The following is a 44,881-nucleotide window of genomic DNA, read 5'->3' as shown; positions in this document are numbered from 1 at the left end:
CGGCCGCGACCGCCACGGAGATCGCCAGAGTCGAGTCACCGCCGGTGTACGCGCTCGTCGAGCACATGCTGACCTTGAGCGACAACGACGTCGCCCCGAGGCGTCGTGCTCGGCCGTACGAGCGTCCGCCAGGGAGTCCGTGAGGTACGCCATCCACCGGTCGGCCACCTCCCCTTCGCCCGTGAACGCGGCGAGACGCGAGACCGTCCCCTCGGTGCCGGCGAGGATCTGGTCCCGCAACACGGCGACGTGGTTGTCCACCATGAGGCCGCGGGCACGGCCGGTCATGGCGTCCTCGTTGCCCACCCGTACGGCCCGGATGTACTCGGGCAGCTGCTCAAGCACGTTGTCGACAGCGCGGTTGGTGTGCGAGGTGACCAGCACGCGCTCGCCGCGCGAGGTGCAGGCGGCCGCGATCTCGCTGATCGTCCTCGTCTTGCCCGTGCCCGGCGGCCCCAGGATGAGCAGCAGGTCGGGTACGGCGAGCGCCCGCTGGAAGGCCACCAGCTGGCTGTCCGGGTCAAGCGTCCCGCGTGGCCTGTCGTGCGGGTTGACCTGGTACGGGGCGAGACGCCGCTCGACGAGCTGGCCGAGTAGCCGCCGGTTCGCCGCCTCCCCCTGACGCAGGGTCTCCACGGCGTCCGCCTGCGCCCGGAAGACGCGGTCGCTGGGCATCACCATCAGGGCGCCCTGGGCGGGGATCCGGCCGTAGTCGATCGTCGACTCGAACCGGACGACCACGTCCAGATCCTTGGCCCTTGTCACCCTGCCTCGCAGGTCGGGCTGGTCGGCGAGGTAGACCACCGCGCCGGTCGCCAGCGGGGCGGGGCGGGCGAGGCGGAAGGTGTAGACGCCCCGGGCGGAGTAGCGCTCCTCGCGGGCGCTCTCCCTGCGCCGGTAGTGAATGGGAGGCGCGGCATGCTGCCGGGCGACCTCGATGTCCCGCCCCGCCTCGATGACCCGCGCCATCAGGTCCAGGTACGCGGTGTGGTGCGGTGGCAGCCGCTCAACAGGACGCTCGGGACGGCCCACCTGTGCCCATGCCTGCCGCAGCAAGCCCCAGTGGGCCGACATGGTCCCGCGCGGTACGTCACGCACCTGGTGGAACGCGCGCCAGCCGGCGGCGCAGTTCAGCAGCATGGCGCCACGCAGCAGACGCTCCTCGTCCTTGAAGCCGCGAGGGGCCGCGCTGCCGAGGCGGTAGGCGTCGCCGAACTGGGTCACGTAGAGCCGGGCGACGTGCGTGTCGGTGTAGACGGCGAGACGGTTCGGGTTCTCCTCCATCCGGGCGGGCAGCGCGCCCGCCCTGGCCAGGCGGGTCATCTCCTCGACCAGTTGGAGCGGATGCGCGGCCGGGGCCAGTTGCGCGTACACCTTCTCCGAAGGGATCACCGCCACCGGACCGGGCAGGAACACCGGCAGTGCCGTCACGCGAGCCCTCCCTGGGAAAGCTCCTGCCGCGCTCGCGACAGAGCCGTGCCGAGGCCGCGTATCCGCTCGGGGCGACGCCGGGGATCCGGGTCGAGGGCGCGTGCGAGCAGGTCGTCGAGCGAGGACGGGAACCCGCGCATGGTCGCGCGTACCGGTGGGGAGCCGCCCGGCGCGGGCGGGTACCCGGTCACGGTGTGATAGACGATCGCGGCGAGCTGGTAGACGTCGGTGTGGCTGCCCGGGGCCGGAACGTGCGGGCCCACGCGCACCTGCTCGGGAGCGCGGTACCCGTCGGGCCCCTCGCCCGGCAGCGGCGGCCAGGCCGCCAGCCCGATGTCCCTGAGTGCCGGCTCGTAGGACCGGCCGGCCATGACGATCGCATCGGGACCGAGCACGCGGTGGCTGTGACCGCGCCGATGGAGCTCGGCCAGCGGCTCACACAGCCGCGCGGCCGCGGCCAGGACCGCGGCGACGGTGAGGCGATCGAGCGGTACGGCGCCCGGGCCGAACGCCTCGCGCCAGGTCGGACCGGCCGGTAGCTCGGAGGCCGTCGTGATGGCTTGCGGGCTCTCATGGACGGCGAGCAGCCGGGGCAGCCGGTGTGCGCCTGACATGGTGGTGAGCAGTTCGGCCTGAGCGCGTAAGGCCTCCCTGGCAGCCCGCGCACCGGACGTACCCCGAAATATCGCGATTTGGCGTAACCGTACCCGGGCGGAAACCGGCTCGATCCGATCGGCCACCGCCTCCCGCCCGACCCATGACCGGTCCGGGCTGAACTTCTGGGTAGGCTCGTCGTGCAGGAGAAAGCAGTCGCCGCCGAAGCGGAGCTCCTCACCGCCACGCCAGTCGGCGTCCCCTGCCGACGGGACCGGAGTCGCGAGGGGAACCGGCGGCGAGTCGTCCAATTCCACGGGCCGGTACAGGTCGTAGTAGGCACGCCGGACGACCGCGGCCTCGGGGCGGCCGAGGTGGCGGCGCAACACGTTCTCGTCCCAGAGTTCGATCGTGACGCGGTGGGCCGCCTGCTGACGCGACCGCCAGCCGTGCCACCACTTCAGGGTCGGAGCGTCCATGCCGCACGGAACGCACAGCACCCACCGCTCCACGGTGTGGCCCTCCTTTCCCGCCGACCGCATCGCCGAGTCGAAGGACTCTCTCACCTGCTTCTTCTGGGACTCCCCGAAGCCCTTGACGAAGTACTTGCACTGCCAGATCGAGATGCCGCCGTTCAGGTCTCCGACGAGCACATCGATGCCCCAGTCGCCGGGATTCGCCCGGACCAGGGTGGCCTCCTGCCCGGTCACCGCCGAGACGAGCAACCCGAGCATCTGCTCGAAGTCCTCCGGCGCCCCCGCCTCTCCCCTGCGCTGATGGTGCGCCAGGAAGTCGATCGGATGCTCGCCCACCCCGAAGCCACCGCCGGTCACACACCACACTCCCGCGCCGGAGACCCTGGCCTCCACTCGCCCGCGCCACCGCGGGTTCACCCTAAGAGGGTGATCCATAAACACTGATTCCGGACGCCCTTGAATGGGGAGGGGATAAAGCCATGGGCCGCACGCAGCACGCTTTTACCCGATATATCACTGCGAAGCGCACACGCCGCGTTCGCGAGCCACTCGACCTCTGAACCCGGAAACCCCTCGCCAGGCTGATCCGTTCTGCCAGACCGTTGTACATCAACGCGGCCGTCGAGGAGAAACGATTGATCGAACCGAGATTTCAGGTTCTCCGCCGAAAAGGCCACACGGGACCGGATCGCGTGCGGGCACTGACCGGTAACGGGACGGCGCGCGACATGACAGCCCAAGAGGGCACATCCTGTCGGCTCTGGGAGAGACCCCGCGCGCGGGACGGCGATGTCGCGTTGACTGGCGGCGGAACCACGTCGGGGAGAGGAACGCATGGGCGAGCACGATGCCTTCTGGATCGACCACGGCCACGATCGTGAGCTCGCGGCCGACGGGTCGAGCCACTACGCCGAGCACGTACGGCGCAACGTCGCGGCGTTCGAGGGCTCGTGGGGCGACATCGCGCCGGTCACCTTCGCCTGCGCCGCCTGGCGGCTCGCCATCACGCCCTCTCCGCCGTACGTGCGCCGGCACCGGCGCGTCCTGTCCGCCGCCTGCGACCGCAATCCCTGGGACGGCACGCTGACCGCCCACGTCCTGCTGGTGTCACCGCTGCCCGCCCAGCTCACCGCCTCCCGCGAATGGTGGCGCGACCGCGGCTGGCGCGAGTGGCCGCAGTCCTTCGGCCAGTACCTGGAGCCCACTGACCAGGACCTCACCCGCATCCCCTTCCTGCGGAGCACCCTGCTCATCGACGCGCCCATCCCCCTCGACGCGCTGCCACCCGCCCCCGACGGACCTTCAGAGGCCCTCCCGGACACCGCACGCCTGGCGGTCGCCGCCCTGGCCCGAGAGCTCAACGCCCTCCTCACCCCGATCATCCACAAACTGGAAACCGCCCAGACCCCCGGCTGACCCGGCACCGGCCTCGCACGATCGAACCACGCCTGTGCCCGCCGTCAGGGCCGGACCGCGGCGAGTGCCTGGCCGGCCTGGTCCTGCCAGTGTGGTGAGCCGAGCCGCCTCGCGACGTCGGCGGCCGTGGCGTAGTGGTCCGCGGCCCGGGCGGGGTCGCCCAGGAACTCGGCCAGCCGCCCGAGGGTGAGGCCGGCCGGGCCGAGCGTCATCGAGACGGTCTGCAGGCCGATCATCTCTCCCTCGGCCGGCAGGAGCAGGCGGTAGCACTCCTCGGCCACCTCGCGGCACGCCAGGGCCATCGCGTTGCCCGCGCGGAGCGCCAGGTTGATCCGCAGGAAGATGTCCCGTCTTGGTGCGCGGTGCGCCGGCCAGGCGGACCGGGCGTCGTCCAGGCGCCCGGCGGCGACCAGCGCGCTGACGTAGAACTCGTCGATCGCCCCTGGCACGCGATGGTGCGTGGCGGCGAACTCGGCCACCGACTCGTGGGCCCGGCCGCACGCGAGGCGTGCCGCGAATCTGCTCATGCCGCCGTAGATGGCGGCGTTCGATCCTCCGGCCTCGCCCATCCGGTCGGCAAGGGCCGTGTAGGCCGCCTCGGCCCGCTCGAACTCGCCGTCCAGCAGGAGGCGGAGGGCGTCGAGGTGCGCGATGGCCACCAGGGCGAGGCCGAGCTGGCCGCTCGTGGAGTATTCCACCGCCCGTCCGGCGTGCCGCTGGGCCGAGGCCCAGTCGTTGCGGCCGAGCGCGACATTGCACAGAGCGTAGTGCCCGAGCGTCTGGTAGCCGAGCAGGCCGCCGCGGGCGGAGACCGCCAGCAGCTCCTGCCCGAGTTCCTCCAGTTCGTCTGGGTGGCCGGGCACGAACGCCACCCAGTAGCGCGCGTTGAGCGCCAGGCACAGCAACCGGGGGTCGCCGACGGCACGGGCGATCTCGACGGCTTCGGCGCTCGCGCTCTCTGTGAGCTCGTCGTCATGGCCCACCGACTCCTGGGCCAGGGCGGCCAGCAGCCGGCACCGTAGCTCGCCCGTCGCGGCGGGCAGGCAGCTCCGGATCGCGTCCACCAGGTCGGCGTCCCCGGTGAGGTCGGTCTGCGAGATCCAGATGGCGGGCGCGTCGTTGGCCACCGCGGCGCGGGCGATCGCGGCGGGGTCGCCGAGCCTGCGGGCGACGGCCAGCGCCTGCCGGCGGTCGGTCGCCGCCCGCATCAGGTCGCCCGCGCTCGCCCGCGCGGAGACCAGACGGCACAGCAGATCCAGCCGGATGTCGTCCACGGGCTCGGTTCCGAGGTCGAGGGCGTCAAGGGCGCCCTCCAGCAGGGTCACCGCCTCCCGGTGGGCGTAGACGCCGGACGCCTGGGCCGCCGCTCTTCCCGCGTACTCGGCGGCCGCACCTGCCGTGGCCGCCGTGGCGGCGGCCAGCGCGTGGTAGCCGAGCGCGCCGACGTCGCCCGGCCGCACCCGCTCCAGCGCGGCGAGGACGCGCGCGTGCAGCCGGGTGCGACGCAGCCGGGAGATGTCCTCGTAGAGGGTCTCGCGGACCAGGACGTGCGTGAAGCGGACCCGGCCGGGGCTCGGCTCGGTGAGCAGCCCGGCGAGCACGCCTGCCTCCAGGCCCGCCAGCACGGTCTCCTCGTCGGCGTCCTGGACGGCCACCAGCACGTCGACGTCGGCGTCCCGGCCCATCACGGCGGAGTCACGCAGGGTGGTCTGCGCGGTCGCCGGGAGGCGGGCGATCCGCCTGCGGATGAGATCGCGGACGCCGGGCGGCAGCGAGTGAACCGCCGACGCTCCCTCGGTGGCGAGCAGCCGGGCGGTCTCGGCCACGAACAGGGGGTTGCCGCCGGTTCGTTCGGTGACCGTCCGGGTGGTGTCGGCGTCCACCTCCATGCCGGACCGTTCCAGCAGCAGGCGGTGGACGTCGTCCTCGCCGAGTCCCTGCAGCGTCACGTCCTCCGCGGCCTGGACGGCCAGGGCGGCCCTGGCCGCGACCAGGTCGTCGCTGGCTTCGGCGGGCCGATGCGTGAGGAGCACCAGCACCGGGATGTCCGCCAGCCTGGCAGCCAGGTGACGCAGCAGCTGGAGAGTCGCGTCATCGGCGCGGTGCACATCCTCGAGCACGAGCAGCAGCGGTCCCGGCGCGGTCTCCAGGTAGTCCCCCACGGCCTGGGCCAGCCAGAACTGGCCGACCTGGGGAGAGTCCGCCGTCAACAGGGGCTCGAGCCGTGCTTCGAGCTCACGGGACGGGGGTTGTACGACGAACAGGCTGCGGAGGACCTCGCGCCACGCCCACGCGGGTGGCACCCCGCCGAGGGTCTCCGGGCACCGGCCGACCGCGACCTGCCAGCCCTCGTCGCCGAGCCGCCGCAGCAGCGCGTCGGCCAGCGTGCTCTTGCCGGCTCCAGGATCTCCGCCGAGCCATGCCACCCGGAGCCCGCGCTCGGCCTCCCCGGCGGCGGACGCCAGGCGGCCGAGCTCCACCGTACGGCCGATCATCTGAGACGGCGGCGCGGCCGGTGGCGCGGCGAGGCGGGCAGGAGCAGAGCCGGCCTCCGGCACGCCCAGGGCGTCGCTGTGCGTGAGGATGTCGACTTCGAGACCCCGCAAGGCGGGCCCGAGGTCCACTCCCAGCTCGTCGGCGAGCATGGCCCGGGTCGTGCGCAGCGCCGCCAGGGCCTCGGCCTGCCGCCCCGAGCGGTAGTAGGCGAGCGCGAGAAGCCGCACCGCGTTCTCGCGCAGCGGGTGTGCCGCGACATGCCGTTCCAGCTCGGGCACGATCACCGCGTGGCAGCCGAGCGCGAGTCCCGCTTCCGCGCGGTACTCGACCGCCATGACCCTCAGCGCTGCCAGACGGGACGCCTCGGGAGCCGCCCAGTCCTCGTCGGCGAACTCGGCGAAGGCGGGGCCTCTCCAGAGCGACAGGGCGGTGTCGACCGTGTGCAGCGCCTTGGCCGGCTCTCCGTCGTTGAGGAAGGCCACCGCCGCGTTCATGAGCCGGGGGAACCGCCACGCGTCGACGGCGTCGGTGTCGAGCTGCAGCAGGTATCCGGGCGGGGCGCTCACCAGTACGGTGGCCGGGGTCCGCGGTGCCCGGTCCGGCTCCAGGACGCGGCGCAGGTTGGATACGTAGACCTGCAACGCGCCCAGAGCCTTCGGCGGGGGCCGGCCCTGCCACAGATCGTCGAGGAACCGGTCCGTCGAGACCACGTGCCCGCCGGCGCACACCAGTCTCGCGATCACCGCCCGCTGGAGCGGTGGGCCCAGATCTACCGGACGCCCTGCCACCTCGGCCGAGAACCGCCCCAGAACCCGCAAGCGCACCATGTCCAGAGCAGCATAGGGTTCACTCCTCCCGTCGGCATATAGGAGGGTGAAAGCCGGCCGGGCGGGCGGCCAAGCCCGGCTACCTCGAGCACACCCAGTCGAACCTGATCCACTCGATCACAGACGGGTGGGTCGTGATCGGATAACTGCTGCGGAACGTCAGTTCGATCTTCTGCGGGAATCCGATCGGGGTCACGTGAGGGACGCCGGCCACGGCTTCGAAGTCGGGCGTCACGTAGTTGAACACCTTGGTGTCGCCCTGAACGGCCGTACCCGTGTCGAAGTACGGGTAGCCCGACGGGCAGCCGATCGAGGTGTTGAGCGGGTTCGTATCGGTCGACCTCACCCAGGCGTTGTTCCACCTCGGGTACGTCGTCGCGGTCGTCGAACAGCTGTAGGCGGCCGTCACCGTCGCCTCCTCGGTGCCGGTGTTCGTCGCGGTCACCACCCAGCCGTCGGCGGCGGCGTCCCGCCGGATCTGCTTCGTCACCGCCACGCCGGTGCCGTACTCCGCGCGGAATCCGGTCCGCACGAGATAGGGGGCGCCCGCGGGGCACGTCTGGGTGGCCGTCACGGTCGCACCGGGGGAGACCTGGAAGGCGTGCCGCCACTGCGTGTCGGCGGCCGATGCGGACGGCGCGGTGCAGACCAGGCCGGCGACGGCGAGTGCCGCCGCTCCTGCGGCAGCCGATCTGGACAGCTTCATGGGATGTTCCTCCGTCGAAATCTTCCCGGACACGAGTCGTCCGGGGATGGCCGGGACCTGTGACCCGAGCAGCCGGGGATCCGCCCGATCCATCCGGGTAATCGGGCATTTCCGCTGATCTCTCGGTTCTCCAGAAGAGTGCCCAGTGGTACTTCGCAGCGACTTAGCGGCGACTTAACGGACCCACCAGTCGGTGGCGGCGCTCCGGTCCGGTTTCCGAATGGTGGACAGGCCCCGTAAGCCGCCGCCGGTAGGTCCGACTCGCGTAAACGCAGAGCCGGATCAATCACCACGTACTCTCCATGGCCGACGAACGACGGACTCGCGCTTGAGCCCGGACCCCTCTCTGCCCGAGTACGGTCGGACCGACGTGTGGAGCGGCATCGGCCTTTTCTCGCTTGAGTAGGGGCCTACTCATGTGCGCTCCGCTGTTCTCGGCGACCGTAGGCATTGCAGGCACGCTCGCTAAGCCGTATACCAATCCGCCTGTCCGGGACGAACCGGGAACAGCGCGACACGAGGAGCATCACATGGACCGTTCCATCCGCCCCCTGCTCAGCATCGCCGCCGCTTTCGCCGTCGCCGCGCTGGGCGTGTCCGCCGCCTCCCCCGCCAGCGCGGATACGGCAGCGCTCTCGAAAACCGCGGCACGCACGAATCTCGGGCCGACCAACACGTTCATGCTCACGAACGTGCAAACAGGCAAGTGCCTCACCATCGCGGGCGGAGTCAGCACCGCCAACAACGTCACGGCCCTCCAGTTCACCTGCGACACCGACCCCTCCCGCCGCTGGAGGCTCACCGACGTCACCGGGACGGGCCTCTACCAGATCAGAAACGTCCAGACCGGCAAGTGCCTCACCATCGCGGGCGGAGTCAGCACCGCCAACAACGTCACGGCCCTCCAGTTCACCTGCGACACCGACCCCTCCCGCCGCTGGACACTCAGGCTCGTAGGCTGATCATCGATCAGAAGACGAATTACCCGGCCGAAACGGGGGCGGTTCAGACAAGCTTGATCCTTCTGGGATGGAGGTGGTGTCCTTGCGTCGTCCCCGGGTGAAGCCGGAGCATCGTCCGCACCGGTATCCGGATGGCACCGTCCGGGTCGGCGGTGAGGTCTACGGGCTCGCCGCCGAGATCGACGATCCGAGCGGATGGGTGTGGACGGCACTCTCGCTCATGGACGGGACCCGCCCGGTGGAGGAGATCGTGTCGCGCCTGGGCGGAGCCTTCCCCGAACTGTCCACGGGGCAGGCCGAGTCGGTGGTCGCCCAGCTCATCGGTTCCGGCTATCTCGAAGACGCGGCGGCGGCGCCCCCAGGCGATCTCAGCCCCCGAGAGCTCGACCGCTACAGCAGGAATCACGCCTTCTTCCGGCGCATCGACCTGATCCCCCGCGAGCACGGCTGGGAGACGCAGCTCAGGCTGAGGAACGCCAGGGTGGTGGTGCTCGGGCTGGGTGGCACGGGCAGCCACGCGGCGTGGGCGCTCGCCGCCGCGGGCGTCGGCCGGTTGCACTGCGTGGACCCCGATGTGGTGGAGCTGTCGAACCTCAGCCGTCAGGTCCTCTACGGCGAGGCGGACGTCGGCCAGGCCAAGGCGGACCTGGCCGTGCGCCGGCTACGCGGGATCAACTCCGATGTGACGATCACCGGTGACCGCAGGCGGGTCACGAGCCAGGAGGAGCTCGCGGGACTCCTCGCCGGCGCCGACATGCTCGCGCTCTGCGCCGACGAACCTCGCGGCCACGGCCTGCGCGTCTGGGCCAACCGGGCGTGCGCCAGGGCGGGTATCCCCTGGGCGGGTGGCGGCTACAGCGGTCCGCTGGTGACGGTGGGGGTGTACGGACCGGGCGGACCGTGTTACGAGTGCGTCAGTGCGGGCGAGCAGGCCAGGCGTCGCCCGGGAACCCCCGTCGACCTGGGTGGGCCAGGGGTGATCGCCACCTCGGCGGGAATCTCCGGGCATTTGGTGGCCCACGCGGTGATCACACAGCTCACCGGTGTTCCCGCCATCCCGCCGGGACGCGTCTGCGGCATGAATCTGATCGCGCCCGACCAGCTCATCGACATCCGCCATCCCGCGCGCGAGGGATGCCCGGTGTGTCGCGCCCGGACAGGGCCATCCGACAAACCTTGACCACGCCCTCAAGGGCCTGGATGATCTGGGGGTCCGCAGGAGCTTCTCTAACGGAAGGCGCACCATGTCTCACGCAGAGAGCGAGATCCAGCCCTCCGAGGACGAGGGTGAGGCGAAGGTGACGATCACCATCCGCCGGCTCGACAAGATCGAAACCACCGCTGACAGCTCTGGCAACTCCAACTGATCACGCGCTGACCGGTAGGCGAGGCGCGTTTCCGCCTACCGGTCACTCGCATGTAGAGGAACGCCGCCGGCATGACCTTGGTAGAACTTCATGAGGTTGGATTCCGCCGCGACAGGGACGAGTGGATCGTCGGCCGTGTCGATTCCGGTGACTTCGTGGCCGTACCGTCCGCGGGGCTACGGGCGATCCAGTTGCTTCAGGAGTACGGATCAGTCGAGGAGACCGAGCGCCGCCTCTTCGAGGACACCGGCGCACGGCTCGACGTCGCGGGCTTCGTCGCCGGGCTGACCGAAGCGGGCCTGGTCGCCGCGGTCGACGGCCGCGCGACCGGCTCCCCGGTGCCGCTTCCCCCCACGCTGCCGCGCCTCACGGCCCGGCACGTGCGGTGGGCCCTCAGCCCACGCCTTCACCTGGCCGTGGCGTTGGTCATCCTGGCCGGCGCGGCCACACTCCTCCTCCGTCCGGGGCTCATGCCCGGCTGGCGAGATCTGCTGTGGAGCAGCAATGGAACGGCCGTACTGCTGACCCAGATCGCGGTGGGCTGGACCCTCATCCTCGTTCACGAGCTGGCCCACCTTTCGACCGCGCGGGCCGCGGGGGTTCCGGGGCGCATCCGGCTCGGGACCCGCCTGCAGTTCCTCGCGGCGCAGACGGACGTCTCGGGCATCTGGCTGGCCGAACGCCGGATCCGGATGACGGTGTACCTGGCCGGCATGGCCGTGGACTGCGCGGTGTGCGCGGTCTGCCTGGTCCTGACGGCCGCCACCGGCGGGCACCCCCTCCTGACGGTCGTCATACTGACGGCACTGACGATGGTGGCGACCCAGTTCCTGGTGTTCATGCGCACCGACCTGTACTTCGTTCTGCAGGACCTCACCGGCTGCCGGAACATGTACAGGGACGCGGGCGCCTACCTGCTCCATCTCGTCTCGGGCCGCCGGCGGCCGAACCCCCTCGCCGCTCTGCCCGTGGCGGAACGCCGCGCGCTGCGCTGGTACACGTCCCTGGTCGTGCTGGGGACGGCGGGATGCCTGTCGATCGCGCTCCTCATCACCCTTCCCGCCACCCTGGCCCTGCTGACCCGGGCGCTCGAAACGCTTTCCCATCAGCCTGGTCCCGCCCGGCTCGCCGACGCGCTGGTGACCCTGCTCGTCATCCTGTTCTTCCAGTCGCTCTGGGCGAGAGCCTGGTGGCGACGGCACGGCCGGCGAGTCCGGCGCGCCGTCACCATCTCGCGCCTGGCGACCGCGCAACGAAAGTGACACCGACCGCGACACCGACCAAAATCGGAGGAGTCTTGGACCCGTTCCACCACCTTCGGACCGCCGGAGGCGAGGTCCTTCCCGTCGCCGAATACCAGGAGGAGTTCGACAAGGTCTACGCCGCCGCGAGCGACACCGTCTGGAAGCTGGAGCGAGCCCAGGAGTTCCACGAACCCGACGTCGAAAGCTGGCAGGCCATGATGCACGGCGACTGGAAACGCTCCATGGAACTGCTCGAAGACTGGCGCCCACCGCTGGAGGAGCAGTACGCCACCCATGCCGAGTTCCGCCGGCTGCGCATCGTCGAGACCCCGATCACGCCCTACCTGCAGTGGGAGATCAACGGGTTGGCGATACGGGTGTCGACGGGTGAACAGGTCAGAGTCCTCCCCGCGGGCGCCGTACGCGACTTCGAGCGGAACTCCCCGGTGCCGGAACTTGTGATCTTCTCTCGCTCACTCTGCTACGAAGTGCTCTACGACGCGGCCGGCGGACACACCGGGGCGCGCAGGGTGAGCGATCCCCAGGTGATCGGGCCGTGCCTGGACGCGCTCATCCGCCTGTACGACCAGGCGGAAGACCTGATCGCCTACCACGAACGAGAAATCGCGCCACTGCCCCCACCGGCGACCACCTAGGAGACACGGCGCTCCTCCTCCCACTCGCCCTGAGGGCGTTTCCTGCCCCGCAGACGCCACAGCGCGGTGCCGCCGCGCGAACTGGAGTCGGCCCAGAGCCCCCTGGCCTTGAACGGCGGGGAGGGCTGGTCACGTCGTCGACAGACCGACACACCAGCTCTGTAGACCTCTGTGTCCGTGCCCGCGCCTATTCGGAGTCCATCACCCCTTGGCGCGGGTCACGAACCAGTCGAGTGAGGAGACCACCACGTCCCAGACGGCATCGTTCGCCATCAAGGCGATGTCGAACGAGGGGTACAGCTCCAGCTTCGCCGCGGGCAGGTCGACACCGGGGGCCTCGTTCACTCTCCGGCGCAGCTCGTCCCGCAGGACGGGATCGTTGAACGGGACGCGCTTCTTGTGCGTGGCGAACGGCACCTCGACCGTCTTGGAATAGAAGCGGACGATGGGAAGGATCTCGCTGCCGATTCTGATGAAGGGCGCCGCCGACGCTCCTGCCGACCGTCCGAACTGCACTTCGCCACCGCGGCCGCGCCACCACTCCAGGAGGCGGGAGACCGCACCTGCCGCTTGCGGCCCTTTGGCCTCGCCCAATTGCTGGAAGAAGCGCTGTTCATGCTCCCCGACTTGGGAGAAGTCCTCATCGGCCGCGAGCGCCGCCTCACTGAGATCCACCGCCCCTGGAAGCTCCAGCAGCTCTGCCAGCTCCCGGGCCGAGATCCGCTGGGCGGGATCCGCGCGGTCGGCCTCGTCCAGCCTGATCCCCTCGGCACGGAGCACCTCGTGCACGTCGCGGTCGTCGTTCTCGTCCGCCCAGTGGAATCCTGTGGAGACCTGCCCGTTCGCGGTAAGCACCCGGTGAGCGTTGAGCACACTCGAAGTGGAGAGGTGCACACCGACGGGCACGGCATGTGATCCGATCAGCTCCGCCAGATCTCCATACGTCGTCCAGGTGCCCGCCGGCAGTGCCGCGAGCGCGGAGTGCAACAGTGTCCAGTCACGCGAGGGACCAACCGGGCCAAGGTCCAGCGGACTCGGCCAGATCCCTATGGCCCGCGAGGCAAGCTCGTCGGCACGGGACTGGATCTCCGCCTTGCCCCACCGCTCATGCTTGGCGATCCGCTGGTTCATGACCAGACCACTTTGGCCGAGGAATTCACGCTTCTTCGCGAACGGCATGTTGCTCAGCTCGGAGTTGTAGCCGCTGAGAGTGAGGTTGCCGAGGGTGTGGACGAGCTCCTTGTGAATCCGGTCGGCATCCCCGTCGGCGGCGAGTTGGTCCCGCCACTCTGCGGTCGGGCTCTGTGGCAGCACATGTTCGATGGTGATCTTCTTATCGGAGAGCTCGACCGGTTCCTTCCCGCCGTAGGACTCCTCCAGCCTTCGAAGCACGAGTTTCTGCTGGGCGGTGCGCCCCTGCCAGTAGAACGCCCGGCTCCCGATGTCGGTACGGAACTGCTCGTCGGACGACCAGTACAGACGAGCCGGTGACAGGCCGGTACGCACGACGTCGGCCACCGGGTCTTCGCCGGTCAGCTCCGGGGTCAGACGCATGAAGATCTTGTTGAGATTGCCGGTGGTGACTCCCCCGATGAGACGGCGGACCAGGAAGCTCTCAATGTAACGCTGCGCCTCGATCACCTCGTCCTCAGTGGCCTCGCCACTCTCGTGGAGCTCCAGCAACCGCATGATGACGGGGTAGGCGGTATTGCCTTTCCACTCGTTCAGGAACCGCAGGCGCGCGTCGATCTCCGACTCGCCGGTCGGCGCCAGAATCCGCTGGAGGTAGCGGGACCGGCGTGCGAGATCTTTGACGTACGCCTCGACTCGGTCCTCCACGTGCTTCTTGTCCATGGTCACGGAGTGGAGCAACTCCTGATGACCGCGATAGGTGTCGTTGTACTGGGCCTCGTCGCCCCGGTCGAGGATCAGCGCCAGGTACATCAGCTGGTCCATCCCCTTGGAGCCCAGCTTCTCCTGCATGGGCAACCAGTAGGTGTCGTAGACGAACTGACCCTTGGTGGGCAAGTGCATGAAGACGTAGTTGCGGATGAGGTCGACCTGGCTGAGCTGCATGCCTGTGTTGTTGATGGACTCGAAGATCCGGAAGGCGTTGTCATCGCCCTCTACGACGATCTGCACGAGGTTCAGCCGGTTGAGCACGACGCTCTCGATACGCGCGATGTCGTGCGGGTCCGCCGGGTCGTCGACCTCGACGAGCTTGGTACGGAAGAACTGGTAGGCGGGCGCGACGAGGCTCCTTGTGGCACCGAAAGGCTGACCTTCGACGCAGTCTTTGTACGCCTGCCGATCCGCCTGGGTGGGCAGCAGCCGGTAGCGAGTGTCACCGGGACGAAATCTGTTGATCAGATGGGTCTCGTTGATCCGCTCCCGATGCACTGGATCTTCGGCGGCCTGATGATCACGTAGAGCGCAGAGGGCGACCATCAAGGTCGTCAGCCGCTGCTGGCCGTCCACCACCAGCCACTCCGGGTTCCCTGGCGAGTTGTTGGGGCCGGGAGCGAGGACCACCGAGCCGAGAAAGTGGCTGTTCTCCTTACCTTGCTCGATTCGGTCCGCCTGGAGTTCGATGTCCCGCCATAGGGTGGACAACTGCCCGCGTTCCCAGGAGTACGGCCGCTGGTAGAGGGGCACCAGCAGTTGCTGCTCGCCAGCGATGATCCCTCGCAGCGTCGTCTCGTTGGCTTTCACACCGACCCCTTCGCAATGCCACTACCCGAACAAGGCAAACGATCTTTGCACAAACGAGCCTGGCACGTAAACGGATTGCACAGAAAACCCATCCCTATCCACCGACTCCGGCGCGCTACAAGTCGCCAGGTACGACAAATCAATACCACTCACACATACCTCACATATCAGGAATATGTCTCATGGCGTACTTCATCGAGACTGCGGCGAGCCGGGGTACTCACGGAATAGGCAGGATCGCACTCCTGATCGGATCGGTGCGGACTTTCAGAACCCTTATAGGTCACCGTTGCTGCCGACAATCCCTCTATGGTCTTGTACTTACTGCCGAAGCGTCGCGGCGTACATGTGGGTCGGGTGGGTGGACAGGTCCTTGTCGATCAAGCCTGGGAGCGGTGGCGGGGATTGAACTAGAGGAAGGAGAGTGGAGAAGACGGACTCCGCGCTTTGCGGGCGTTCTCCGGGCGACTTGGCGAGCAGGTGGAATGTCAGATCATGGAGTTCCCTGGGGACGTCGGAGCGGCCCAGAGGTGGCGGTGTTTCGCTGCGGCTGCGGTAGATCTCGGCCATCAGGTCGGACGCGGCGAAGGGGCGTAAACCGGTCAGCAGCTCATACAGCAGGCACCCCACGGTGTACAGGTCGCTGAAGCGGCTCGCCGAGGCACCGTCCAGCAACTCCGGGGCCATGTAGCGGGCTGTGCCGGGTACCGCGCCTGACTGGGTGATCCTGGAGAACTCCTCTCCGGTCAGCGCCGTCGCCACCCCGAAGTCGATCACCTTCACTGTCGCATCCGGGAGCATGACCAGGTTGCCAGGCTTGACGTCCCGGTGGATCAGGTCTGCGCCATGCGCGGCGGCCAGCACAGCGCAGACCTGCGCCTTGATAAGCGCCACCCAGGGAATGGGCAAAGGCGAGTGCTCGTCGATCAGGTGCGCGACCGTGTGGCCGTCGAGGTACTCCATGGCCAGGAACAGCCGGCCCTCGTCGCTCCCGAAGTCGTACACGACGGGCACGCCGGGGTGCCGCAGGCGGGCGGTGATCCGCGCCTCGCGATAGAAGCGCCGTACCGCCTCCTTCCTGTCGGCCAGGTCGTCCTCGTGGATCAGTTTGACCGCGACGGGCCGGTTGAGTCGCAGGTCAGATCCCAGCCATACCTGACCCATGCCCCCTCGCGCGATGGGCTGGGACAGTTGGTAGCGCTCGGCGATCGTCTTCACGGCAGGAACCTGCTGCGCCGGCCGTTCCAGGAGATCACCAGCGAATCCCGCGCCCGCGTGCACGCGACGAACAGCAGGGAGCGGGCCCGCTGGAGCTCACGCCGATAGCGCAACGCATCACCTCGCTCGTACTGAGCGACCCGATGTGAGGGCACAAGCCCTTCGGCGACCCCCGCGATGATCATCCGCTGGTATTCCAGCCCCTTGAACCGGTGCATCGTCCCGATGTGGACCGCGTCGTACAGCTTCGGTCCCTCGGGTCCGATGGACGCGGCGATGATGCCCGCCTTACCAAGCCGATTCTCCACCTCGGAGACCATGGCACGCTCGGCCCCCAGCGGCCTCCCCTCCCCCTGGCCGGAAACCGTCGAATGGCCGGTGGCGGCGGCGAGGCGGCGCAGCAGCATGGCGACATCGGTGCCCTGCGCGCCGTCGTAGGTGTGGAACTCGTCGACCACGACGTACGCGATGCAGGCGTCGTCCCAGAGGGGGAGGTCGTCGGCGCGCTGGAGCAGCAGGTCCAGCATTTTGTAGTTGGTGATGAGGATGTCGGGCGGGTTCCTGCGGATCTCCGCGCGTTGGGTCATCACCCGCTGGTAGCCGACCTCGGGGGTGTCGCCGATGTAGAGCGCGGCGGTGACCCGCTGGAGGTCGGGCTGCCGCAGGTACTCGTTCATCCGATGGGCCTGGTCGGTGGCCAGGGCGTTCATCGGGTACAGCAGTACGGCCTTGACGCCGGGCCTCTGCTCGGCCCGCTCGCGCCGGCAGTGGTCCAGCACCGGGAGCAGGAAGGACTCGGTCTTGCCCGAGCCGGTACCTGTGGTGATCAGCGTCGGCTGGGGGGCCTTGTTCAGCGAACTGAGCCTCTGGAAGGCCCTGGCCTGGTGCCGGTACGGCATGAAGTCCTGCGGCGCCCACCCGAGGGCGTCCCGCCAGCCCTCCTCGGCGGCCCGGAACGGCGTACGGATCCGCAGGTACGGCCCGCGGAAGATGCCCTGCTCAGGATGGGTGAGAAACCGTTCGAGCGCCTCGCGTACGGGCTTTTCGGCAAGGGCGAACGTGGTCGTGAGGAACTGCGTCAGATTCCGCTGTAACTCCTCAGCCGCCAGCGTCGGCTTCACGCCGCCCTCCCATGAAGTTGTGCGGCTAGCGCCTTACTTTGTCCGCCTATAACCCGAATCCGTGTTCGGAATCTCCGTTGCATTCGAGCTTCTTTTACTTTAAGTGACGATAACCTTACCCGGTGCTTACCGCGTACATCGACGAGAGCCTCCGTCGCCGCCCCGACGACTGCGGCGTCTACGCCCTGGCAGCCGTCATCGTGGACTCCACCGATCACGACGACATCCGGGCAGTTCTGAGGTCGCTCCGCCTGGGCAAGAACACCCGCCTGCATTGGAGAGAGGAATCCTCCGCACGGCAACTCGCGATCAGCGAGAGGCTGGCGGACATGCCGATACGCGGCATCGTCGCGGTTCACCTCTACGGGAAGGACACCCGAACCGAACGAGCGCGCCGGAGGTGTCTGCAGAGATTGCTGGTCGAACTGGATGGGATGGCGGTCTCGACAGTCATCGTCGAGAGTCGCTCTCCCGGCCAGGACCACCTGGACCTCTTGCTCCTCATGGCTGCCCGCAAAACGCACGGACTGTCGAAGAACATGGCGGTCTCGTGGCAGTCCTCTTACGAAGAACCGCTTCTCTGGGCTGCCGACAGCGTCGTAGGGGCCACCACTTGGTGGCTGGATGAACGCACAGGCTGCTTCGATCTTCTGACCGAGCAGGTTCACGTGATCTGCCTCGACTGAGGGCAGACAGCGCGAAGGCCGGACGCCCGATTCCATCGGGAGGCCCGGCCTCACTTCCAACACCCACCGGGGGTGCGGCACTCCCTAGTGTGCCTTACGGAAGGTGACGAGGCAAGCGCAGAGGAGAACTCAAGACGGTACGGCCGTCGTTCCTCCAGCAGATCCATACCGGGGACCCCTTCGCACGCCGGCCCCCCGAAGGGCTCTGAGCGGACCCCGGCCCCGCCCACCGGTTCCCCGTTCGACCGCGACGCGGCCGGCCTATCGGCTTCACCGGCCTGCCGAGACTCCACCGCGGCCCGGCTCCCGCCCACTCGGGCCATCACTCCCCCGCCTGAGCTTTGCGCAGTCGCTCACTGAAAACCGCACGAGCCTGCCGATACTCAGCTTCCCGATCCGCCTTGTAGAACGGCGCGGCGTATCCCTCGGGCACCGGTCCCCGAACCTCCGGATCGAGGTGTGCCATCAGTTGCTCGAAATGCTCCTTAGTCTGCCCGTATCCGTACGTGTTGTGGTTTCCGGCGATCTTCCGGCCCTTCGCATCAAACCAAATCCGCGCCTCATAGTCAGACAGGACCGGATAACGAGAGCGGTAGACCGCGACTAACTCTCCAGCCGAGATTCCAAGCCAGAGCGCGACAAGGGCGTCCAATTCCACCAAGGCTGCCCGTCGCTCCCGCTCGGTCCTGAGCGGCGTTGCGAACGTCCACTCCGGCGCGACCTTCGTCACGTTTCCAAGCAACTCCAGATCCGGCCATACAACGGCCCATTTCTCCTTTGCCCACGCAGGATCATAGAGCTCTCCCCAAAGCGGAGCGTAGGCGTCGGTGAGGCAATTCAGCCGAAGCGTACGGAGCAGGAGCGCCGAAGCAAGTGGGTGATCGGGATCCGCAGCGGGCAGGTTAAGCGCATCACCTGTCTGAAGATCGGCTCGGCCGGTGATCCGAAGCAGATAGTCCACTGGTAGCGCTGCCCAGAAGCCAGCGGCCAGCACGGTTTCCAGGTTGTTTCGTGCCGCGAGCGTATACACAGCGTGGACGTGAGCCGGGCCGGGCGGAATCAGAGCAGCGAACAGCGACCGCTCGTTGGCAAGAGGAATCATGCGGCGCCACGCGAGACGATAGAAGTCTGTGCACCGCCGGAGCACCGACTCATGGTCCACCCAACGGTCTTGAGCAGCAAAATAAGTCTCCTCATTGCAAGCTCGCTCATAGTTGGTGACTGGAACAGCATCGCGAGGCAGCGTAGTTAGGTTCCAAGACGAATAGTCGTTCTTGTTTCGGCAGGGTACATTAGGCTGCTTGTTGAAGGGAGTGGCCTGAGCGAAGTGCGGCCCCTGCAAGATGGCGTCATGGAGCGAGCCAGGATTACCGGTCCGCCATCGAATCAGGCCATCTCTTTTGCCATTCGCCTCATCGTAGCCGCGAGTGATCCGAGGGCCGTACGCACCCAGTCTGATCTTGTATGTAGCAAGCGCATTAATAGCGCCCGCTTCTGCGGTGGTCACCGGATACAGAAGAGGAGTCTGTTCCACTGGCGCGGCACCCGGATCCGTGAGCTGCTGCCAATTTGCCAATACATCGCTATTCACACGTAACAAACGCGACTGATGTGGCCGAACATCCCAAGTGCGATTGTACTTCGTACCCGGAATCTCGCCAGTCCCGTCGTGGTTGAGCGACAAGACCAGCGTCGCCGGATCGAAGAGCCAGCTCATATGTATGAATTCTATTCTTTCCCACGGGCGCCCGTAGATATGAACACCAAACTCCAGGCGATCCTCACCATCAAAAAGGAATCGGGAATTCATGAAGTGGCCATGCACGCGCAGGCGAGGATAGGTCTCCGCCCGCAACCGGCCTTCCTTAACTCCCGCAAAGTGGGTATCGGGATGGATCATCCCAGCAGTGCCATATCGAGCAAGGTTGCCCCAGATGCGACACATAAAAGCACGATAGAGGTCGGGCTGAGTACCCACTAACAACACATAAATGGCCGCAGAGCCGAGGAATTCGACCGCTGCAGTGTTAGTGGCTAGTTCACCCAGGAAATAGTCTCGCGAGGATTTCTTTAGGAGTACAGCCGCCTTGCGGTCCCGCCAATCCTCCATACTGGGCTTCTCCGCAAGCTTGAACCACGGCGCCAGTTCGGCGAGGACCGGCGCCTCTTCCCAACGGGGACGGACCCAAGGGGGGTTTCCGACTTGAAGATCGAACCCACCCCTATTGAATACCTGGGCATAATGGAGTTCCCAGTGGAAGAAGCCCTGTTGGTCGGTGGTGTCTTCGATGGTGCCGAGCCAGGGGAAGTGTTCGGCCAGTTTGTTGGGGGAAGCCATGCCCATCCAGAGAGGCAGCTGGTCTTCGTACGCCTCAAGATCATTCAGGCTGGCGAAGTTCGAGGCCAGGGAGTCTTCGGGAATGTCGGCGCGGCCGAGGAGGGATTCGGCGAAGTCGAGCCAGTCGTCGAGGTCGGCCAAGGGGATGACCGGGCGGAGCGGCTCGAAGGCCGGGCGCTTGCGGGTGGGCTTAGGGCGGGAGAAGGTGCGGGCTTCCTTGGCCTCGTGGGCGAAACCGTCCAGGGAGAGTTGCTCGTCACCGCTGGGGAACAGCGCGCTCTGGTGACCAATCCGGAAGCCGATGGTCTCGTCCGGGTCGGGGCCGACGGGGGTGGCCGTCTGGACCGAATCCTGGGGACCGGGCTGTGTGGCCGCCGCCGGGTGAGTACGTCCCGCGTCCGTCCTCGCCACGACCGGCGTGACAGCATCTGATCCATAGTCAGCTGCGTTAGGCGGCGCCAGCCTCGTATAGACCGGGTCGGTACCGTCGAGGAGGGCGGCCTTGTCGAGGGGCCAGAACCAGAGGGCGCACCAGGCGTCCATGACCTTCTTCAACCGCCAGTACGGAGTGCCGGGGGCGACGAGGTCACCGAAGACCTTCTCCTTGGGAACGGCGTCGCCGGGCTGGTCGATCCAGTCGGCGCCCCAGACGTCGATCTTGCGGCTGATCTCGCGCTCGGAGATGGCGAGGCGCTGGATGACCAGGTCCCAGAGGTACTCGGCCCGGCCGGAGAGAGCCTGGAGGCGCTGGAGCTGGGAGAGCTTCCGAGCACCGGACTTCTTGTCCGACGGTGATCTGCGGATCTGCCTGCGCCAGTCGGCGAGGCGCTTGGTGTCCTCAGGCGCGAGCTCCTTGGCTTCCCTGGCTCCCGCGACGGCTCCCCAGCCCTCGGCGGGCAGCAGGAAGTGGTGCACCTTCCCGGCAGGCAGCGGGCCCGCGGAGAACGGGACGTCCTCGGGGGCCGACTTCAGCCACTGCCCCTTGGCCAGCGCCGACGGGTCGTACACGCGGCGGCCGGCGCCGATGAGGGAGTTGCCCCTGCGCAGGTGCAGCCCGAACCAGGGGGCCTGGAGGCCGGGGTGCATGACGTTCAGCCAGACGGAGACCTCGGCGAGCTCGATCGCGGTCTCGTTCAGGTCGACGCCGTAGGCGTTGTGCAGCGCGATGTACGCCTTGACCCGCTGCAGAGTCTCCTCGTACCTCTCCGGGTCGACGCTCTGGCCGAGCTCCTTCTGACGCCGCCTGAGGTATTCGGCGGCCACCTGGTTGATGGCCTCGTTGAGGAACGCCCCAGAGCCGAGGGCCGGCTCGCAGATCTTCCACTCCAGGATCTCGCGGGCGGTGGTGACCGTGCCGTCCTGGTCGAGCCGGTGCCGCAGGGCGAGCTGGACGGTGACCTGGGTCAGCGGCTCGGGCGTGTAGTACGAGGCGCTGGTCTCGCGGTCACGCCCGGCGAGCCGGTAGACGAACGCGCCCTCGGGGTGGTGCTTGTACCCGCCGGTCGGGTGCCCATCCTCGTCGAGTTCGGGAACGAAGACGTCCGAGGGGTAGTCGTCGACCTTGGATGCCGGGATCGTCCAGGTGCCGCCGTGCGGGTCGCCGTGCTTGGCTACCTCGTACAGCTCCTCGGTGGAGATGAAGCCCGTGTACGACATCAGCCCCTCGTACACCGCGCCGAGCTGGTTGATGCCGAGTTGCGCGTACGAGATGAAGCCGCCGCGCTCCTTCCTGCGCCCCTTGGTGAGCATGAGCAGGCGCAACACCTTGTGCAGCGTCTCGTCGCGGAGCCGGGTGTCGATCGTCGGCGTGTCCGGGTCGTCCTCGTCGTACCCGGGCACGGTCAGCGCCGTACGGCCGATGAGCTTGATGGCCTCGGGCTCGAACAGCCCGGAGCGGAGCGGCTCGAAGCGCAGCCCCTCGCCCTCCGAGCCTTCCGGCGCGGTCCCGCCCCGAGGACGGTGTCCCCGGTTGACCAGGCCGAACAGCTTGTCCAGCGACTCGTACAGGTGGAAGCCGTGCCTGGCCTCCTCTCCGGACAGGTCGCGTACGACGAGGTCTCCGAGCCGGGCGAGGCTGTATCCCTTGGTGTAGTCATCGTCGTCGGTCGGCAGAATGCCGTGCTCGGGCCGCGCTTCGGCGTACAACAGGAACAGGATCCGGTAGAGGTAGCGCAGCGCTTCGCGACCCAGCTCCTTCGCGAGAGCTCCGGGCTCCATGACGTCCTCGGGCCGCACTTTGACGGGCCCGTCCTCGGTGGGACGTTCGGCCTGGCGGATCCGGTCGAGCACCTCGTTGGCGATCAGCTCGACCGACTGCTGCAGGCCCCTGCGAAGCTCGGTGGAGACGCCGACGGCGTGCTGGCGGGAGCTGGTGAGCAGCTCGTCGAGCTTGTCGGAACCGCCCTCCTCGGGAGGCAGCAGCGAGTCGGCGCCGAAGAGCGCCGCGATGGTCTGCAGCTCTTCGAGGTTGTTCCGCCCGAGCGCCACGTCCAGGCTGACAGCGATGTAGCGTCCCTCGCCCCAGGTGGCGCGGTCGGCGAGCACGACCACTCCTCCGGCGAGGATGAGTACGTAACGCGGCGGCGTGTCGCTCGCGAGCAGCCACGAGGCCAACTTGGTCACCGACGTGACGCTCTCGCGGTTGTCGAGTCGCACAGGGAACAGCACCCGGCCCGAGCGCGCGTCCAAGGCGGCGTCCACGTCGGCGGCCCAGCCGCATTCGACGGCCACCAGGTGCTGGTCCGCGTACGCGACCTGGACGGAGTACTCCTTGCCGGCCCGCGCCACGGTCACCTCGCGTGGCCCCGTCTCGAAGGCCAGGGCCCGGAGCACGTCGCCGTGCAGCTCGGTCAGCTCCTTACGCCACTCGGTCTCCTCGTCCGGGCTGACGGCGTCGCCATCGCGCAGCCGTGCGTCGAAGTCGGCGAAGAACGGCCGATCGGCGAAGTACGGCCTGCCCAGGGCGCGCAGTCCCCGGCGCGGCGTCGTACGGCCGGCCTTCTCCTCCTCGTTCCAGCGCGCCAGCAGGCCTTCTTTCTTCTTGAGTTCCTTGGGGAGAACCTCGGCCAGGTAGTGCGCCGAGAAATAGTCGCCGCGGTTGACCAGCGAATCGAAGCTCATGGGGTTCAGCCTTCAATCAGTACGGCGAGCACTCGCAGCAGCGGTTCACCGGTGGTCCGTAAGGAGTCGATCAGGCGCTGCTGCTCGGCGACGGTCTCGTGCACGTCGGCCGATCTGCGGCCGAACTGGGAGGCGTGCACCCCGTCGAGGGTGAGCTGCTGCCATCGGGTGAGCTTCGCCCGGTAGGCGTCGAGCGGCTCGACGATCTCCTCGTCGTAGTGAGCCCGCCGCTCCTCCAGATGGGCGCGGGCGACCTTGACGGCGGGCTTCACCAGGTCCTGGAGGCGCTGGAGGTCCAGCGGCTGCACCGGGTTGTTCATCCCCGGCCCGACCTTGGCCTGGTGCAGGGTCGCCACCATGTCGTGCAGGACGGGCGCATCCGTGAGCCCGGTGATCGCCATCCATTCCACGACCGTGGGCTGGCCGAGGGCGTTGGAGTAGATGCCCTGGATGAGGAAGGTCGGCTCGGGGACGTTCGCGATCAGGACGGGGGCCTTCTGGCGGCCGAGCCGTACGAGGACCTTGTCGGTGAGCCACTCCACCATGGGGTGCAGGTCGGACAGGTAGGCGATGTCCGGCCACATGGTCTTGGTCCTGCGCGCCTCGTCGAGCTTGCGCTGGGCCAGTGAACGGCTGAAGGTGACCTTCATCCGCTTTCTGACGTCATGGGTGCGCAGGTAGGACGCGGGCAGCGCGGACAGCCGGTGGATGAGGTCGCCGGGGGGTGTGAAGGCGAGCATCTCACCGTCGTCCTCCAGGTCCTTCAGGAGGCCGAGCGTGCGCACGCCCTCGCGGACGAAGTCTTCAGTACTGCCGAACAGCTTCGGCACGTCCGCCCTTAGCGGCTCGGAATCCGTACGCGTGCCCGCTGCGTCAGGGAGGTCCGCCGGGGCCGTGAGCAGGCCGGCGAGGACATCGAGACCTTGGTGGGCTTCCAGGGATTCCTCGACGGTCTTCCCGTCGAGAAGGTCCTGGATGAGCCGGCGTTCCTCACGCTCGGCGCGGTACTCGCCGGTCACCGCCTCGGCGGTGCCGAGGCCGCGGTGGGCGGTCGCCTCCTTCTCCAGGAGCTTCTCCGCGACCAGCGTGTCGTCCTTGGTCCCGGGCACGCGGGAGGTCAGGATCAGCGCCTTGAACTGCGGCTGGTGTCGCTGCCCGTACCGGTCGACCCGGCCGTTGCGCTGCTCGATGCGGATCAGGCTCCACGGCACGTCATAGTGGATCAGATGGTGACATTGCCGGTGGAGGTTGACGCCTTCGGAGGTCACGTCGGTCGTGACCAGCACCCGTACCTTGCTGTCGGCGAGCGAGAACCGCTCGATGACCTCCTGCTGCTGCTGGTCGGTGAACCCGCTGCCGAGCATCATCTCGACAGCGCCTTCGGTGGTCAGTCCGAGCTTGGACGGGAGGACCCGGGCGAGCCACTTCACCGTCTCGACGCTCTCGGAGAACACCACCACGCGCCGGTCGCCGCGCGGCCCCACACCGATCTCGGTGAGCTGACCGACCAGGGCGGCGAGCTTGGCCGAGTCGGCGTCGCTCACCCGGGCGGCGAGCCTGCCGAGGGTCTCCAGGGCCTGCCGCTCGCGCGGCTCGGGCGGCTTGACGGTGTTCTTCAGCCGGTTGGTCACGGTCTTCGCGAGGGCGTGGTGCGAGGAGAGGAAGGCCTTGAGGAGGGTGTACGGGAAGAGCCGCCGCTCCTTGCTGACCGGCGCTCCTCCCTCCCCCTGGTCACCGGCGAGCCAGACCCGGGTCAGCTCCTCGAAGATCCGTTCCTCCGGGTCGGAGGCCGCGCATCTGACCGGGACGGACGGCCCCCGGTCGGGCCACTTGGTGCCGATGTGGTTCCGTACCTCAGGGTCGATCTTGGTACGGCGGATGTAGAGGTGCCGGATGTCCTTGGCCGAGTAGTCGTCCTCGTCGACGATGGCCGCCGGGTCGAGCATGCGGACCAGCTCGGCGAATGACCTGCTTTCCCCGTTGTGCGGGGTGGCACTGGCCATCAGCAGCGCGTCGGTCCTGCGGGCGAGGAGCTTGGCCAGCTTGTTGCGCAGGCTGCTCTCGCCGATGAGGTTGTGCGACTCGTCGATGACCACGGCGTCCCAGTGGATCTTCTCCAGGTGCTGGCCGTGCTTGCCCTCGTTCTTGAGCGTGTCGACGGAGACGATGATCCGCTTGTAGTACGTGAACGGGTTGCGTCCGGCCGGGATCTCCCGCTGGATCCGTTCGATGCCGACCGAGTCCAGCCGGATCAGGGGGATGGAGAACCGGGTCCACAACTCGTGCTGGAACTGCTCCAGTACCTGCTGCGGTGTGACCACCAGGATGCGGTCGCCGCGCCCCCGCCTGATCAGCTCGGCGAGGATGAGCCCGATCTCCAGCGTTTTGCCGAGTCCGACGACGTCGGCGAGCAGGATGCGGGGGCGCAGCCCGTTCAGCGCCAGCTCGGCCGGGCGCAGCTGATAGGGCAGCGGGTCCAGCAGGAACCGGTCGGGCAGCGCGAGGCCCTTCTCCGTTTGCGGCAACGGCGTCCTGCGCAGGATCGCCTCCAAGAAGAGCCGGCTCTTGGCGAAGTGCGGCGTGTCGTCCTGCTCCAGGGCGGTCTCTTCTGGACGCATCAGCTCGACGTCATCGAGATCGGTGAAGAACACGGCGTCCTCGTCACGGACGAACTCGGACGCGCCGACCACGGTGATCCGGTGGTGCCTCGTGTCGTGCTTCACGGGGGTACACGTACGGACCATCCACTCCGCTTCGCGGATCCAGACCCGAGCGCCGGGGGGAAAGGTCGTCTCGGTCACTGCTCTCCTTCAGACGTGGACGCTCAGAACGTGGCGTTGCAGGCGTAGGCGCCGCGCAGCCGCTCGGCCAGCCGTGCGACGACGGAATCCGAGTGGAGGACGTGGGTGAGCTCTCGCCTCCTCGGCAGGGGCGGGTCGAGCTCGGGCGGATCGGACGGCCGCTCGACATACGTCGCCACCGCGAGCCGCCGGATCGCGACGGGCAGGGTCCCGCCGTCGCGGGTGGCCAGGTCGGTGAGCATTGCCCTGGCCTGGGCGAGATCCGGGCGCACGGCGGGGTCGTACGCGAGCATCGCGGAGATGATCGGGGTCATCTCCGCCGGAAGTCCGTCCAGGTCGGGGTGTTTGCCCGGGTTGGCGATCACGAACAGCAAGGCATGCAGGTTGTCTGCCTTGTAGGGGTAGTGCTTGGTGAGGGCGAACAGCATGGTCGAGCCGAGCGCGTAGACGTCCGTCTTCGGCGTCAGGTTCTTCGGGGTGTTGATCTGCTCGGGAGCCATGCACGCGGGCGTGCCCAGCATCGATTCGGAGGTGGTGAGGTCGGTCGGCCCTTCGGCGAGCGCCACCAGGCCCATGTCGATGACCTTGGGGCCGTCCCTGCCGAGCAGGACGTTTCCCGGCTTGAGGTCCCGATGAAGCAGGCCCGCCTGGTGGACGGCCTGGAGCGCGTCGGCGAGCAGCACGCCGAGGGTGGCCGCCTGATCCGCGGAAAGGGGGCCCTGGAGGTCGACGAACGCACGCAGGCTCAGCCCTCTGACGTACTCCACCGCGAGCCACGGGCTCTCGCCCTCGTCTTCGGAGGCCTCGACCAGGCTCGCCACGGATGGTCCCTGGATCGTGCGTAAGGCGTCGATCTCCCTGGCGAACCTCGCCCGCACCTCGGCTCGGTCGGCGAGATCCTCCCGGATCACCTTGACGGCGACCCGCTCGTGATCCGGCGTGACACCGAAGAAGACCCGGCCCATGCCCCCGCTGCCCAGCCTGCCTCGTAAGACGATGTCCCCGATCCGCTGGGGATCGGACCGGTCCAATGGAGTCACGCCCACCCGCCTCGCCCAGGATAAGAAGATCGAGCCATCATCCAGACAGGGTAAAGCGAGCGCAAGCTCTGAATCGGTATTGTCGGCAATCACCACAACCACCGCACCCCCTTTATCCATGCGAAAGCAACGATGTCTGATATAGAGCTTTGCCCATAAGTAGTTTCGGACATTAGGCCTATTTCGGGCCGCCATTCCGGATGACGGCCCCCTGCTCGCGCATGACAGATCCCCCCAGGCGAAGCGCTCGCAGTACAAGACATCCTTGTGCATCTAGTTCACAAAGACAAGTCCGGTGGCGGCCGGACGTACGACACCGTGTTGGCAGAGCGCATCCATGGTGGTAGGTACTCTCGGCATGGAGTTCTTCTGTTATCACCGCGATCGGCCTGGCTCCGCGGCGCTGCGCGACGAGCTGCTGGAGGAGCACTGGTCCTACATGGACCGGTACGGGGCGGGGATGATCGCGCGCGGCCCGACCTTCGGCTACGGCAGCGAAACGGTCACCGGCAGCGTGCACATCGTCGACCTCCCAGATCTCGCCACCGCGCGTGCGTTCGTCTTCGACGAGCCCAATTACCAGGCCGGTGTGTACCGGGACGTCGTATTGCGCCGATGGCGCAACGTGCTGGGGCGCACCATGTGGGATTTCCCTGGCGGCCGAGAAGGCGGCAACCGGTATCTGGTGCTGGGCCTCGGCTCCGGGCAGGCCGCCGACCTTGTCCCGCCGCCCGACCGGGACGAGCTGATCGCGTACGGGCCGCTGCTGTCCGACGACGGCACCACCTGGCTGGGTACGGCACTGCTGGTTCGGGCGCCGGACCCGGGCACGGCGCGGGCCGTCCTGACCCTGGACCGGTACGCCGACGTCGAGGTGCACGACTGGGCGTTCGGCGGGCGGCGGTAACGAGCACTTGACCGTCGCCGAGAAGGCCACCTCAGCGAAGGTAGCGGTCGTGCAGGAGCCCTCCGGCCGGACCGAGGAGCCCTTCGAGGATGCCTTCCGGCAGGCGTTCCACGCCGGACCTACTTACGTCGGCGGCCCGGCGGAAGACCTCCGCCCTCTCCCGCAGGCGGCTCGCGACCGTTCCGGTGGCCTGGGTCATCGTGCCGAGCTCGGCCCGTACGCGGTCGTGGTGCGGGCCGTTCCAGCGCATCCGGGCCACCGTGTCGTGAACCGGCTTGAGGACGTCTTCGACGGCTTCCGCAAGATCGTCCGCTTCGTGCGCTAAACGCATCATTTCCTCATATTGCGACACCACACCCCCCACCCCGCGACCTATTTCAATCACCGGGAATCCTTCCATATAGGGCGAAGCGCAGGTAGATTCCGCCCGGTGGAGCCCGAGCGACTGGTCGACCCGGAGGAGCTTGAACAACTGGCGAAACTCCTCACCGATCGGCGGCAACTCGCCGAGCAGTACTACGCGCGCGCCGGCGAGCTCATCGGCCAGGCGCAGGCAGGACCCATGGTCAGCGTGCTGCGCTGGGCCACGGACACTCCCGCCGAGTTGCTGAACCGGGCCTCGATCGCCCGGGCCGCCGAAAAGGGCGGCGACCCGTTCGCCGCGCTTAAGACATTCGGCCTCACGACGTCGATTGGGTCGGTATCGGCCAAGGAAGGCATCCGATTAGGTGATGGCCTGAAAGCTGTTCTCGAAAAGAACAGAACGGCCACCCCTGAGGAACGGGCCGCCGCCGTCCGGACGTACTTCGCCAAGCTGAAGGCGGACGAACGGTCGTGGCTCACGGCCAACCAACCCAACCTGGTAGGCGGCCTGGACGGGGCCCCGAGCGCCGTCCGCTTCGCCGCCAACAAACTGCTCATCGAACGCGACCTCACCCACGAGCAGCAGGAACTCGCCCACCTGAAGGCCACAGACCCGAAGAACCCGCAAATAGCCGTCCTAAAGTCCCGGGTCGCCCGTCTGACCGAGTTCCAGCAGCCGCGCATCACCGGCGACGGCCAGTCCAAGCTCCGCCAGTTCCTCCTCTTCGACCCGGCCAACGACGGACGAGTGGCCGAGGTCTTCGGCGACCTGACCAAGGCGGCCCACGTCGCCGTCATGGTCCCCGGCATCACCAACCGCCTCGACAACTACGACGACATCGCCAAGGACGCACAGTGGCTCATCCGAGACCCCAAGTCCGGAAAGGACTTCGCGGACAGCGCCGTAATCGCATGGCTTGGGTACGACACTCCAGAACTCGGCGACTCCGTTCTCCCGAGCAAGGCACAAGCCGGCGCATCTGAGCTGCATTCATTCCGGGCGGGGCTACAGCTCGCCAAAAGTGCCCTGGTCTCTCTTTTTGCCCACAGCTATGGAACCTTGCTCTCCAGCAAGGCTCTGCAACAGGGAACAGCCTTCGACACGATCGTCTTCATGGGCAGTCCCGGCCTCGGTCCGAACATCAAGAGTGCGGCCGATCTCAAGCTGCCTCCAGGCACTCCAGTGTTCGCGATGCGTGCGCCAGGTGACTGGGTGTCCTACACCGAAGCGCATGGCAAGGATCCTGCGGAACTACCGGGAGTTCAACGACTCGCGACCGGCCGCTCAGCCGGGCACTCGCAGTACTACATGGACCACAACATCGCCCTTAAGAACCTACAGGTCCTTCTCACCGGTGACGGCTCTGTGCAGACGTTCACCGGCTCACCGGAACTGGCTGACGAGAAGAGCGGGGCCGGATTCGCAAGGATGCTTGTCAAGGAGCTCCAGGCCCAGGTGCCTCCGTGGAAGACAGGAGAACTGGGTGCGGCGTTGGAGCAGATCATCAATACTGTGGACCCGAAGCTGTTGGTGGGCCCCGTGACCGGCGGTAAGGAGTCGCTGGTAGCAGCAACGCTCGTGGCGCTCAAGAAGTCAGGACTCGACGGGTACTTCAGCAAGGAAGATGTCGCTCGGCTGATCGGCAAGTCCATTGGAGAAATCGGTGAGGAGTCCCTGCCCATCTTGAAGACAAGGACCGAGAGGGGCTGGTTGCTGTGAACCACCAAGGGATCGGATCAAGAGGACTCCCCGATGCCACGACGCCGCACTCCTTCCAACCTCGGACCTACCTATGGTGACGATCTCTGCTTACCGCAGCCGTGTCCTTGCATTGATCGCTCTTCTCGGCGGCCTCTCCGCCTGCGTGAATGGAGCAAGCACCGCGATGAATCCAGACCAATCCCGCCAGACGCTCATCTCGGAAGCGAAGGCCGTCATCCAAGCCGTCTTCCCTGGTGCGGAGCCGCTGGTGGTTGTGCAGGTGACGGATGCGCCATGCGGGGGCCCAGTCGGTACCGAGCACTCGAAGGTGGAAAGTGGGCTGAACCTCCACTTCGATTCGCCCGACCACACGCTGTCCTCGGAAAAGGTCTTTCAAAAGGTCGTCGATGTTCTCAAACAACGAGGATGGACGATCAACTACACCAGCGACAACGTCGCAGGAGCCGAGCGGAGAGGGTTCGGAGGCATTCAAGCAGGGGTGGGGGATGCCCCCGTAGGGATCAACATCTCCGGGACCACAGAATGCGTGGACAACCCGAAGTAGTGACCGCTGGTGGCCTTTACGTCACCAGTTCCTGCTTCATATAGTCGCGGAACTCCCTGACGGCCATGGTGTGGCCGTACGGGTCCAGCTCCTGATCGAACCGTCTGATGAAGTCGACCGTGCGGCGGGAGGTGAGCGCCTTGGTCGCCGGGATCGCCGGGCGCACCGTCTCAAGAGCTTGCTCCAGTTCTCCCATCCTCAAGTACGCCTCGGCGGCGTGCACTCGATTGATCTGAGCGGAACGAGGAAGACGAACACGGAATTCGGCCACCGCTGCTTCCGCGTGCGCCAGTGCTCCCTGATGCTTCCCGAGAAGACGCCAGCAGTTACCTGCCTCCGCGCCCAACTCGGCCTCGTCGTACCTCGCCGTCCAGGCAGGATCAGTGTCCGTGGCACCCTGTGCATACGCTCGCTCGGCCTCACCCAGGAGATGCTCCACCTGCTTCGCGGCGTGCCTGTCCCCGGACTCACCAGGATTGGCCCGGAGGGCGGTCGCCCAGGCTTCCCTGACCAGCAGCACGGCCATGACCCTTGGCGGGGCCTCCGCGCGGCGAGCGGTGTCGGACGCGGCGCGGGAGAGCCACAGCGCCCAAGACGGCTGATCGATGTGGATGGCCTGCCGGGTAAGCGCGGCCAGCACCCACACTCCCGTGAGAGGGTCGTTGGCGGCTTTGGCCAGCTTGAGCGCTTGCCCGAAGTGCTGCTGCGCCTGGCCATGGTGGTTGAGGTCGAAGGACGTCCAGCCTGCCATCCAGCTCATGCCGGCCGCTGCGCTCAGCAGTTCGGCGCCGACCTTGTCGTCGTAGCGGCCGTGGAGCAGTGGGGTGACGTTGCTGTTGAGGTAGCGCAGGACCACCGGGCGGACCAGGCCCGCGCCGAACTGGTGGTCCATCTGGCTGAACGCCTGGCGGGCCTCGTTGACGCGGGTGACGTCCGCCATGCCGACCGCCCGCCCGGAACCGGCGTGACCGGTGGACGCGGCCGGACTGTCGTACGTCCAGGATGTCAGCCACTCCCCCAGCGCGGCGGGAACGAACGGCAGCGTGGCCAGCAGGTGACGCCGGGACGGATCCATCTCGAACCTCCACAGAAGGTCGGCCGACTTCACCGTAGCCTCCAGCGAGCCGCCCCCACAGTCCACCAGCGGCCAGCAAGGTGTCTCCACGAAGGCCCAGCCCTCGACCCACCGTTCCACGTCGATCGCCGCAACACCGAACACGGCCGCCATCCGCGCCCGGTGCCGCGCCCGTACCCCCTGCTCACCCCGCTCCCACCGCGCCCACGTCGTCGGCGACACCCCGACCGCCTCCGCCGCCGCCTCCTGGCTCAACCCCTTACGCCGCCGCGCCCTGACCAGCTCCGGACGGCCCACCTCACGCTCCCGCGCCCCCATGACCACCCCATCGGTAATCGTGCGATCACTTCCTGTGACGACGATTACACCCCGGCCACCCGCACGCCAAGCCCTTCCGGGCAAACGACCAGAGATCGACCACCTCCGGTGCCGCCCTCCCCCGCTCCCGTCCAACGAGCAGGCAGCCACGTTCATTCGGCCCGCCCGTTGACCTTTCCTGCTGTCCACCGCCACCGACAGCGAACGGAGCCTCTTCATGCCGCCCGCCAACCGCACCTCCCCGGAGCCTGAGGACCACACCCCCTGCATCCTGGGCCGACCGGAACATGTGGACCAGGAGCCTTCTGCGGACAACCGCGACATCCGCGTACTCGTGCGGATCCTTCCCCACGGCTCGGCCGCGCGCCGCGCCCGTACCCTCATCCGCGAAGTCCTCCATCACGCCGGCCTGACCCAGGACGCCGTCACCGACGCCGAGATCATCGCCGGCGAACTCGCCGCGAACGCCGAACGGCACGCCCGCCAGCCGTACGAACTGCGCGTCTTCCACCTCGACGGAGTCCCCACCTGGTGCGAGATCGTCGACGGCGACCCCGACCCCGAGAAGATCCAGGACGCCTTCCAACGGCTGTCCACACTCCCCGAGCCGGACCTGTCACTACTCGCCGAGAACGGACGCGGCCTACAGATGACCTACGAGCTGTCCCAAGGCCACTGCAAGGCGTACCGGACCACCACGACCACCACAAAAGCCCCCGGCAAAGCCGTCGCCTTCGCCCTCCCCACCGCCTCCGGAACCTGGCTGACTGCCGGTGACGCTCGCCGCCGGTAGCAACGGCTCACCTCAGGCACCACGTGTCGTCGACTTCGTGGTCCTTCGCCACCCGGGCGGAGTCCTGCTTGCTCATAGTGGGAGCTGTTTGCCGATCAGTTCCAGCAAGGCGGCTCCACCAGTCGGGAATCGGGCGAGGGCGCGAGTTTCTCGTCCAGGCCGTCCCGGCGGACGTACGCGTGATCGCCATCCGTCCAGAACACGTCATCGGCGAACGGGTCGGCCGAGGCCGCCACCGCGATGTCCGAACCCACGCGCAAAGCGACGTTCACCGCTACCAGCATGTTCCGCGCGGCGTAGTTCAGCGTGCCGCACAGGGGGTCGACCAGCCACATGCGCTCGGCGCCGCCCGAGCCTGTGCGTCCGCTCTCCTCGCCCGTCACGCCATCGTCCGGCCGGGCGGTGCGGAGGACGTCCAGGATCATGTTCTCCGCTTCGATGTCAGCGGCCGTAGCGAAGTCACCCGCGGATTTCTGGATGCGCGTCAGCGGCGCCCCGTACATGGCGCGTACGACGGCAGCCCCTGCCTGCGCCGCCTTTACGGCCAATTCCCCATCAGTGATCAGCATGTGCGCAGGATAGCCGCGGCTGCTCCACCGCCTGATCGACGAACGTGGCCTCCCGACCGCCGGCACACCGAACGGCCATGGCTCACGTGCTGCGGGCGGGGGCGCGGAAGACCTGGCGGGTGTGCCATTCGATGTTGGCGGCGTCGACGGGCATAGCGCCGGCAACGTGGCCGTCCCCTCGCCCCCCACCGCGTCATACCGTGAGTAATATTTCGTTACTCAGAGTGGCGGCTTTGGCTAATTTTGCATGGCACAATGCAGCTGTGCGTAGAATCAGGTTCACGCAGTCAGCGCGGAAGCACCGCATCGGTAGAGCGCGGACCCTGTTCGTCATCCGTGGCGGTCCCCCCCACCGTGGTGCCGCCGCCCGGGCCGCACTTGGACGAACAATGGCACTGGCTCGGCCGAGACGACCGCGGGTTGGAACTGGAGGTCATCGCGGTCCTCACCGAGAAGTGCCTGCTGGTCATCCATGTCATGCCGACCACATTCAGGAGGAGCACGCCATGACGCAGAGCAGCGGCCCCTGGCCCCCCGACGATGTCGAGCTGACCTTGGACGATGCCTCTGACGTCGATCTCGACGCCGAGGAGATCTACGACCGGCGAGGCAACCGTATAGACCAGGCGTACGTGGATGCCGCCGTCGAACACGTGCAGCGGACGGTGGGCCGCCCCTCACTCGGCGCCCATGGCGAACGTTCCCCCCAAGTGACCTTCCGCCTGAGCGCCGAAGAGAAGGCCGCCGCCAAGGCGCTGGCCGAACGCGAGGGAAAAACCGTGTCCCAACTGGCGAGAGAGGCCTTCGCCCGGTACATCCGCGAACACACTGACCACGCCGCCTGAGCCATCCCTGGGCGCGACGAGCAGGCGCGCGGCGTCCACGAGAGGCATGGCCTCCCATAGCGGCAGCCGCGCGGGCCGGTCGGTCTGGAGTACGCCGAGGACGGACGGGTATGCGGACCCGTCCGTCGCTCATGTGCTGCGGGCGGGGGCGCGGAAGACCTGGCGGGTGTGCCATTCGATGTTGGCGGCGTCGACGGGCGCGTGGCCTGGTTGCGCGCGGCGGATGGGACGTTCGGCCAGAGCGAGGACCATCGCCCTTGCCGCGGGCGTCCGGCCGACGAACTTCGCCGAGACGGTGATCGTGCGCTCGCCGGTCATGCCGAGGACGCCCTTGTCGAACAGCTTGTGGTGGATCGAGCACAGGCACAGTCCGTTGGCGACGTCGTCCGGCCCCTCGAACGCCCGCCAGCGGACGTGGGCGGCGTCGAGGCCGACCGTGGTGCCGTCCAGCCAGCCGTCGTACGCGCAGAACGCGCAGCAGTACTCGTACGCGATGAGGACCTTCTCGCGGAAGGCGGGATCACGCCGGAACGTCGCACGCGCCGGGACGCGTGCCGGATCGGCCGCGTCGTAGGTCTCCAGATCGAGTCCCGTCAACTGACAGATGTCCTCGTGCAGTGAGGGTGAGAAGTTCGCGTCGAGCAGGTGCCGCGCGAGCCGGACCACCAGGTGGGAGTCGTCGGACAGTGCGCGCAGGAGGTCGGGGTGGAGTCGGCCGGTGGCCTGGGAGTCACGCAGACGGCCGAGCTCCGGGCCAGGACTTCCCGGTCCGTTCACGGTGTCGACGAGCCAGATGCCGTCGCTGGTCAGGTGGTGGAACGGGTAGCCGGGGCTGGTCTGCCTCGGCGGTCCGAACTCCTTGAGCAGGCGCTTGAGATCGGCCTCCGCGCCGCTGAACGGGATCGGCCGACCGCCGTGTCGCTGGAACCGTCCGAGGGCGTAGAGCAGCAGGAGCGGCTTGTGCGGCGCCCGTTCGCCGTCGCGCGTCCAGCGCCTGACGTCAGCGACGCGCCGCACCCAATCCATGGGCCATCACCTTACGACGATGCTTCGTCGTGGCGACAGGTGTCGGTGTCCGACGATGTCGAATCGCGAGGCGCCAGGCCGATGGATGGCCGGACCCGGAAGCGGTGACCGTTCGTGGTCGCCCGAACCGGGCACCTCCAGGGCCGTAGCCCGCACCTCGAATCGAACATAGGCAATTGTGCACTTGATTCACATGTGATTCACTAAGAACGGTTGACAGTCCCCGGCGTCGGCCCAACAGGGACACGCGACATGCACGCCACCGCCCAGCTGGACACCGCGAGCGTGGCCTTCCCCTTTCCCCGAGCCGGGCGCCCCCTCCGGCGACCCTCCCGACCAGGGCTGACAGCGCGACCCGTATCCCTTCTTCGAGGAGATCCACATGCTCCGCCGTCTGCTCGCCGTACTGACCCTCGCAGCGGCCGCGTTCACCACGGCCGGTGTCAACGCGACCGCCGCCCACGCCGACAGGACCTACAAGGGCAAGGTGCTGCTGCCCGCCGGTACCCGGCTGGTCACCGTCAAGGCCGACGGCGCCTGGACCCTGGTCCACCGCTGACCCTCAGAGCCGGCTCGCCCGCACACGGTCACGGGGCTTCTAATGCCTTTGTGCATCGAGTTCACATGTGCTGTAATTAACACAGACGCACACCAGTGCACTCGTGGAGAGGACTTGGATCGTGATCACCCCCGTCACGCACCTGGACGAGTTCCGTGCCCGCGCCTCGCGGGCGAGTCGCCGTTCCCGTCACCTTGAGCTGAGGCGTGGCCGGGCCATGCACCTGCTCGACATCGAGAATCTCGTGGGCTCGACCCGTCCGACGACCTCCGAGGTCGAGGAGGTGATGACGATCTACGAGGCGCTCGTGCCGACAGGGGTCATGGACCACTACGTCGTGGCCGTGAACCACACCGCGCTGCTGGCGGTGGGGATCGCGTTCCACGGGGTGCGGTTGCTGGCCCGGTCCGGCCCCGACGGCGCCGACAGCGCCTTGGCCGAGACGGCCTACCTGGACCGCATCGACCTGCGGTTCGAGCGGGTCGTCATCGGATCCGGTGACGGCTTCTTCGTCAGCCTCGCCCGGTGGCTGACCGAAGCGGGCCTGCACGTGACCGTCGTCGCGCGTCCCGGTTCCCTCAGCCGGCGCCTGTCCACCGCCGTACGCGACATCATCCCTCTCGAACCGCCCACGCAGCACGCCGCCTGACAGATCACCCATGTCCGATGCCGCCGGGTCCACGCCCGGCGGCATCAGCGATCTCGCCTTGCGTCACGCTGGTCGGGCACCGGCTCAGATGCCGTCAGTTCGTGCGGGTGTTGGGGAGATGGTCGCCTACGTGGCCGATCCAGATCTTGCCGGTGGCGCCGCCGGAGTCGTCGTAGAAGTGGATCCGAGGAGCTGGGCAGCCGCCTTTGCGGATCTTGATGTGCGCCTCCATGAGCACCCTGCCCGACGGATGCACCTCCGGGGGCACGCTGAAGATCCGGCTCGCGCTGTACTTGCCGTTGGTGTTCACGGTCTGGGATTCGCTCATGGCGACCATTCCCGAGGGGATGGTGTGATCCGCTGCGTCACTCCTGCACCATTCGAAGAAGCCTCCGACGAACCTGCCCGACGACCGGGCCGTGGCGAACGAGTCCAACGCCTGCAGGGCGTCCCATGCCTTGGCGGCCCAGGCCCGGGCGAGCGTCGGGTAAGCGAGATCCAGTCTTGCCGCGGGTGTGTCGGTGTCCCCGATCTCCACGTGGGTCAGCGCCTCCCTGGCCATGTTCAGGGTGTCCACGAGGCCGGCCGGGTCGAAGCCGGGTGTTTCGGGGGCCAGGCCGTAGGCGGGGTGGCCGGACAGGGCGAGCCTGCTCTCCAGCCAGCGGACCCGTTCCCTGAACTTGCGCGCCAAGGCCACGGACTCGGCGTACTCGCTCTGCAGGATCTCGTGCTCGGCACTGAGCCGTTCCATCTCGTCCGACAGCCGGTCGCTCTCGCCCTCGGCCTCGGCGAGCAGCATCTCCCCCTCCGCCTCGGTTCCGCGTTGCTGTGCGAGGACGACCTCGCGCAGCCCGTCGACGTGCGCTTGGAGGGTCCGCATCTGGCGGAGCAGTTGCCCGCTGTCCGAGCCTTTCCCTCCCGCCGACGCCGCGAGGTCGAGGGCGGCCTCCAGTTCTCCCCGTATCTGGGCGGCCACGGCCCCGGCGACCGTACGCGCGAGTTCGGTCACGTCGAACACCGGCCCCGCCGCGACGCGCGCGGCCAGCGGGGCGACGGGTGCGTCCGGTTGGGGTTCCGGTACTGGCCGGGCTGCCGCCTCGGCCGTGGGGAGGGCCGACGAACCGGGTAGGTCCGAAGGACTGTGAGGGGCTGAGCCACCGGGGAAGGCCGAGGGGCCGGGGACCGGGGCGGGACGCACGGTGAGGGCCATCATGCGGCGTCGCAGATCTTCCCTGCCCCGGTCGACGGAGGCGGGTCGTGCCGCGACGGCGTCGGCGATGTCTCTCGGCTGGGCCTTGCCGGCCAGGACGCGGGAGACGATCCGGAAGGCGCGCTGGACGTCGTCGGGAAGCGGGCGGCGCGAGGTCTCACCGATGATCCCCTCCGCTGCCAGGTCGAGAGCCTGATCTCCCTGGGAGCGGAGCATGCCGCCTCCCATCGGCCGGTGCCGATAGGGATAGTTCTCGGTCTTCGGGTCGAACGGCGCCACGTACGTGCGGATCCCCCCGCCGAAGACGCCGAGGTCAGGACCGACCGCGTCGTTGAACCGCTGCAGGGCACGCAGGTCGGCGAGGCGCACCACCACTCCGGCGCCGGCGATCACGGCGGCGAGGTAGCCGGCCCTGGCCGAGGCCGCCCGCGGATCCTGCGGATCGGCGGCCACGACGACGAACGGCACCCGGCGGTCGCGCTCGGCCAGGGTGTGGATCAGACGGGGGACGTCGTACTCGTCGACCACGTCGGGCGCGTCGGTCAGGTGCACCGCCCCGTCGGTGATCTGTGCGGTCCGCAGGTAGGCGGGGAGGAATCCCGGTGCCTGGCCCGCGCCGCTCTCGCCGTCCTCCTCGACCGTGACGACGACCCAGCCGGTCATCCTGGGAACCGACTCGGCGTAGGTGACCCTGGTGCGCAGCAGCGCTCTCCCGCGTTGTTCCTCCACGAGGAACCGGCCGCAGTCTCCTCGCCGTTCCAGGCGGGACCTGGCTCCCTCGACCTTGGACTCCTGCAACGGCTTGCCCGCGTCGGGCGGGGGGAGCCCCTTGCCTTCGAGCCATTCTCCGAAAGCGCGGCGGAGCCGGAGGGAGACCGGGGCGGCCTTGTCGCGAAGGACTGCCTGGTAAAGGCGACTCGCATTCGAGGGCATATTTCACGTTATCCAGATATAGCAACGTACGACGATGGTAGGGCGAATTGTTACGGTGAACACCTTTCTTCCGCGCGCTAGCCAGGATTATGTGGCTTTGTGCCGATAAGCGGGATTCCTCCCTTCTGAGGTGGCCGCGGTAAGCGGCCCGGGGCCTTGTGGGCGGGGCCCGGTTCAGTAGAGGCGGGTTAGGGTGATGTCGTCTCCGATGATCTTCTGGGCGAGGAGGAGTTCCACCTCGGAGGCGTCGGCGGGGCTGGGGCCGACGATCACGTCGGCTGCCGCGAACAGGGAGTGCAGCCCGTCCGCGCCCTCCTGGCTGATGCAGGGCACCCCGGCCGGCTCGGCGTCCGTGTAGATCACCTTGGCGATCGACCGGCCGTCGGAATCGTGGAACCCGTGGGCCAACGTCCATCCGTGATCGAGGGAGGTGCCCATGTCCAGAGCCGAGTTCCCGAGGAAGGTGACTCTGAGCTGCGGCGCCACCCAGTGCTCGGCGTTGTGCAGGTAGCCGGCCGGTGACAGGTAGGCCCACGGCTCTGTGAGGAAGGTGCCCACCATGAGGCGCCGGGCGTGGATGAACTCCTCGTAGCCGTCGAGGAACCCGGTCACCCAGTCGACGAGATCAGGTTGCAGGTGGGCCATGGACTCGCGAAACGACGCGAGGGAGCGCTCGTCGCGGTCCAGGGACCGGCGCAGGGAGTCAAGGGTCGGCGGCTGCCCGGTCAACTCGTCCCACCGGGCGAACGCGTGCGTCATGTCCCCGTCCCCGAAGAACCCCCGGGGTCCCGTCGCCTGCATCGCCTTGGCGAGCAGCGCGAACCGGACCAGTGGATGGGCCTGGTCCTGTGCCGCGAGCGGGTCGCCCAGCAGGACCCATCCGGTGAACATCGCCATGAGATCGGCGATCGGGGGCGCCCCGGCGAAGGCGAAGGCGTTGCCCAGGTAATGCAGAGCCACGCCGTAGCGGTTGCCGGCCTGCATCATCAGGGTCAGGAACCGCCCCGCGACGTCCTGCCCCAGGGAATCGGACGCTTCCTGCGCCTGGACGAGGAATGCCGACGCCTCCTTCAGGTGCGCCCCCGTGAGGCCGAGGCCGCCGCCCCCTTCCGGAGGCGCCTCGAACTGGATGAGCCGGGCGCGGTATCCCTCGCACACAGTGATGAGATGCGCCAGACTCGTCGAATCCGTCGACATGACATTTATCTTCTTATATACGGAGTAATCGGGATTTTCCGGAAGAAAAGGAAAATCCATGGGTAGCGTGAGTCCTGCACCCATGTCGGTGAGCATGGCCGCCCAGGCCTCACGCTCACCCGGGGACATGCGGCACCAGGTGGTGATCGGTACAGGCAACGCGTCCGCCCGGTCCCAGATCCCGTTCCCGCGCAGGTTGACCAGAAGCTGGATCAGGTTCAGGCCCAGCACCACGCGCGTCCGCATGTGCCGTGCTCCAGCCGGGGACAGCAGGAAGTCGTGGAAATGCCGCACCTCATGAGGGAGCACGGTAGTGCTGGAGACGGCGTCCAGGAAGGCCGGATCATCCAGCTCGGACAACCGCTCAGGCACCTCCACGCCGAGCGCGTAACGTCGCAGCTGGTCCCACCTTTCGGCCGAACCCACCGTCAGCGCGATTCCGGGGAACCTCGGGTCGAAATCGCCGAAGACCGTGCTCACGGCTCGGTCATCCCGGTCACCAACCGGAAGGCCGCCTTGATCTCCTCCTGGGTCAGATCGGTCTTCGCCTCGATCGTCACCTTGCGCAAAGGCCCCTCGAAGACCAGCTTCTGCGTCTTGCCCGCTCGCATGCGTTCCCAGAGCTGGGGGATGATCGGACCCTCGATGAACAGCGCCGAGACGAGAGCGACGATCGACTCCACCGTGCCCAGGTCGAGGGCCAGCCGGCCTGGATCGGCCACGGGTGCCCGGGCGACCACGGTCTCCCCCGCGCCGGTCAGCTCCTCCGCCAGAAACGACACGGTCTCCTCGTCGGCCAGGATCCGGATCCTGCGCTTCGACCCGCTCATGCTCACCATCCCTTTTCGTGTCAGTGAACGCCCCTCGCACGCCCGTACGGTCACGCTGGGTCCCCGGAGTCGGTGGCGAACGAAGCGTCGGGCGACGAGCGCCCCGGACATCGGGGCGTTTCTCGTGAAGGATTCGCGACTCGACAGCCCTACGACAATCGTTCGCAAATGAGGCATATGGATACAGCGAGGCCTCATTTTACGTCCAGAGCCGGGCTTCATCACGGGAGATTGGCATGAATACCAGACGGCGGAGTCGGTGGATTCATTTCCTCTAGCACTGACTGCGGCCGGGCGTGAATCACGTACACGTGCCCCGGACCAGAACCTTCTTCCTCCAGCCTTCTAGACTACGTTGGCATCCACATGGGATGTGCTGACGTGGGAACACGTTGGACGAGGAGAGCTGGAGGCCGGCGATCAGCGGAGACGAGGCGACCGTCACGTCGGCCGACATCGCGCGCATGGCGGGGGTCGGGCGCGCCGCGGTGAGCAACTGGCGGCGCCGGCACGAGGACTTTCCCGAGCCGGTCGGCGGCACGGCGACCAGCCCGACCTTCTCCCTCAAGGATGTCGAGGCGTGGCTGCTCGGCCAGGGGAAGGTCGAGGAGCTGCCCTTGCGGGAGCGGGTCTGGCAGCAGATCAGAACGGCCACCGACGAGATCCGGCTCGGCGAGGTGGCGGCCGAGGCCACCGAGCTGCTGCGCGGCCAGGGCAGGCCCCGGCTGGTGCCGCGGACAGCGTGGAAGCTCATCAAGGAGTACGCGCAGGAGCGCGGCACCGCGGAAGCGACCCGATTCCTGCTGGACCGCTACGCCGAGGTCCACTCCCGCCGCCTGGTCGAGACGCCCGCCGAAGTGGCGGACTTCATGGTGAGGCTGGCCGGGCCGGGCGTCCACACGATTCTGGACCCCGCCTGCGGCCTGGGGATCCTCCTCGCGATGAGTGGAGCGGAGCGCGCGTACGGGCAGGAGTGCGACGGCTCTCTCGCCCGGCTGTCGCAGACGCGCCTTTCGCTGGACGGAGTCGAGGGCGAGGTGCGGGCCGGCGACTCCCTCCGTCAGGACGCCTGGCCGGGCGTGACCGTGGACGCCGTGCTGTGCCATCCCCCCTTCAACGAGCGCAACTGGGGATACGACGAGCTGACGAGCGACCCGCGCTGGGAGTACGGCCTGCCGCCCAAGTCGGAGTCGGAGCTCGCCTGGGTCCAGCACGCGCTCGCCCACCTGAACCCCGGCGGTGTGGCGGTCCTGCTGATGCCCGCCATCGCGGCCAACCGCCGATCGGGGCGGCGCATCCGCAGCAACCTGCTCCGCCGGGGCGTCGTCCAGGCCGTGATCGGCCTCCCGCCGAAGATGGCGTCGGGGACCGGCCTTCCCGTGCACGTCTGGGTCCTTCGCAAGCCCGCGGGCGACGGCCGTACGCCGTCACGCGTGCTGATGGCCGAGGCCGGGCCCGCCGGTTTCGACGCGATCGCCGAGCGGTGGCAGGCATTCCAGGATGATCCCGACCGCGAGGTGGACGTGCCGGGTGAGATCCGCACCGTCCCGATCATCGATCTGATCGACGAGGACATCGACGTGACTCCGGCACGGCACGTGGGCGTTGCGGACGAGGCGGGAGGCGACTACCCCTCCTTCCGCGAGCAGTTCGTCCGCCGCCTCGAACGTCTCGCGACGCTGGTGCCCGACGCGCTGCCCGGTAAGGCCAGGGAGATGCCGATGGTCCTGCTCTCGGAGCTGGAACGGACCGGAGCGCTGACGATCCACCAGTCCGGCAGGTACGACGTCGACGGCACGGGTGAGCTCGTACTCGACGCGAGCCGCCTGTTCACCGGAGGACCTGTCGTGACGCGCACGCGGCCCGAGGACAGGGTCGTGATCCGGCCGGGTGACGTGGTCGTGGCGACGCGCGACCGGGAGATCGCCGCCGAGGTGATCGAGGACGCCGGTCTCCTGCTCGGCCCTCGTCTCACCCTTCTCAGGCCCGACGCCGACCGAATCGACTCGTACTTTCTCGCGGGGTTCGTACGCACCCTGTCGCTGTCGACGGGCGGCACCCAGTCGGGCCTGACGCGCTTCGATCCACGGCGTGCCCAGGTGCCGCGCCTCCCTCTTCCCGGGCAGCGCCGCTACGGCAAGGCGTTCAGGAACCTCTTCGCCTTCGAGGCGGAGCTCCGCGAGGTGCACGGGTCCGGCCTGACGGTGGCGGCGTCCGTCGCCATGGGGCTCGCCAGCGGCGCGCTGGACCCCCCGCCACCGGCATGATCTCAGCCTTGGTCGTCCAGGGGGCTTGTACGAGCTGACGCGTCGGCCGGTGCCCGGCGGGCAAGGTCGGGCACCGGCGAGCGACCCTCGTCAGGCGGCGTCGAGGCGGCCCACTTCCTCGGGGGAGAGCTTCAGGTCCACCGCGCCGACCGAGTCGCGGATCGTCTCGGGGCGCGAGGAGCCCGGGATCGGGATCAGGATCGGCGACTTGGCGAGCATCCACGCCAGGCACACCTGGTGCGCGCTCGCTCCATGCTCCTTGGCCACGTCCTCGAAGGCGCCGAAGCGCGAGCCCAGCTCGCCCGAGCGGACGATGCCGCCGAACGGGCTCCACGGCAGGAAGGTGATGCCGAGCTCGGTGCAGAGCTCCAGCTCCGGCTCGCTGGAGCGGAAGGCCGGGGAGAACTCGTTCTGCACGCTCACCAGACGCCCGCCGAGGATCTCGTTCGCCTGCCGGATCTGGGCGGGGTCGGCGTTCGAGATGCCCGCGAAGCGGATCTTGCCCGCGTCGAGCAGGTCGCGGATCGCCCCGACCGAGTCCGCGTACGGCACCTTCGGGTCCGGGCGGTGGAACTGGTAGAGGCCGATGGCCTCGACGCCGAGCCGCCTGAGCGAGGCGTCGCACGCCTGCTTGAGGTGCTCGGGCGAACCGTCCAACCTCCAGGAGCCGTCGCCGGGGCGCACGTGGCCGCCCTTCGTCGCGATCAGCACGTCGGAGGTGTCGCCGCCGTACCCGGCGACGGCGCGGGCGATCAGGGACTCGTTGTGGCCGACCTCGTCCGCGTGCAGGTGGTAGGCGTCGGCGGTGTCGAACAGCGTCACGCCCGCGTCCAGCGCGGCGTGGATGGTCGCGACCGAACGCCGCTCGTCGGGGCGCCCCTCGATCGACATCGGCATCCCGCCGAGCCCGATCGCGCTGACCTGGACATCGCCGATGCGGCGAGTCTGCATGGGAGTTCCTCCTCGAATGAGTGGTACCTGTCCAGTCTTTCCTGCCCGCCGTCGATCCGTCCAACAGCCCCGGCGCACCGCGTCGGATTCGCCGGGCGACCACAGCGTGGAGGGGTCATAGGAGCAGGCGTACCGCCGCGACGAAGGTGAGGAGCAGTGTCACCCGTTCGAACCACGTCCTGTTGATGTGGTCGATGACCGCGCGACCGGCCGCGGCGCCGACGAGGACGGCCGGGGCGGTCACGGCGGCGAAGGCCAGCGAGGCGGGGGTGATGAGCCCGAGCCCGACGCTGAACGGCACCTTGAACGCGTTGATCGTCAGGAAGAACCACGCGCTGGTCCCGAGGAATCCCAGCATCGGCATGCCCGCCGCGAGCAGGTACAGGGCCATGATCGGGCCCGCGGCGTTGGCCGTCATGGTGGCGAAGCCGGAGAAGACCCCCGCGAAGGCGGCCACCGCCCGGTGGTGGGCCAGGGACGCCTCGGCCCCTCTGCGCCGGTTCCAGAAGTGGACGGCGATGATGACCAGCAGGATCACCCCGATGAGCCGTCTCATCTGCGCGTCGTCGACCCAGCGGACGACGACGGCGCCGGCCACCACTCCGGCGGCCACCCACGGGAAGAGCCTGAGCAGCCTCGGCCAGTCGGCGTGGCGGCGGTAGGAGGCCACGGCCACCACGTCGCCGACGAGCAGGAGCGGCAGGAGCGTGCCCGTGGAGCTCCTCGTCGGGAGCACGAGCGCGAACAGGGCGACCGCCACCGTCCCGGTGCCGGCGACGCCGGTCTTGGAGAACCCTACGAGGACCAGCGAAAGCAGCAGCACCGCCCACTGCGCGACGTCGAGGGACGGCATCAGCCTCGCCCGAAGGCGCGCCCCTCGACGTGCGCCCGGCCTGAGCAGCCGTGCGCCT

Annotated in this window: 34 protein-coding genes; 15 read left to right on the top strand and 19 right to left on the bottom strand. The window is 68.1% G+C overall.

The annotated features are described in order from the left end of the window. A partial coding sequence (locus AB0B89_RS01590; RefSeq protein ID WP_358546512.1) for an AAA domain-containing protein occupies nt 1-1,431 on the bottom strand: 1,431 nt, incomplete at its 3' end. After that, nucleotides 1,428-2,918, bottom strand: a complete 1,491-nt coding sequence (locus tag AB0B89_RS01585) for a hypothetical protein (RefSeq protein WP_358546509.1) — start codon at nt 2,916-2,918, stop codon at nt 1,428-1,430. The genes AB0B89_RS01590 and AB0B89_RS01585, both read right to left, overlap by 4 nt. A 417-nt stretch (nt 2,919-3,335) precedes the next feature. Between AB0B89_RS01585 and AB0B89_RS01580 the strand changes: the two genes are divergently transcribed. Next, nucleotides 3,336-3,917 carry a hypothetical protein gene (locus tag AB0B89_RS01580; RefSeq protein ID WP_358546507.1) on the top strand — a complete coding sequence of 194 codons (582 nt, stop codon included), beginning with the start codon at nt 3,336-3,338 and terminating at the stop codon, nt 3,915-3,917. 44 nt (nt 3,918-3,961) lie between these two features. Here AB0B89_RS01580 and AB0B89_RS01575 read toward each other — a convergent pair whose 3' ends face one another. After that, entirely contained in the window at nt 3,962-7,240 is a 3,279-nt protein-coding gene (locus tag AB0B89_RS01575) for a BTAD domain-containing putative transcriptional regulator (protein WP_358546504.1), read from the bottom strand. 79 nt (nt 7,241-7,319) lie between these two features. Continuing rightward, complete coding sequence (locus AB0B89_RS01570) at nt 7,320-7,946, bottom strand: hypothetical protein (protein ID WP_358546501.1); 627 nt, start codon at nt 7,944-7,946, stop codon at nt 7,320-7,322. A gap of 530 nt (nt 7,947-8,476) precedes the next feature. Here AB0B89_RS01570 and AB0B89_RS01565 point away from each other — a divergent pair. The 5 genes from AB0B89_RS01565 to AB0B89_RS01545 all read left to right on the top strand — a co-directional run bounded on the left by AB0B89_RS01565 (nt 8,477) and on the right by AB0B89_RS01545 (nt 12,175). Continuing rightward, nucleotides 8,477-8,908 (top strand): RICIN domain-containing protein, encoded by a 432-nt coding sequence (locus tag AB0B89_RS01565; protein WP_358546498.1) that lies wholly within the window; start codon nt 8,477-8,479, stop codon nt 8,906-8,908. A 67-nt stretch (nt 8,909-8,975) separates the two neighbouring features. Next, nucleotides 8,976-10,088, top strand: a complete 1,113-nt coding sequence (locus AB0B89_RS01560; RefSeq protein ID WP_358546495.1) for a ThiF family adenylyltransferase — start codon at nt 8,976-8,978, stop codon at nt 10,086-10,088. 64 nt (nt 10,089-10,152) lie between these two features. After that, nucleotides 10,153-10,275, top strand: a complete 123-nt coding sequence (locus AB0B89_RS01555; RefSeq protein ID WP_358546492.1) for a hypothetical protein — start codon at nt 10,153-10,155, stop codon at nt 10,273-10,275. Nucleotides 10,276-10,346: 71 nt separating this feature from the next. Beyond that, nucleotides 10,347-11,537: a hypothetical protein gene (locus tag AB0B89_RS01550; RefSeq protein WP_358546489.1), complete on the top strand. Its 1,191-nt coding sequence runs from the start codon at nt 10,347-10,349 to the stop codon at nt 11,535-11,537. Between the two features lie 35 nt (nt 11,538-11,572). Continuing rightward, complete coding sequence (locus tag AB0B89_RS01545) at nt 11,573-12,175, top strand: DUF6879 family protein (RefSeq protein ID WP_358546486.1); 603 nt, start codon at nt 11,573-11,575, stop codon at nt 12,173-12,175. A gap of 201 nt (nt 12,176-12,376) precedes the next feature. Here the strand turns inward: AB0B89_RS01545 and AB0B89_RS01540 are convergent, their stop codons facing one another. From AB0B89_RS01540 to AB0B89_RS01530, 3 genes are all read right to left on the bottom strand, one after another. Further along, complete coding sequence (locus tag AB0B89_RS01540; protein ID WP_358546483.1) at nt 12,377-14,887, bottom strand: DUF262 domain-containing protein; 2,511 nt, start codon at nt 14,885-14,887, stop codon at nt 12,377-12,379. Between the two features lie 321 nt (nt 14,888-15,208). Further along, nucleotides 15,209-16,105 carry a serine/threonine-protein kinase gene (locus AB0B89_RS01535; RefSeq protein WP_358546480.1) on the bottom strand — a complete coding sequence of 299 codons (897 nt, stop codon included), beginning with the start codon at nt 16,103-16,105 and terminating at the stop codon, nt 15,209-15,211. Beyond that, nucleotides 16,102-17,226: a DEAD/DEAH box helicase gene (locus AB0B89_RS01530; protein ID WP_358546477.1), complete on the bottom strand. Its 1,125-nt coding sequence runs from the start codon at nt 17,224-17,226 to the stop codon at nt 16,102-16,104. The genes AB0B89_RS01535 and AB0B89_RS01530 overlap by 4 nt, the downstream gene beginning before the upstream one ends. A 122-nt stretch (nt 17,227-17,348) precedes the next feature. Here AB0B89_RS01530 and AB0B89_RS01525 point away from each other — a divergent pair, with 122 nt between their 5' ends. Then, the gene (locus tag AB0B89_RS01525; protein ID WP_358546474.1) at nt 17,349-17,912 is read left to right on the top strand and encodes a hypothetical protein; all 564 of its coding nucleotides are present in this window, start codon (nt 17,349-17,351) and stop codon (nt 17,910-17,912) included. A gap of 322 nt (nt 17,913-18,234) precedes the next feature. On the opposite strand, the gene AB0B89_RS01520 is transcribed toward AB0B89_RS01525, so the two are convergent. The 3 genes from AB0B89_RS01520 to AB0B89_RS01510 are packed head-to-tail and all read right to left on the bottom strand — an operon-like array spanning nt 18,235 to nt 27,211. Continuing rightward, a complete protein-coding gene (locus AB0B89_RS01520; RefSeq protein ID WP_358546471.1) occupies nt 18,235-23,370 on the bottom strand; it encodes a class I SAM-dependent DNA methyltransferase in 5,136 nt (1,711 codons plus the stop codon). 5 nt (nt 23,371-23,375) lie between these two features. Further along, nucleotides 23,376-26,171 (bottom strand): helicase-related protein, encoded by a 2,796-nt coding sequence (locus AB0B89_RS01515; RefSeq protein WP_358546468.1) that lies wholly within the window; start codon nt 26,169-26,171, stop codon nt 23,376-23,378. Between the two features lie 23 nt (nt 26,172-26,194). Next, entirely contained in the window at nt 26,195-27,211 is a 1,017-nt protein-coding gene (locus tag AB0B89_RS01510) for a serine/threonine-protein kinase (protein ID WP_358546465.1), read from the bottom strand. Nucleotides 27,212-27,548: 337 nt separating this feature from the next. On the opposite strand from AB0B89_RS01510, the gene AB0B89_RS01505 reads away from it, so the two are divergent. Next, on the top strand, nt 27,549-28,118 hold the full coding sequence (locus AB0B89_RS01505; RefSeq protein WP_358546462.1) for a YciI family protein: 570 nt from the start codon (nt 27,549-27,551) through the stop codon (nt 28,116-28,118). Between the two features lie 31 nt (nt 28,119-28,149). Here the strand turns inward: AB0B89_RS01505 and AB0B89_RS01500 are convergent, their stop codons facing one another. Further along, a complete protein-coding gene (locus AB0B89_RS01500) occupies nt 28,150-28,449 on the bottom strand; it encodes a hypothetical protein (RefSeq protein WP_358546459.1) in 300 nt (99 codons plus the stop codon). 99 nt (nt 28,450-28,548) lie between these two features. Here AB0B89_RS01500 and AB0B89_RS01495 point away from each other — a divergent pair, with 99 nt between their 5' ends. Together AB0B89_RS01495 and AB0B89_RS01490 are read left to right on the top strand one after the other, a co-directional pair. Next, a complete protein-coding gene (locus AB0B89_RS01495; protein ID WP_358546457.1) occupies nt 28,549-30,201 on the top strand; it encodes an alpha/beta hydrolase in 1,653 nt (550 codons plus the stop codon). Nucleotides 30,202-30,274: 73 nt separating this feature from the next. Then, complete coding sequence (locus AB0B89_RS01490; RefSeq protein WP_358546454.1) at nt 30,275-30,748, top strand: hypothetical protein; 474 nt, start codon at nt 30,275-30,277, stop codon at nt 30,746-30,748. 16 nt (nt 30,749-30,764) lie between these two features. Here AB0B89_RS01490 and AB0B89_RS01485 read toward each other — a convergent pair whose 3' ends face one another. After that, on the bottom strand, nt 30,765-32,141 hold the full coding sequence (locus AB0B89_RS01485; protein ID WP_358546452.1) for a helix-turn-helix transcriptional regulator: 1,377 nt from the start codon (nt 32,139-32,141) through the stop codon (nt 30,765-30,767). A 217-nt stretch (nt 32,142-32,358) separates the two neighbouring features. Between AB0B89_RS01485 and AB0B89_RS01480 the strand changes: the two genes are divergently transcribed. Beyond that, nucleotides 32,359-32,934 carry an ATP-binding protein gene (locus tag AB0B89_RS01480; protein WP_358546449.1) on the top strand — a complete coding sequence of 192 codons (576 nt, stop codon included), beginning with the start codon at nt 32,359-32,361 and terminating at the stop codon, nt 32,932-32,934. A 95-nt stretch (nt 32,935-33,029) separates the two neighbouring features. Here AB0B89_RS01480 and AB0B89_RS01475 read toward each other — a convergent pair whose 3' ends face one another. Further along, nucleotides 33,030-33,503 carry an inositol monophosphatase family protein gene (locus AB0B89_RS01475; RefSeq protein ID WP_358546446.1) on the bottom strand — a complete coding sequence of 158 codons (474 nt, stop codon included), beginning with the start codon at nt 33,501-33,503 and terminating at the stop codon, nt 33,030-33,032. Nucleotides 33,504-34,009: 506 nt separating this feature from the next. Between AB0B89_RS01475 and AB0B89_RS01470 the strand changes: the two genes are divergently transcribed. Next, the gene (locus AB0B89_RS01470) at nt 34,010-34,348 is read left to right on the top strand and encodes a ribbon-helix-helix protein, CopG family (protein WP_358546443.1); all 339 of its coding nucleotides are present in this window, start codon (nt 34,010-34,012) and stop codon (nt 34,346-34,348) included. Nucleotides 34,349-34,477: 129 nt separating this feature from the next. Here AB0B89_RS01470 and AB0B89_RS01465 read toward each other — a convergent pair whose 3' ends face one another. Next, nucleotides 34,478-35,374: a phosphorothioated DNA-binding restriction endonuclease gene (locus AB0B89_RS01465; protein ID WP_358546440.1), complete on the bottom strand. Its 897-nt coding sequence runs from the start codon at nt 35,372-35,374 to the stop codon at nt 34,478-34,480. A 382-nt stretch (nt 35,375-35,756) separates the two neighbouring features. Here AB0B89_RS01465 and AB0B89_RS01460 point away from each other — a divergent pair, with 382 nt between their 5' ends. After that, on the top strand, nt 35,757-35,933 hold the full coding sequence (locus tag AB0B89_RS01460; protein WP_358546437.1) for a hypothetical protein: 177 nt from the start codon (nt 35,757-35,759) through the stop codon (nt 35,931-35,933). Nucleotides 35,934-36,054: 121 nt separating this feature from the next. Then, a complete protein-coding gene (locus AB0B89_RS01455; protein WP_358546434.1) occupies nt 36,055-36,582 on the top strand; it encodes an NYN domain-containing protein in 528 nt (175 codons plus the stop codon). Nucleotides 36,583-36,676: 94 nt separating this feature from the next. On the opposite strand, the gene AB0B89_RS01450 is transcribed toward AB0B89_RS01455, so the two are convergent. From AB0B89_RS01450 to AB0B89_RS01440, 3 genes are all read right to left on the bottom strand, one after another. After that, nucleotides 36,677-38,725, bottom strand: coding sequence for a hypothetical protein (locus AB0B89_RS01450; protein WP_358546431.1), 2,049 nt, complete (start codon nt 38,723-38,725; stop codon nt 36,677-36,679). Nucleotides 38,726-38,899: 174 nt separating this feature from the next. Continuing rightward, a complete protein-coding gene (locus tag AB0B89_RS01445; RefSeq protein ID WP_358546428.1) occupies nt 38,900-40,402 on the bottom strand; it encodes a hypothetical protein in 1,503 nt (500 codons plus the stop codon). Beyond that, entirely contained in the window at nt 40,399-40,752 is a 354-nt protein-coding gene (locus AB0B89_RS01440) for a hypothetical protein (RefSeq protein WP_358546426.1), read from the bottom strand. The genes AB0B89_RS01445 and AB0B89_RS01440 overlap by 4 nt, the downstream gene beginning before the upstream one ends. Nucleotides 40,753-41,144: 392 nt before the next feature. Here AB0B89_RS01440 and AB0B89_RS01435 point away from each other — a divergent pair, with 392 nt between their 5' ends. Next, entirely contained in the window at nt 41,145-43,019 is a 1,875-nt protein-coding gene (locus AB0B89_RS01435) for an N-6 DNA methylase (RefSeq protein WP_358546423.1), read from the top strand. Between the two features lie 90 nt (nt 43,020-43,109). On the opposite strand, the gene AB0B89_RS01430 is transcribed toward AB0B89_RS01435, so the two are convergent. Further along, nucleotides 43,110-43,970: an aldo/keto reductase gene (locus AB0B89_RS01430; RefSeq protein ID WP_358546421.1), complete on the bottom strand. Its 861-nt coding sequence runs from the start codon at nt 43,968-43,970 to the stop codon at nt 43,110-43,112. A 115-nt stretch (nt 43,971-44,085) separates the two neighbouring features. Further along, the gene (locus AB0B89_RS01425) at nt 44,086-44,823 is read right to left on the bottom strand and encodes a sulfite exporter TauE/SafE family protein (RefSeq protein ID WP_358546418.1); all 738 of its coding nucleotides are present in this window, start codon (nt 44,821-44,823) and stop codon (nt 44,086-44,088) included. Nucleotides 44,824-44,881: the final 58 nt, after the last annotated feature.

It is taken from the genome of Sphaerisporangium sp. NPDC049002 (genome assembly GCF_040649355.1).
GTDB lineage: Bacteria > Actinomycetota > Actinomycetes > Streptosporangiales > Streptosporangiaceae > Sphaerisporangium.
The sequence above is the reverse complement of the archived record's forward strand: the minus strand, read 5'-3'. Positions and strand labels throughout refer to the sequence as shown.

Bases quoted from the DNA above. Each gene is read 5' to 3' on its own strand.
- AB0B89_RS01465 (WP_358546440.1), bottom strand. From the start codon at position 35,374: ATGGATTGGGTGCGGCGCGTCGCTGACGTCAGGCGCTGGACGCGCGAC.
- AB0B89_RS01490 (WP_358546454.1), top strand. From the start codon at position 30,275: ATGGTGACGATCTCTGCTTACCGCAGCCGTGTCCTTGCATTGATCGCT.
- AB0B89_RS01470 (WP_358546443.1), top strand. From the start codon at position 34,010: ATGACGCAGAGCAGCGGCCCCTGGCCCCCCGACGATGTCGAGCTGACC.
- AB0B89_RS01560 (WP_358546495.1), top strand. From the start codon at position 8,976: ATGGAGGTGGTGTCCTTGCGTCGTCCCCGGGTGAAGCCGGAGCATCGT.
- AB0B89_RS01505 (WP_358546462.1), top strand. From the start codon at position 27,549: ATGGTGGTAGGTACTCTCGGCATGGAGTTCTTCTGTTATCACCGCGAT.
- AB0B89_RS01430 (WP_358546421.1), bottom strand. From the start codon at position 43,970: ATGCAGACTCGCCGCATCGGCGATGTCCAGGTCAGCGCGATCGGGCTC.
- AB0B89_RS01565 (WP_358546498.1), top strand. From the start codon at position 8,477: ATGGACCGTTCCATCCGCCCCCTGCTCAGCATCGCCGCCGCTTTCGCC.
- AB0B89_RS01550 (WP_358546489.1), top strand. From the start codon at position 10,347: ATGACCTTGGTAGAACTTCATGAGGTTGGATTCCGCCGCGACAGGGAC.
- AB0B89_RS01570 (WP_358546501.1), bottom strand. From the start codon at position 7,946: ATGAAGCTGTCCAGATCGGCTGCCGCAGGAGCGGCGGCACTCGCCGTC.
- AB0B89_RS01450 (WP_358546431.1), bottom strand. From the start codon at position 38,725: ATGCCCTCGAATGCGAGTCGCCTTTACCAGGCAGTCCTTCGCGACAAG.
- AB0B89_RS01500 (WP_358546459.1), bottom strand. From the start codon at position 28,449: ATGCGTTTAGCGCACGAAGCGGACGATCTTGCGGAAGCCGTCGAAGAC.
- AB0B89_RS01555 (WP_358546492.1), top strand. From the start codon at position 10,153: ATGTCTCACGCAGAGAGCGAGATCCAGCCCTCCGAGGACGAGGGTGAG.
- AB0B89_RS01485 (WP_358546452.1), bottom strand. From the start codon at position 32,141: ATGGGGGCGCGGGAGCGTGAGGTGGGCCGTCCGGAGCTGGTCAGGGCG.
- AB0B89_RS01480 (WP_358546449.1), top strand. From the start codon at position 32,359: ATGCCGCCCGCCAACCGCACCTCCCCGGAGCCTGAGGACCACACCCCC.
- AB0B89_RS01460 (WP_358546437.1), top strand. From the start codon at position 35,757: ATGCTCCGCCGTCTGCTCGCCGTACTGACCCTCGCAGCGGCCGCGTTC.
- AB0B89_RS01475 (WP_358546446.1), bottom strand. From the start codon at position 33,503: ATGCTGATCACTGATGGGGAATTGGCCGTAAAGGCGGCGCAGGCAGGG.
- AB0B89_RS01580 (WP_358546507.1), top strand. From the start codon at position 3,336: ATGGGCGAGCACGATGCCTTCTGGATCGACCACGGCCACGATCGTGAG.
- AB0B89_RS01440 (WP_358546426.1), bottom strand. From the start codon at position 40,752: ATGAGCGGGTCGAAGCGCAGGATCCGGATCCTGGCCGACGAGGAGACC.
- AB0B89_RS01520 (WP_358546471.1), bottom strand. From the start codon at position 23,370: ATGAGCTTCGATTCGCTGGTCAACCGCGGCGACTATTTCTCGGCGCAC.
- AB0B89_RS01425 (WP_358546418.1), bottom strand. From the start codon at position 44,823: ATGCCGTCCCTCGACGTCGCGCAGTGGGCGGTGCTGCTGCTTTCGCTG.
- AB0B89_RS01575 (WP_358546504.1), bottom strand. From the start codon at position 7,240: ATGGTGCGCTTGCGGGTTCTGGGGCGGTTCTCGGCCGAGGTGGCAGGG.